This is a genomic window from Bacillus sp. V5-8f (assembly GCF_002863565.1).
In the GTDB taxonomy this organism is placed as follows: domain Bacteria; phylum Bacillota; class Bacilli; order Bacillales; family DSM-1321; genus Peribacillus.
On the sequence record NZ_PGUW01000011.1, the window covers coordinates 115,344 to 173,014 of the forward strand.

Genomic DNA, 57,671 nt, shown 5'->3' on the forward strand with positions numbered 1-57,671 from the left:
TGCTTGCGTTTTAGGAGGTCAGACCCCCAATGCGGTAAGGCAATAAAGCATCGGGATACATTATCAAATACGATAACCCAATAAATCTCCAGGTTAGTTACTGCTCCAAAATAGTAATACAATGAATAAACCGGTGAAGGTCTGAAACCTAAGTGATCGTAATTTTGACATTTCCGGAATAAATATTGAAATTTTTTCCTATAATTACTAAAGAAAAATTCCCATCAAGAGGAGGGCTCGCGTATGAAAAAGGTGTTGACATACGGAACCTTTGATTTACTGCATTTTGGGCATATCAATTTACTGAAGCGCGCAAAAGCATTAGGGGATTACCTAGTCGTTGGCCTGTCCACTGATGAATTTAATAAATCGAAAAATAAACAAGCCTATCACAGCTTTGAAAATAGGAAGATGATTTTGGAATCGATCCGCTTTGTTGATGAGGCCATTCCTGAACGAAGCTGGAACCAGAAAATAGAGGATGTCATGAAACATAATATTGATATTTTTGTTATGGGGGATGATTGGGAAGGACATTTTGATTTTCTAACTGACCATTGTGAGGTCATTTACTTGCCAAGGACGATTGGCATCTCTACTTCAAAGATCAAAAAAGATTTGAATGTAGTGAACAATGGTTAGGGAGCTAGCCATTTTTCTTTTTCTGCTTGTCTTTAGGCTTGTTTTTTTTCTCTTTAACCTCTTGCCACTTAAGGATAAGACAACTTTTATTGTTAGCTTTGGTGATAACAGCAAATATGTTTTGGAAGAAATGTGGCGGCAAAACATCGAGGTTGAAGTGGCAGTCCTTTGTAAAAGAAATAGAATGGACCTATTCATTGACTATACACATATTGAAGTCGTTCCTTTTGACACACTGACTGTCTTTCATTGGTTGAAATCGATTTATCACTTAGCAACGTCCCGTTATATTATGGTGGATAATTATTATGGCTTTCTTGCCGCTGTCCATTTTAAAAAGGGGGTTGAATGTATTCAATTATGGCATGCATCAGGCGCCTGGAAGAAGTTCGGACTTGAAGACGAATCGATCAAGTATAGAAGTCCAAAAGCAAGAAAGCGCTTTTCACGGGTTTATAGTAGATTTCACAAAGTAGTGGTTGGCTCGGATGCCATGGCGGCTGTTTTTATGAAATCCTTTAGCCTTAACGCGCAACAAATTTTAAGAACCGGTGTCCCGCGTACAGATTTCTTTTTTAATGAAAAACTGGTAAAAAAGGCAAGGCATACATTAGCTGTTCAATATCCTATGTGGAAAACCAAAAAAGTCATTTTGTATGCACCTACATATCGGGACAACGAGCTTGAGCAATTTACGCTCCAACTTGATCTCCAAACAATGGCTGAGAAGCTAGGCAATGATTATATTCTTCTTCTGCGTTTGCATCCTGCCATCCAGAATACAGTTATTTTTTCTAAACAATATTCGGATTTCGTTGTTGATGTATCCTCCATAAAATATGAAATGAATGAACTGCTTGTTGCCGCCGACTATTTAATTACGGATTATTCATCCATCGTATTTGAATATTCGCTTATGAAAAAACCAATCATTTTTTTCATATATGATTTAGAGCAATATAAGCATTCCCGTGGAGTTGTGGAGGAATTTGAACATCATCTTCCAGGCCCCATTGCGAGAGCTACGAATTCAATTATTGAAACAATCCTTTCCAATGAGTTCAATCTTCATGCGATCCACGATTTTTCCGAAATATGGAACAAATATTCTAAGGGTTATTCAAGCTATCATTTGGTTCAATATATGTTTCCTGAAAAAGTCCGGAGATAAAAGGATAAGGGTAAGCTTAATCCTTTAAATTGAAAAATGGCTTAGAATGTTTATTTTTGGGCAATGACTGTAATAAAATCCTTATTTGTGTGAGGGAAGGACAGGCTTTTATTATGAAGTCACTAATTACAATTGTAAGGGAGCAAATTAGTTCCTTTTATCTAATTCTAAGACTCTCTGCCTTTGAAATAAAAAGTGCCAATAACAATAATTATTTGGGCAGGGTTTGGGAAATATTGAATCCGGTCATCCAGCTTTCAATTTACTGGTTAGTGTTCGGGATTGGAGTACGCGGCGGCCAAGATATTACAATGGAAAATGGTGTGCAAATTCCTTTTTTCATTTGGATGGTAACGGGGATGATTGTTTGGTTTTTTGTGAATCCGGCCATTTCGAAATCCTCCAAATCCATCTATTCAAGGCTTCAATTGATTTCTAAAATGAGCTTTCCAATGAGTGCGATTCCGTCCTTTGTTATCATGGCTAATTTCTATACGCATCTTATGCTGGTTGCGGTTGTATTGATTTTCTTACAATTTACCGATTTTAAACTATCCGTCTATTATTTTCAGCTTCCTTATTTCATGTTGGCAACGCTAGTGTTCTTGATTGCTCTTGCTCTTATAACATCAACTCTTTCTACAATCATTCGTGATATACAACAAATTGTTCAGGCTGTTTTAAGAATGATGCTATATTTAACTCCACTTCTTTGGCATACACATGATTTTGTGCTTAAGGGGATTGATTTAACCTTTTTGTTTAAGCTGAATCCTCTATATTACCTTGTCGAAGGATACAGGGCGTCGTTGCTGGGGACAACATGGTATGCTGTTGAATACACCGGATACACGCTTTATTTTTGGGTATTGATTCTTGTTATGCTCATTGTGGGTTCTGCTTTACATTTGAAATTTAGAAATCGTTTTGTAGATTTCTTATAGATAGATGAGGGACATAAATTGAGTACAACTGTTGTGGTGGAAAACGTTTATAAAAAATATAAGATGCACAAATCACCGAAAGAAAAACTTTTGGATGTTATTTTGCCTGGAGGCTATGGGGAAGATTTCTATGCCCTTCAAGATATTTCATTTACCGCGAATCAAGGGGATGTAATTGGGCTTGTTGGAGTAAACGGTTCAGGAAAATCAACCCTTTCCAACATCATAGGTGGTGTTATCCCACCAACATTTGGTACCGTAAAGACAGTTGGGCAGACTTCAATTATTGCCATCTCATCAGGACTTAATAACCAGTTGACCGGAAGGGAAAATATTGAATTAAAGTGTTTAATGCTCGGCTTTAGGAAAAAGGAAATCCAGGAGATGGAAGCGGAAATCATTGAATTTGCTGATATTGGGAAGTTTATCAACCAGCCAGTTAAAAAGTATTCAAGCGGGATGAGGTCCCGCCTCGGCTATGCAATCTCAGTTACCGTAAACCCCGATATACTAATCATCGACGAAGCCCTTTCAGTAGGTGACCAGGTATTTGCACAAAAATCAAAAAACAAAATGCTTGAGTTCCGGAAAAAAGGGAAAACGATTTTCTTTGTAAGCCATTCAATGGGCCAGATTAAAGAGTTTTGTGAAAAAGCGATATGGCTTGAATATGGTGAGATAAAAGACTTCGGCCCTGTAAATGAAGTGATTCCAGAATACGAAAAGTTCTTAAAGAAATATAAGGCAATGACAAATGAAGAGCAGAAAATATTCCGCGACGAAGCCATACTGAAGCAAAGCGGATTAACTCCTTTAAAGAATAGGAAGGAAATCTCACAATAAACTCACGCACGATTGAAATGGGTCGGGCCTTTCTTTTCGAAGTTTAAAATAGCAAAGAATGGCTTCTGCAATGCGGCGGGAGGCTTCACCGTCTCCATACGGATTTTTTGCTTTACGCATTTTAGAATATGCGATGGGGTCTGTTAACAGATGATCAACCATTTTATAAATGGTTTCTGCGTTGGTTCCCGCCAATTTTACAGTGCCCGCGGCAATGCCTTCCGGGCGTTCTGTTGTATTCCGCAAAACAAGAACAGGGATGCCAAGAGAAGGTGCTTCTTCCTGGATACCTCCTGAATCTGTGAGTATTAAATAAGAACGCGCCATAAAATTATGAAAGTCAATAGCATCCAAGGGATCAATCAGATGTATCCGGGGATGGTTTCCCAATATGTCCCGGGCTGCCTGCCTTACTGCCGGGTTAAAGTGAACCGGGTACACAACAGCAATATCATTATGCCTTTCAGCCAACCTGTAGATAGCTCTAAATATACCACGCATAGTCTCTCCAAAAATTTCACGTCGATGGGCAGTCACTAGAATAAGACGTGAACCAGCTATTTCCTCGAACATTGAATGATGATAATCCTTATAAATGGTTATTTTTTGTGCATCAATAACCGTATTGCCAGTTACGAAAATCGTTTCTTCCAATATATTTTCTTTTCGCAGATTGTTCGCTGAGATCTCGGTTGGGGTGAAGTGAAGATCAGCGATAATACTGGTAAGTTTCCGGTTTATTTCTTCAGGGAATGGTGAGTACTTATGATTTGTTCTAAGACCGGCTTCGACGTGGCCAACTGCGACTTGATTATAGAAAGCTGCTAAACTCGCTGTAAAAGTTGTAGTTGTATCACCGTGAACCAGAATCATGTCCGGTTTGGCCTTTTTTATCACATGATCTAAATCCTCTAGTGCACGCGTCGTAACATCCATTAGGCTTTGCTGGTCTTTCATTATATTAAGGTCAAAATCTGGATAGATTTTGAACACATCCAGCACTTGATCAAGCATTTGGCGATGTTGGCCAGTTACACACACATACGTATCAAATTCCTTATGTTTTTTTAGTTCATTGATAATAGGAGCCATCTTAATAGCTTCCGGCCTTGTCCCAAAAATGATCATGATTCTTTTCTTTTCATATGAAGGACACATTTCTCTCACCTTATCTGCAATTAACGGAATTGTTTACATAGGTTAAAACTGATAAATTGAACGGGGGAATGGTTATATTACATAGATAGTCTTTGAACAAGCCGCTTATTCCTCTAAATTTATAAATCTGCCGGTTTGTTAAAGCCCTGATACCGGGGAAAACTGGGCCTTCCTTCAAATGGTATATATTCTCACAATGTGCAAGGTTGGGCGCCTTGCTGATTTAAAACTTGGTATGTTCCGATTACTTTATTATCTCAATGCAGCTGCGAGAAATCGGGGAGTCACATGCAGTCTTTTTTAGGTGTTAAAATGCTGCAGATTAATGATGTAATCTTTAATGGATTCAAACAAAGGGAAATTTAAAACAAAAAAGCCTCATGGTCATGTTAAAAGGTGACTCATGAGGCTTCATTTATGGTGAGAAGGGTTGCCACTTACGATAATAGTATGGTCGTTCCGGTAGCTTCTCGTCCTCTCTCCACGAAACCTACTTTTTTATAAAAGTTCTGTTTCCCCTCTGCCGCAAATACTTGGATTTTTTTAATTCCTTCTTTCCTGCACTTTTCTATCAACCGTTCTACTACTTTTCTTCCCAACTCCATATTTTGATACTAAAAATCCAACTTTTTTATTTAGATCACAATTTCGATTATCTATTACCCGCGACCGGGGCCTGGTAATCTCTTAGAAGAAAGAATCGATTCAAAAAGGCAAGTCATGGATCTTTAAAGGCAAGAGTTGCTATCTTTAAGGTGGGAGTCTTTTTTCGAAATAAAAAACAGAAAAAATACCTTCATTTGCTTTACCGGATTAAAGGATGATATCATTTTATTTACTAATGGAAGAGAAAGGATGAAAAGGAATGTCTTTGGAAACTGTAATAGCCCATTTTAAACAGTGGAATCGCGAAACAGATGTGATGGAGTTTGAAACTTCCAGTGCAACGGTTGAGCAGGCTGCTAATACAATTGGGGTCATCCCTGCTCAAATTGCAAAGACGCTATCCTTCAGGGGAGAAGGGGACAAAGCAATCTTAATTGTCGCTGCAGGCGATGCCAAAATCGACAACCGGAAATTCCGGGATACATTCCATTTAAAGGCTCGTATGCTATCGCCAGACGAAGTTCTGGAGCAAACAGGTCATGTAATTGGAGGAGTTTGTCCATTCGGATTGGCAAATGATTTGGATGTCTTTCTCGACATTTCATTGAAAAGATTCACCACAGTTTATCCCGCCTGCGGAAGTATTAACTCTGCAATCAAGTTAACATGCGAAGAACTATACCAATATTCATATGCGAAACAATGGGTGGAAGTTTGTAAAGGATGGGAAGACGAACAGGAAAAGAAGTCGGTATCTTAAACATTGTTAAGAGCAGAGAATTTGAAATAGCATGACAATGTCGGGTCCTGGACTAAAACCATTTGAGGTATAAAGCACGGGAATCAGAGGGATATCCCCCATATTAATTAAAGGGGTTATTTATCTTGTTAAATCATAGGACAATCAAGATTCAGAAAAATAAAAATGTGGAAATCTAGTATTTCGAAAGAAATAACAGGTATGGGAGTGACAGGCACCTCATTTGGATAATCCCTGTCACTTTTCCTGGTAATCCTTTTAAATTTTCACCTAGTAAATGGTGATCGCTGAAATCTGGCTAATTTTCGCTTAAATCTATGCTGCTTTCGCTTAATAATTTTTCTTCCTACTAAATCAGTAAACTTTTCGGCTAATCAGTAGTTTTCACATTACATATATTTCTCTTAAACTTGTCTTCTATGTTGTACGAACATACGAAAACTCTTTAAAGCACTCTACTGCCTTCGCAGGATCCACCGTATAGCCCAACTCGTTCATTGTTTCCCCAATCAATAGAATCGCTCTTTCAAGCATTTGTTCCGTTGTATTTCCCATATGGCCGATCCGGAATGCTTTTCCTGCTAAATGCGCTAGTGCTCCCGCGACAATGAGGCCTTTTTCTGCAAGAGCGGAACGGAAAGCAGGATCGTCCATTCCTTCCGGATAGAGGATACAGCTGAGTGTCGCAGCCGCGGCATCCTCATCAGCTAAAGCTTTCATCCCATATTCCGCGAGTGAGGCTCTTACGGCTTTGCCGAATGCTGAATGGCGTTTATATCTTTTTTCCATCCCTTCCTCCAATACCAATCTCATTCCTTCATCCAATGCATAAATGAGGTTTACTGGAGGAGTCGCAAAATATTTTTGAGGATCATTCATGATTGGAATCCAATTATGAATATCACAATAGTATGCCGGTACACGTTCCATTTGTTCCCGCGCAGCCAAGGCAGTTTTGTTAAAAGCCACAATAGCCAGACCTGGCGGCACGCCAATCGCTTTTTGGGAACCGGTTAGAATGATATCGATTTTATGGGTAGGATCACCATACGTTTTGCTCATATCTTCTTCCATAGCGGCGGTTGCACAGACGCCATCGACAATAGCGAGTGCCCCGTGCTTTTTAATGAGTGGGACAAGTACATCCAAATTGGCTGCTACGCCCGTTGAAGTATCTGCATGTGTAATAGTAACTGCTTTAAAGTTTCCATTTGCAAGTTTCTTTTCTACATCAACCGGATTAACCTGCTTACCCCATTCGGATTGGAGTACATCCACCTCAATGCCAAAAGCTTCCCCCAATTTAATGAAACGATCGCCGAAATAGCCGTGGCTGATTACTAAAAGCTTTTCCCCCGCTGCTACGGTATTCACAAGTGCCATTTCCATCGCCACAGTTCCAGAACCAGCTATAACAAACACTTCACCGTCTGTTTTCAGCATCATCTTTAATTTCTCGATTGCACTTCGATAAATAGCGGCAAACCTTGAGTCTGTATGACTACGGGTTTCCCCTGCTAGCGCATCATAAATGGAATCGACGACTGGTGTCGGACCAGGGATGAGCAGCATCTCTTCGTTTCTCATTTTCCATCCTCCCAAGTGACTTACTAAAATAAATGGAAAAATCCATTTCTTAACCTAACTATTTCTGGATGAATCATTAAAAATCCTTTTTTTCTCTATTAATATGAAAATATAGCATTTTTCCTACCGGAATATCATATAGGAAGCCAATGGTGCCGGCTGATTCACCTTTTAATTTTTCTATTTAAAGAGGGGCGTTCATTCTTTAACTCATAGTTGCCTTTTAGCTGCAGCAAGGCTGTCAACGAGGAATCATTAACACAAAAGTTTGTTCGGATGCTATAGAGATGAGAAAATTTCAAGGTTAATTTCGTGAAGATTCTCTATAATAAGAAGAAGCCATCCAAAATAGCCCCACCTATCAGCGAATGGTTATGGTACTTAACTGTTTGACAGATGTTATTTGAACTGATATATTTATTTCGAATTAAAGATGTTTTAAAATGAGATATAAGAGCTGATATAACATACACCAAACTACACAGAATCTCTCTTGGAGGTAATAATAAATGAACGGATTAAAAGGGATCCATCACGTAACAGCCATTACAAGCAGTGCAGAAAAGAACTATGAATTTTTCACATATGTTTTGGGGATGCGTTTAGTGAAGAAAACCGTTAACCAGGATGATATCCAGACCTACCACTTGTTTTTTGCAGATGATACGGGCAGCCCGGGTACAGATATGACGTTTTTCGACTTCCCAGGTATCCCGAAAGGTGTTCATGGCACTAACGAGATTTCAAAAACATCATTCCGTGTACCAAGCGACGCAGCATTAAAATATTGGGTAAAGCGTTTTGATCGTTTGGAAGTAAAGCATACAGGCATTAAAGAACAATTTGGCGTAAAGACACTTTCCTTTGTAGATTTTGATGACCAGCAATACCAATTGATTTCGGACGAAAATAATAAGGGTGTTGTTCCAGGGACACCATGGCAAAAGGGGCCGATCCCTCTTGAATATGCCATAACTGGTTTAGGGCCGATCTTTGTACGTGTCGCTAATTTTGATTATTTTAAAGAAATGATGGAAAAGGTTCTACTCTTTAAGGAAATCGCCCAAGAAGGTTCCTTCCACTTATTTGAAGTTGGAGAAGGAGGAAATGGCGCACAGGTAATTGTTGAATACAACACAATTCTCCCAGAGGCGAGGCAAGGCTTTGGCACTGTTCACCATGCGGCATTCCGTGTTGAGAACCGTGATGTATTGGACGAGTGGACCAATCGGATGGGAAGCTTCGGATTCCAAACGTCCGGTTTCGTTGATCGCTACTTTTTCGGGTCATTGTATGCTAGAGTGGCACCGCAAATTTTATTCGAATTCGCGACGGACGGTCCGGGATTTATGGGGGATGAACCGTATGAAACACTTGGGGAAAAACTATCTTTGCCTCCATTTTTGGAACCGAAGCGGGAACAAATCGAAAAAATGGTTCGGCCTATTGATACTGTAAGAAGCACGAAAGAATTTGTTAAAGAATAATGTAAGGGAAAGCTCATCTCACATTAAGATGAGCTTTTTTATTTTAGGAAGCTGTCTTTTTTTGGGTAAAGAAAGATTCAATTAACTTTTCCAGGTTTTGAATGTCGTCATGCCAGGCTTTGTTCTCCTTCAAAGATAAAAGGGCGCTTTCCACAAGAAATCTCCTTGGTTCTTTTGAAGTCAAAAGTTCATCTTGAATAAAGTCCAACAAATCTAAATATTTCGACTGTTCATTATGATGTTTTGCTTCTTGTTTTAATGTTAATACACTTTGATAGAGCTTCTTTTGAAAAGTCGGGTCAGAATTTTCGCTGTCGGAAAGCCAATGATTTAACAGTTCGGGCTGAATTAATTGCTGGCCCGCTTCCGAAACGTCCTTAACTATCTTCACAAGCCGTTCCACACTATAACGGACCACCTGATGGAGGCTGTTATTTGGGGGTTGCAATATGGCCTGGTATTTAAGGCTGTGGTGTAATATTCCAATAAACATAATGGCACAATCCAACAAATAAGGTTTTTTCTCTTCGCCAAAGATTTCTATAAACCGCTGGAATAACCAGCGTAATACTCGTACCTGGCCTTGTTTGATAAATTGTTTAAGGTCTGGATCATTTAAAATAAGGAGCTCTTCAAAAAGGGTAATTAATTTATTCGCTCTATTAGTATTTAAGTGTAATTCAATTTGTTTAATAAATATTTCTATGTTGGAAGGATCTTGTCCAACAAGCAGTTCACTGCGATCCTGTTCCAGCTTATTGTAAATTGTTTTAAGAAGGGTGATTAACAATTCATTTTTCGAGGAAAAATAATTGTAAAAAGTTCCTTTGGATATACCGCTATATTCCAATATATCCTGAATGGACGTGTGTTGAAAACCCTTGTCTGTAAATAATTGGTGGGCCATCTTGATAACATGCTGCTTCCTATCGTTCATTTGATCACCTTTTTTAGTTGTTATACTGCCTGTATAAAACCCATAGTACATGATTTATTTCTTTTTAACAAATCCAGTAATATCAAGCCTTTTTTACTTTACAATATTTGAACCGATGGTATATGATATGTGTTGGATGAAACTGGAGTCCAATATATTGAACTAAAAGTATACAGGGGGTACAAATGGACCATTCAAATAAAGAAACTAATCGTCCACCATATGGAATTCTTGCTGTCCTGATGATCGGTGCGTTTATTGCTTTCTTAAATAATACGTTATTAAATATCGCATTGCCTTCCATAATGAAGGAATTGGATATAGGCCCATCCACCGTACAGTGGCTTACGACAGGATTTATGCTGGTTAATGGAATCTTGATTCCAACCACAGCGTTTTTAATTCAAAAATACTCTGTAAGACGTTTATTTCTCGTAGCCATGGGATTATTTACTGTCGGTACCATCATTGCTGGAATTGCCCATACGTTTCCCATTTTATTGACGGGCCGTATGGTTCAGGCATCCGGTACGGCAATCATGATGCCTCTATTAATGAACGTTATGTTGGTGAGTTTCCCGATTGAAAAGCGCGGAACCGCAATGGGAATCTTCGGATTGATATTAATGTCTGCACCGGCAATTGGCCCAACCTTATCTGGTTGGATTGTAGAACATTATGACTGGAGAATGCTTTTCCATTTTGTAACGCCAATTGCAGCACTTATTCTTTTGAGTGGCTTTTTCCTGCTTAAGGATAAAAAGGGAAGAGTGGATATCCATCTTGAAAAATTTTCACTTTTGTTATCCAGCGTGGGTTTTGGCGGTTTACTATATGGGTTTAGTTCTGCCGGTAATAGAGGATGGGATAGCCCGCACGTATATCTGGCAATTATTGCAGGTGTCATTGGTTTGGTATGGTTTATCTTGCGCCAATTAAAGCAGGAAAGTCCTATGCTAAACTTCAGGATCTTTAAATATCCTATGTTTTCTTTGTCGTCCGCTATAACAATGGTCTTAAATATGGCGATGTTTTCCGGAATGTTATTGCTCCCGATCTATGTTCAAACAATCCGTGGGATTTCCCCGTTTGATGCGGGATTGATGCTATTACCAGGGGCTATTTTAATGTCTCTTATGTCTCCTATTACAGGGCGATTATTTGATAAATTTGGGGGACGGGTGTTAGCCATCATTGGATTAGGGATTACAACGGTAACTACCTATTATTTCAGCACACTGACACTCGATACTACCTATACTTATTTAATGGTCTTACACGCTATACGGATGTTAGGTATATCGATGGTGATGATGCCTGTTTCTACGAATGGTTTAAACCAGCTTCCGGCAAGGTTCTATCCACATGGAACGGCAATGAACAACACGTTGAATCAGGTATCCGGGGCCATTGGTACCGCGTTGCTTGTAACGGTTATGTCCAATAGGACAGAAACACATGCGGAAGAAATGGCTGCAGATGCTATGAAGAATGTGTCGGGCCAGCCTTCACCGGCTGCTGTAGCTGAAATGAAACAGCAAATTGCCATGAAAGCGATGCTGGAAGGAATTAATGATGCGTTCTTGGTAGCCGCCTTTATTGCTGCAGTCGCCTTTATTCTCACATTCTTTATTAAAAGGGCTAGACCAGCAGAAGATCCAATAGAGCAGCAACCTGCAGGCAGTAAAGCTTAACTGAGCAACTTGAAAATGGACACTCGATTTATTGAGTGTCTTTTTCCATGTAAGGAGGAGAAATGAATGAGGGAGAAGGATTATGATAAATTACTTAACATAAGAACAGAAGGAGTCCAACTAGGGTTTAATAAGTCGTTCCATTATCATCGCTATGAACCAACACCCTATAGTGCATTGGAAGTTTTATTTCGTGATTATGATTTAAAAAGCAGTGACCGTATCGTTGACTTTGGCTGCGGAAAAGGAAGGTTGCTTTTTTATATCAATTATTTGTGGAATGCCTATGTCACTGGAGTGGAAATGAACGAGGAACTATACACAGAAGCAATAAGAAACAGAGACAGTTTTTTAATGGAAAACAAAAAGGGCAAAGACAAGGTTCATTTTTATTATGGTTTAGCACAGGATTACCAGATTGATTCATTTGATAATCGGTTTTATTTTTTCAACCCTTTTTCGATTCAAGTGTTTATGAATATCGTAAACAATATCTTACGTTCAATGGAGAGGGCAGAACGTCAGGTGGATCTGGTTTTATATTATCCCTCAGAGGAATATATTTATTTTTTAGAAAATCAGACCGCTTTTGCATTGAAACAGGAAGTGAAGTTGAGGGGCAATTACGGACATAATGCGAATGATAGATTTTTAATTTATCGATTGGTATTGTAGCAAGGAGTAACTTCTTTTTCAACAAAGAAAGGTGTGACAGTGTATTGTGGCATATTTTTGGTAATATAAAAAGGGTTGACGAAAAAAAATTTATGGGGATAATATTTTTTGGCAGGAATCTTGTTGGAACACATACTTTATAAATTAGGATGACCAATATGTTGCATGAATTTACAATTTCTTTTTTACATAAGCACGTTGATGAAATGATTGAAAAGTTAAACCTTCACGGTTATTACAACTTATATTATGATCAGCCAATTGAGCAATTCACAGAGGAAAACGGATATGGTTTTCAAGAAGTTTTGGATGCTGATATTGATTTGAAAATTATTTTGGAAGAAACCGCTCAAAGCCCTGTGAATGTTGAACAAGCAAGAGAACAGATTGCATCTGTTTTAAATGTTGATAGGGAAACGATTCATTACGAGCCCATAGAAATTCAAGATTGGCAGCAACCCTTCCCGATTATCGATCTTCAAAACGGGTGGAAAATTAGGCCAACTCATTCGGAAGAAGAAGTTGGAGGGCGTGTTATCCATTTTGAACCGCCACGGGCATTCGGCTCTGGATTACATGAAACGACACAAGACTGCCTGCGTTTCATTTTACGAGAAGATTTACGCGGGAAGACAGTATTGGATGTTGGCTCAGGGGCAGGTTTGCTGAGCATTTCAGCGTCGCTAGCCGGCGCGGAAAAAGTAGTGGCTATAGACATGGAGGATGTAGAAGCCGAAGTGCTATACAATGCCGGTTTAAATGGAGTCGAAAAGCGTATTTCTATTCAACAAGTTGATGTGCTAGATCCAACAATTAAAGTGGACGGGCTTTTTGACTGGATTTGTGTAAATATCGCTGCAAAAGAGATCAAGGAATTATACCCTTTCTTAGACTCCCATCTCGTGTCAAATGGGCATCTGCTTTTATCGGGCATGTTGGATTGGAATTTCAAAGATGCTTTAGATTTATATAAAAATTATCATGTTGATCAAATCTCATATTCTGATGAGTGGGTTACGGCACTATTAAGGAAGAAATAGGTATACATGTAACCCTTTATGAAAAATCAAACCAAATTACGTTAAAAACAGGAATAGTTTAGTCTCCATTAAGCAAAACTTGTGTTTATGGCGGGTTTTTTGGGGGATGTCGAGGAGGCAAGGCACCTGTTTAAAGGAGGAAGTAGTGTGAAGAAGGTAACGCCATTCTTAATGTTCGAGGGAAATGCCGAAGAAGCGATGAAATATTATACGTCTTTGATCGAGGATTCAGAAATAACTAGTATCACGCGTTATGGAGCAAATGAAGTTGGTCAAGAGGGAAGTGTAAAGCAAGCAACCTTCTCATTGAAGGGGCAAGAATTCATGTGCATTGATAGTAATATAAAGCATGATTTTTCCTTTACACCTTCGTTTTCTCTGTTTATTACATGTGACTCCGAACAAGAAATTGATGGGCTTTACGATCAATTAACTGTTAGCGGTAGTGTTCTCATGCCGATGGATCATTATCCCTTTAGTAAGAAATTTGGTTGGATTGTCGATAAGTTTGGTGTTTCCTGGCAGCTAAATCTGCCAAACTGAAATAGAAAGACAAAATCGCTTTAAAACGAATGTGGCTAGAAAGTACATAAGGTTGTTAATGAAGAGAGTCTTTCTTGTAATGGTAAAGAGTTCTGTACTTGTGGGAGGTACGGATTTAATTAAAGAGCTGCAGAGCATTACTATTCAATAGTACCGCTTGATAAACCTCCTGATGTAGCTTTTCATTAGCACACGTTTGCTATCATCAGGTGTACACTTTCGTAAATCCTCTGCCTATATTATATGTACCACCTATTGAGATAAAGAATTTGATATTCTAATAGAGAGCGAATAAAAAACCAGTAATGACGGCCAGCCCATCTAAATAATTGAATAAATAAGCTTTTATCAGGATATAGTCTAATGGTTTATATCCATCTATTAGTATATTTCAGAAATCTTATAATATTTAAAAATTATACTAGACTAAATTTAAAAACTGTACTAAAATACTATTTATTATCCAGAGATTTTACACCTGTCTTTATCAGAAAAATCAGACATAAGGGAGAGTCATTTTATGAAGAAGAAATTTTCTAAGGTTCTTTTAGCTTCTACACTAATGGCCGGAATTTTAGCTGGCTGTTCCGGGGCTAAAGAAAGCTCAGGGGGAAGCGGCGGCGATACAATTAAAATCGGGGCCAACCTGGAATTATCGGGCCAAGTTGCTTCTTATGGAGAGTCAATCGCTCAGGGCTTGGATATTGCTGTTGAGGAAATTAATAAAGATGGCGGTATAGATGGCAAAAAGATAGAAGTAGTTAAAGCGGACAATAAATCAGAAGCTGCAGAGGCTACAAATGCAGCAATTAAGCTAACGAGCCAGGATAAAGTAACAGCCATTATCGGTGCTGCGACGAGTGGAAACACCCTTGCACAGGCGCAGATTGCCAAAGATAATAGCACAATCTTATTATCTCCATCTGGTACAGCTCCAAATGTTACGGTTGGTACAGATGGAAAAGTGAACGAATTTGTATTCCGTACTTCCTTCATTGATCCCTTCCAAGGAACGGTAGCCGGAAATTTTGCTGCAAAAGAATTAAAAGTGAAAACTGCGGCTATTTTCGCTGACAAATCAAGTGACTATGCGAAAGGTCTGGCAGCTTCTTTTAAAGAAACTTTCGAGGCAGCAGGCGGGAAAGTAGTAGCGGAAGAGGCTTATATGGCGAAGGATACAGACTTCCGTTCTACATTAACTAGAATTAAAGGCGAAAAGCCGGAATTCGTGTTTATTCCTGGTTACTATGAAGAAGTAGGATTAATCATTAAGCAGGCACGTGAATTGGATATCTCCGTTCCTTTCATGGGCGCTGACGGCTGGGATTCTCCAAAGCTAGTGGAATTAGCCGGTGCCGATGCATTGAATAACACTTATATCACAAACCATTACTCTTCTGAAGATCCAGATGAAAAGATTCAGAAATTCGTAGAAAGTTACAAGAAGAAATTTGACGGAGCTTCACCTAACGCATTCAATGCCCTTGGCTATGACTCTGTTTATCTTTTAGCGGATGCCATCAAGCGCGCTGGCAGCACTGATGCAAGCAAAATTAAAGACGCTCTTGAACAAACGAAAGATTTATCTCTAGTATCCGGGGTAGTTACTATTGACGAAAACCATAACCCTATTAAATCAGCAACCGTATTGGAATATAAAGATGGAAAACAAGTCTTCAACACGAAAGTAAATCCATAATATTTTAAAATAAACTGGGACACATGATCCCAGTTTATTTTTTATTATTCTTGAATTGGCAGGATTTATACAAATATGAACAAATCAACTGAAGTAAGCGCGAATATCAACCGTCCCGGAGTATATCAGAACATCGCTAAGTGATATAACCATTGCCACCTATATCAGCCGAAATAGTTTTGTTCTAAAGTGTTTCAATTAAAATACTACCGATATAAATCTCTATCGAAATATTCACGATTCGTGTTGTCAAAAATCCCCTCATTCAATATCGTAGCATTTTGGTCATCAAGTATGACCGGGCCACGGCCTCCTGAACCAATATCAGGGTTTTGGTGACGGTTGGTTGACAAACTTTCAACATTTACTGCTCTATCTTCTGGGGATTCTGCTTTGTTCTTGCGTTTCAAATATTTCCGCCGTCTGGCTGCCATCAATTTCACTTCCTTCCATAAGATGCTCCTATTAATTTTTCCTCATCGCTAGAAAAAATAACCTCCTGCTTGAGATACCTAACTTCCTTTTCTACTTCCATTTTGACAAAAATTTGGGAGTGATATACACCCTAGTAGTTCATACTAAGGGGTAGTCATTGTGGAGAAAGGAGATAAGGGAAAAAGGTCAAGACCGGGATTTCCAAGGAAAAGCTTAAAATTCTTACGTTTACTTAGTATATGGCGCCTCATTGCTGCCATGAGTTTTTAACCCAACTATAGGCTGTCATTAGTAAGAGGATAAAATGTAATCAGGGTAAGCCTTAAGGTATTAGGATAAAAAACCAAAAAATACCAAATGTTTCACATGAAACGCTTATTCATAGGAGGTATTCGTAAAAATGAACATCATACATATGTATTACCTGTCATCGGCACTAGGAGTCGCTGTGATTGCAGCGAGCTGCGTGATGCTTTATTTTACAGACGGGAAAAGGCAAAAACTCAAAGATAAAAATTAGAAAATATCTTCGATTTTTCATTTTGACAAAGAGTGAGACGGAGGCCACAGGTTAACGGCTTTCGTTTTTAGAGTGAAAAGAAAATATACAATATAATTCGGCTGGCTCAGGTTGAGTGGGTTCATATCCTCTTAAGAGCCAGCTGTTTTTGTGAAGTGATTACAAGATAAATGAAAAGCATGGCTTTACTTACTTCTGTGAACACCCTTCATGTAGCTATTTGGTTCGCCTCGCCTTCAGTGGTTTTTTTGCATGTAACGTAAAGCTTAACTTCATTGTTTTCTAATGGTTTAAGTGGGGATAGATCCTAGGCAAATTATGTATTGGACTTCGGATATTTTAAGTTTCGTTTAAATATAAGCCTCAAGTCTTAGAATGCTATACTTTTATGGTTCTATAGAAAAAATCGCTATTTTAGTGTATTGTAAAAGAGAAGATAAAAAATGACATTTTTATATTTTTTCTTTGCAATTTGAAACCTATTTTCCCTTTAAAACGTATTCATTAACAAGAATCATGACAGGAGTCGATATACAAATGAACCCATTTATCGCGTATTTTATTGGAGTGTTGTTTGCAGTCCCGGCAGCCGTCATTGTTTGGTTGGTAAGTGTTTTTGCTTTCGGCCAGTCGTTTTTGTCTTCTGGAGCCTTTTCGCTGGTTGGGGGGATCCTCCTGTTTTTCCTGGTACCTTCCTATCTCAAGTACCGTATGTTGAAGAAGCATGGTTTGACGAGAAAGGAATACCATTATATCAGTCAAAATCTACGGGAAGCAAAGCTTAAAATTTCCCGGTTGAACAAAGCGCTGTTTTCTGTTCGGCAAATTGCTTCTCTTAAGCAAAATATTGAATTAATGCGGGTCATAAGGAAAATACACAGCTTGACCAAAAAGGAACCGAAACGTTTCTACAAAGCGGAACGCTTTTATTTTTCACATTTGGATTCGGTAGTCGAGCTGACGGAAAAATATGTTTTCCTTTCCTCGCAGCCTAAGAAGAGTCCGGAGCTTGAGCAATCCTTGAAGGAAACCCGTAGGATGATCGAGGAAATGAATCGCTCCATAGAGCAGGACCTGTACCATGTGCTTTCTGATGACATAGATGATCTGCATTATGAAATAGATGTGGCCAAGCATTCGATCAATACTATCATAGATTCACCATTTCAAGAAGAAAGCAGGAGTCTAAGATGAATGAGACCAATCCATCCCTGTTGAATAATACCGCCAGTACGAATTTAATGGATGACTTGCTTTCCGATCCATTTGGGGAAAGCCATACCGCACCTAATCTTGAAATTCAGGAAGAGAAGCCTGTACGGCTGATTGATGTGATCCCTGAGGAAAACAGGGCAAAAGCCTATGACCTTGCACAGCAGATTGATCCGAAAAACCACCAAGCGATGATTTCTTACGGAACCCCTGCACAATCAAAGCTTTTGTCGTTTTCCAACACTATGCTTGAGCATGTTCAAAAGAAGGATATAGGCCAGGTTGGTGAAATTATCAATGACTTGATGCGGAAGCTGAACGAAGTAAACCCGGATGAGCTAAAGCCGGACAAGCCAGGTTTTTTTGGCCGCATGTTCGGTAAACTGTCAGGCTCGATCCAAGAAACCCTCTCCAAATACCAGAAAACGGGCGCACAGATTGACAGAATCAGTGTAAAGCTCGATAACAGCAAAAATGTCCTGCTTTCTGATATCGCCATGCTAGAAAAACTGTATGAAAGCAATAAAGAATACTTTCAGGCGTTAAATGTGTATATCGCTGCGGGCGAGTTAAAACTAGAGGAATTGAATATAAAGACGATTCCGGAGCTTAAGAAAGCAGCAGAAGCAACAAATGACCAAATGAAGTTCCAGGAAGTAAGCGATATGGTCCAGTTTGCGGACAGGCTGGATAAACGCATTCATGATTTAAAATTAAGCCGGGAGATCACAATCCAAAGTGCCCCGCAAATCCGCTTAATCCAAAATACAAACCAGGCGCTTGTCGAAAAGATCCAATCATCGATCATGACAGCGATCCCTCTATGGAAGAACCAGGTTGCGATTGCCCTGACTCTGATCAGGCAGCGCCATGCCGTAGAAGCACAAAAGCAGGTTTCGAAGACAACGAATGAGCTTTTGCTGAAGAACGCGGAAATGCTTAAGACCAATACCATAGAAACGGCAAGGGAAAATGAACGCGGCTTGATCGATATCGAAACGTTGAAAAAAACCCAGGAAAACTTGCTGTCCACGCTTGAAGAAACAATGCGTATCCAGGAAGAAGGCCGAAACAAACGACGCCAGGCAGAGCATGAGCTGGCTTCTATGGAAAATAGTTTAAGGCAAAAGCTTTTAGAAATAAAAGGCGGCTAAATTGCTGTAAAATTTTATAAGAATTTAGAAGCCTCTGGCTAATCAGCCAAGGCTTTTTTTCATGCTTGATAAATGAGAGAAAAGTTTGAAAATTATGTGGATGTTTGTTAATGTAAAGCCATGAAGGATTAACTGCGCTAAAATACATAGTGTGAAGGGTTGGCTTCTTCCCTGGAAGGGTAGGTTTATGGATCAGATTCCTTTTAAATCATTGTTAAAAGAAAGGTTTTCCCGATTATCAGCAGGCCAACAGAAAGTGGCTTCTTATCTGATTGAACATCCGGATGAAGCAGCATTTAAGGCTGCGTTTCAAATTGGACGCAAAGCTGAGGTAAGTGAAACTACGGTCATCCGTTTTGCTTACGCGTTGGGCTTCGAGGGCTTTAGCGAAATGCAGGAAAGTATCCGAAAACAGCTCATTCAGAAGAGTCAAAGGGATCATTCCAGAGAGCGCAGCGTGGGAGTGCATCAGAAAGAGAATCCATTTGCTAAAGTGATAGAGAATCAGATTCACATATTAAATAATTTATTAGGCCAAACAAACGTGGAAGACATTTGGAAAACTGTTGATGCCTTGATAGAAGCAGACCAAATCTTGATTGCCGGGCAACGAATCTCCTATACGGCAGCTTACTGGTTTTCTTATACGCTCAGCTCAATAAGGGAACATGTTAGTCTATGTTCCCCCTCGGGAGATTTTCTTGAAAAGGCTTGTAATCTTACGAAAAAGTCCGCCATTGTTGTCTTCTCCTTTCCGCGATATGCAAATGAAACAATCAAAATGGCGGAGTTCGCGAAGGAGCAGGGGATTCGTTTGATTGCAGTGACTGACCGGCTGCTCTCTCCTGTCGGGCGAATCTCCGATATTGTTCTGACAACGGAGGAAAACGTGGAAACTGGGACCAATTCAATCGCATCCGTGATTAGCTTACTGGACTTAGTCATCGCAGGCATCCACGAAAAAGATCATAAACGGATACATAGGCACCAGCAAAGGCTAGAAAAGCTGTATTCAAGCTATGAAGTTTTTAAAGAATAACAACTGATTTTGCTTATATATGTAATTTCTTACGTAATCATTCATTTGGTTGTGAAAATAACCTGTGTGCACTTATTAATTAATTATAGCTTAATCAAAGGTTTATCCTTCGGTTAAGTACTGAGAGGTGTTTTGATCATTGAATCCAATTGAATTTATTGAACAGAAAAAAGATAGACTGATAAATACATATCATGACCTTCACTCCTTGGCTGAGCCAAGCTGGGAGGAGAAAAAAACATCTCTTTATATACGGGAACGCCTAACAGAGGCTGGATTAACCGTAAAAAATTTCAGCTCCCATTACGGAATTGTAGCCGAAATTCCTGGACAGTCCGAAAAAGTTGTCGCGCTAAGGGCTGATATGGATGCCCTTTTACAGGAAGTGGATGGAGAAGTGAAGCCCAACCATTCATGCGGGCATGACGGCCATAGCACAATGGTTTTATTTGCAGCCTTGGCCATTGCCCAGAGCGGCATCCAGCCGAAACATACCTTGCGTTTTATATTTCAACCGGCAGAAGAAAAGGGGGAGGGTGCGCTACGGATGATGGAAGAAGGGGCACTGGAGGATGTAACGCATTTGTTTGGCTTACATGTGAGACCAAGTATGGAGGTCCCATATGGAAAAGCTTCACCAGTTATTATCCATGGTGCATCCGCCACTATAAAAGGAACTATTAAAGGGCTTCAGGCTCACGCTTCTCGCCCTGAAGACGGGATAAATGCTATCGAAGCGGCAGCTTTGATTGTTCGAAAATTGAAGGAATACAAGCTGGAAACTGAAATTCCATACTCAATTAAGATGACCCAGCTGCAAACAGATAATGAGGCTTCAAACGTGATTCCTGAAACCTGTACGTTCACAATTGATGCCAGGGCCCAGACAAATGAAGTAATGACTGAACTCAAGTTGGTTGTAAAGAGAATCATGAAAAAATCAATGGAAGAATCAGGTTCAACCATTTCCTGGAAGGTTGAAGGATTTGTACCGGCAGCGATCCAGAATGAAAAGGCAATAAAGATTGCCGAGACTGCAATAGCTGCAGAACTTGGAGCGGATAATGTTGCGCCGGACTGTGTCTCGCGGGGCGGGGAGGATTTTCATTTTTACACAGTGAAAAATCCCGGGATAACAGCAACTATGGTAGGGTTAGGCTGTGGCCTGGAGCCGGGCCTGCATCACCCTAAAATGACGTTCAATTTGGAGGCACTAGTTTATGGAGCAAAAATCTTAACACGGACAATACTGCTTGCTTCAGAACAATAAAACAGCCCAAACTGTAGCTTTAACAAGGTATTTATATGTAAAATTTTTTATCACATCCTATATAAATGACCATGCATTGCGTAAACTGGACCACAAGTGCAAAACGAGGGATCTGTCGATCAATACGTGGTCTGTTCATTTCTCAGACAAATTTCTCCGCATTTATGGGGGCGGAGTTCGACTGGCATTTAAACCATAATGTCACCGTAGGGCTTTCCTTCTTTTTGCTGGTGATCTTTGGGCTATATAATTATTAGGGCACCAAATTGATATCATTAAAAAAAGAGGCTAATTTCAGTCAGGAAAAAGACCTACAGGAGGGAGGCCATCTTGAAAAAAGACGAGATTGAAATCCGTTCCCTTCAACGGATTGAGGACCTTAATAAAGTTAGAAAGCTTGAAGGGGAAATCTGGGGTTCAGAGGACTCCATCCCGACCCATCAAACCATCACCGCAGTGAAAAATGGCGGATTGGTTTTAGGGGCTTATCTTGACGGACAGTTGGTAGGTTTTCAATACAGCTTTGCTGGTTTTAACGGTAAAATGCCATATCTGTGTTCACATATTTTGGGGACTGCCCCCAAGTTCCGAAATAAAAAAATTGGGGAGAAATTAAAGTGGGCCCAGCGTGCGGAAGCGCTACAGCTTGGGTATTCCCTAATTACCTGGACATACGATCCTTTGGAGAGCATTAATGGTTATTTGAATATTGCCAAGCTTGGTAGTGTGTGCTCCACATATATCCCAAATTGTTACGGGGAAATGGAAGATCTGCTAAACAGCGGGCTTCCTTCCGACCGGTTCCTCGTGGAGTGGCATATTGAAAAGGAAAAATCTGCTACACTAAAGGATGCGGATTTCAGTTTGGATACCATGCTTCACAACTCCTTAATCCAATGGCAAAGAAATGAAAAAGACTTACCGGTTCCTTCCGGTATACTCCCTTTACCGCAGCACGACATTGCCTTTGTGGCAGTACCAAAGGATTTCCGGAATATAAGGGAGATAAATATGGAAGCTGCGATGGATTGGAGGATGAAATCCAGAGAGGTTTTTGTAAATCTTTTTGAGCAAGGATGGCAAGTTACCGGTTTTCATAAGAATTCCATTGCTGAACTGCCTGTACAGTTCTATATACTCTCCAAGAAGAATGAACGTCTTTTAAAAGAAAGGTGTGTTCATGGTGAAAATTAAACAAGTTGTTTTGCGGCAGCTTAAAATGGAGCTGCTTTATCCCTTTGTCACCAGCTTTGGAACCGAATACGACAGGGATTTTATTCTGGTCGAAGCGATAAGCGATGACGGAATTTCCGGTTGGGCAGAATGCGTGGCAATGGTAGACCCATTTTATAATGAAGAGACGGTTAAGACATGCTGGCATATTCTTGAGGATCATTTAATTCCAATTATTTTGCAGAATGAAATCGAACATCCTGACGAAGTGTCTGAAAAACTGTTCAGCCATATCCGTGGCAATTATATGGCTAAATCCGCGCTTGAAGGTGCCATTTGGGATTTATATGCAAAAAAGCAAAATACATCTCTCGCCAGCTTGCTTGGCGGGACAAAAAAGAAAATTGATGTGGGGGTAAGCATTGGGATCAAAGATTCGATGGATTCGACCATAGAAGTGATTGCATCCCGGCTCGCAGAAGGGTATAAACGATTTAAACTAAAAATTAAACCGGGCTGGGATATTGAGTTGATCGACAAGGTCCGTAAAGCATATCCGGACATCCCTCTAATGGCAGATGCCAATTCCGCCTACACGTTACGGGACATTGACCGGTTAAAGGCACTAGATGATTATAACCTAATGATGATTGAGCAGCCGCTTGCCTATCATGATATCATCGACCACGCCGAATTGCAGTCGCGGCTAAGGACACCGATTTGTCTGGACGAGAGCATACATTCATTTGAGGATGCGCGGAAAGCAATAAAATTAGGAAGCTGTAAAATCATTAACATCAAGATTGGCCGGGTTGGTGGCTTGACCGAAGCAAGCAAAATCCATGATTTAAGCCAGGAGCATGGAATTCCGCTATGGTGCGGGGGCATGCTCGAATCTGGAATTGGAAGGGCACATAATATTGCGATCACCTCTCTTCCGAACTTCACCTTGCCTGGTGACACTGCAGCGTCATCCCTTTATTGGGCAGAAGATATCATTGAACCGGAAGTCACAGTGGAAAATGGAACAATCACTGTTCCGGATGCACCAGGAATCGGATATGAACCAAACCTAGAAAAGATAGAAAAATACATGACCCACAGCAAGACATACTAATATAGGGGGTCAGTCCCCCGCTCTATTACCGCATTAAAGCGGTGGGGGACTGACCCCGTAGTGTCATGTTAGGAATGTATTCATATAATATTCCATATATATACCGGTTTTTAAGGAGAGAAAAGGTTTTGTCTTCTTCATTATGTAAACCTAAATTGTATTTGGCGGAATTGGCGAATAAGCAAAAATCCAATCAAAGCATTTATTTTTCAAATAAAGTGATCGAGTTAAGAAATGAGGTCCATGCCCAAAAAAAGACCATCCAACGATTAAAAAGACAACTGGCTAGAAATGAATCCCTTCAATATAAGCTGGTTGAGCACCTTTTCAAAAACCACGAGAAACAGCATCCAATTGCTTCACTGTTATCTTTGTTGCCTGGAAATTACCCTGTGGGCAGTATTTTTATTAACGGAAGGCAACACAGAGTGAAGAAATTTTTAAACCTCAACTTTAAGGATAACATTGCGATGTTTCAAGATGATGAATCGGTGAAGGCATTCGACATCGAAAGTATTGATGGCATCATTTGGGCTCTAACTGGTAAGTGAGTGATTCACCCAAAAAGGCATTAGTCTTTATGGCAGGCATGCTTAACCCACAAAGGCTAATACTCTTTTTGGTTTGGTTAAATGAACGTTCGTTTGCTCAGCCTACCTCAGTTTCTCCAAAACCGATACCATCAATCTTCGCTATGTCTATGACCACCGCCTGGCCTTCTTCATCCATGAAATAAGCAAGGCCCGTTTCATGATTTTGGTTTAAAAAAGTGCTCACACGAACTGGAACCCCATTTAAGTACACTACACCTAAAGGATAGTTAACTGGTAGATTTTTTAAAAAATCCTTTTTGTGATCATGGCACATTATGTTTCCTCCTCATTTTCAATCAGACTTACTTCCAGGGATAGTATCAATATATGGTTCACCCAACGTTTGGTATAGACTAATATAACTGAAAAAAGGAAAAGGGCCATTCACCTATCAACAAAAAAGACGACTGGATAAGTATCAAACCGCCTTTTTTGATTACTCGTTAAACTCTTAATGCAAAACATAATATTGATAATGTAAGCGGCAGGAGGATAATGCTCAAAAATCCAAAAAACAAAATCATGGTTTGGTCGCTGACAGCTGCAACAGGCAGGCTGCATATGGAAGGATCCATGGCGACCGCCCCCATCATGGTTCCCATAATTCCTCCAACTCCCCCGTTAAACAATCCAGCAATGAAAGACTGTGCGTTCACCATGGCACCGAACACAGCGCCGACCCCAGTTCCTATAAATAAATTGACCCCGCTGATTACGAAAAAGTAGTCGGGAAATAACAAAAACAAATTCAGGGACGTCACAAGGCTTACGATTGTACTGGCGGTTACCGCGACAATGAAGGCGAAGCGATCGCTAAATAAGTATTTTGATTTATTTAGATATCGGTAGCTCAGGAAACTTATCAAACTATTGATTATGAGTACACATATGAGGAAGAATTCCATTTCCTTGGCTAGCTCCCATCTCTTACGACAATTTTGACGCGACAAGTACCATCCCGAATGAACCGATAATAAAGATTTCAAGGAATAACATAAAAGGCACGCTTCCAGAAGAAGCCGCACCAACCATTGGGGCCATGAGGCCCATCAAAAGCCCATTGATATACCCTGTCAAGAGAGTTTGGTAATCGAAAAGTCCTCCAAATAGTACACCGGTGAGAATCCCCGTTACAGCTGATGCTACCGTGATCTCCATGTAATGCAATGGAAATTGGTTTATTAAAGCAACCCCTGTTCCCAAGGAGAGCCCTCCTCCGGCAATCATCGCAATATTCATGCCAAGGTGAAACCCGATTAATTTTCTTCGTTTAAATAGATACATATACGAAATAAAAGCAATCAGGAAATTAGCATAGAAAAAGATAGCGAACCATTGTTCCATTTTATTTGATCCCTCCTGTGCCAGCATATGATGACATTCGCCTATGGGTGAATGCACACCTTTTATGCCAATTCATATATTATTTTTGAAATTATGTCAGGGGGGATAGGGTGAAACTGAGGATGAGGCTTAATGAGTATACGGAAGTCTTGTTGGAGAAAAGGAAGAATGAAAAGAGAACAGACGCCACCATATATGAAACCAGTGAAGGCATAACTTCGCCACCTGGTGCCACACCTACCGAGGAAATTCGGATTTTTACCGAATATATGGAACAGGCGAATCTATTAAAGATTGCAGAGGCAGCTCCCGAAAAAAAAAACCGCTGATGCTTAAACGATTCTTCAAGATGAAACGAAACCAACAAGTGGTGGTTTATTCGAAGGCTGGCGAGGAGGCCATTCAAACATTAGGCAAAGTAAGCGCCATTGGCCGTGATTTTGTCATGTTAACCAATTTAAAGGATCGGTTCTGGATTTCCTATGAAGCTATTGAATCAGCTAACATACCTCAAGGAGTACCGAACTTTTCTAACAGCCATCAGTACTTTATATATGATAACGATCTAAAAAGAAAACTGCTCTATAACTTTGGAGAAACGGTCTCCAAAAGGGATGTGCTTATCCAGCAATTTTACGAAGAATCGTTGAGCACCAATTTACGGTCATGGAAAAATACATGGGTGAGAGTCAGGACAGGTTCCGATACGTTGTTCGGAAAAATAATGGATGCTGACAAACTAACCTTAACCATTGCGTTGTGGAATGAGCAAACCAAACTGGATCTAATACACATAACATACGTTCAAAGCATACGTTTTTTGAGCCTAGTATCTTTACTTGGAAGGCATCAAATCAAAAAAGTGTTTCAATAATGGTTATTTTAAAACCAGTAATTATGCCAAAAGAAAAGGGGATGTAAAATGAACCGGACAATTCCGAGTACCGACCAATTATTCCTGGAGTTAAATAACCTTATCGGTGAAAGCATTCTGGTTGTTACGGAATCTACGCAATTAAATTTGTTAGGGCAAACATTCAGGCCGATTTTCTGCGGACCGATTGTGGAAGTGGAAGGGGGCCACCTCACAATATTTCCAGTTACCATCAAAATTCTTAACGCTCCATTTTTCCAATTTCCTACTCCTTTATCCATTCCACTTGAGAAAATAGCCCACTGGACTCCAAACTTTGATTGTGAAGCTCGGATCCCTCTCACATAAGCAGAAGGTCGGGTAAGAAAGGAGGATATCAGCATGACCCAGCATCGTTTTAATCGAAGACGGAATTCATCCCAGCCACCGGGCAATAATGGGGATTTAAGGTCCGATTCATTTCAACAGGAAGGTAGATCATTTGATAACAGGCCGATAAATGAGATCCATGATGAAGAGCTCATTAATCATTTTAGGGAAGGGATCGGGAGCAAGGTGTTTGTACTCTCGCCCTCGTATCCATTTATATTTATCGGCGAAATTCTTGACGTGGTCGAGGATATGATTGAGATTGCCGTTGAAACGACGCATTTTCAGCCATTGGAAAACAGGATATGGTTTATACACGTTCATAACATTGAAGTCTTTTATATTGAACGTCCGGGAGAGTCGAGAATACCGGAATTAAATGATATGACGTAGTAACGAAACGGGGGAAGTCGATGATCAGGCGTTTTCATGTTGTCGCCATTCCAATTCGCATAGTGATTAACAACTTCGGCGATCATAATCCGGATGGAAGGATGTATGTATTAAAGGAAAATCTGTCGAAGGTAAAAGAACTCGTTGATAAAAATCCCTTTACACCTGTAGAGCTTGTTCAGCCGCTGACTATCAGGGCGAATGAAGGGGATATAGTGGAAATCCTTTTTGAAAATCGGCTTAACCTTGCCGCGGGTATGCATTTCCAGGAAGCAGATTATAACGTTTTGACTTCTGACGGGGCAAATGTGGGATTAAATCCAAGCTCGTTAGCTGAGCCTGGAACAACGATCCTGTACACAATCAATACAACTAATGAAGGGATTTATTTTTTTACGGACCTTGGAAATGTGTCCAGTACAGAGCAGGGATCCAGCCTCCAAGCCCTTTTCGGTGCCCTGCTAGTTCAAAGAAGGGGTTCGTGGTGGACGGATCCCGTAACCGGCGGGCCGATTAATAGCGGAGTATATGCAGATGTCCATAATCCGTTTCTGCCTTCATTCCGGGAGTTTGCCTGGTTTTTCCATGATGAAATGGAAGTGGATGATATAACCGGAAACCGGCCGATCCACCCTGTGACCGGACAGGATGTGGATTCGTTTCACGGTGTGAATTATCGATTCGAGCCGCTATATAATCGGAAAAGGCTGATCGAAGAAGGTGTTGTCAGCCCTGATGTGGATGGGGAAGAGGTTCACCATGATTCTTGGGTGTTCGGTGATCCGGCGACACCGATCTTACGCGGCTACAGAGGCGACCCCACTTTGATACGGTTAATTCATGCAGGTGTTAAGGAAACACACACATTTCACTACCATGTGCATCAGTGGCTAAAAGATCAAACGAATATCCATTCTGAACTTGTGGATACTCAGGCAATTAGCCCTCAATCGCATTACAATGTGCAGCCACTATATGGAATGGGGAGCCTGTCGGGAAGCATTGGGGATGTAATCCTCCACTGCCATTTGTACCCGCACTTTGAAGCTGGGATGTGGGGAATCAACCGTATATTCGATACGCTCCAGGATGGCAGCCAATGCTATCCGAACGGCATACCGATTGCTCCGCTTCAGCCCTTGCCTGACAGGCCCTGTCCGCCAAAGCCAACGAAGGAAAAGCCCGGTTTTCCTAATTTTATTCCCGGTAAGGTTGGATGTAAGGCTCCAAGGCCGCCGCTGGGTATCGTCGGCGGCAGGGAAATGACAGAGCTTGAAAGAAATGCAGCCGTCCCGAATGCAAGGCCGGGAGCGGTTTTTACCGATTCATGCCTTGGAAATCCGGTGGTCGTAGAATTTGATGTCTCTGTGATTGAAATGCCGGTCGTTTACAATAAAGCCGGCTGGAATGATCCAAAAGCAAGATTTTATGTACTCGATAAAGACCTTGATGATGTTCTCTCTGGAAGAAAAGAACCCGAACCTCTTGTGCTCCACATGGAAGCCGGATCTTGCATCAGGATGAATTTTACCAACCGGATGCCACATGTCCTGGATGGAGACGCGTTCCAGCTTGTGACAAGAACCTATGAATGTGGATTTCATGTGCACTTCGTAAAGTTCGATGTCCTTGTTTCAGATGGTTCAAATGTAGGCTGGAATTATGACAGTTCCGTCCTGCCTGGTGAGACGATCCGGTATGAGTGGTTTGCAGAGTCGGAATTAAAGGCGTTTTTTTTCCATGATCACCTATTCCCTGTTTCTTACCAGCAACACGGGGTGTTTGGTGCAGGCTGTGTTCAGCCGCGTTTTTCCAAGGTAATGGATTCACGCACCGGTGAGGAGACAGATCGGGGGGCACAGGTTACCGTGGTGAATCCAATCATTCCTGATTACCGGGATTTCGCTTTATTTGTCCAGGATTTCACATTACTGTTCGATAAGGATGGCCGACCCATTGAACCGCCGGATTTTCCGGGTTCAACGGATGACCCTGGAATATTCGCCGTCAACTATAAAAATGAGCCACTGCAATTCCGCCTCGGCAAGGATTGCGACCCGGCTTATTCATTCAGCTCGTTTGTGGGAGGAGATCCCGTTACGCCGATTTTGCGCGCTTATGGGGGCGATCCGATTCGGGTTCGGCTGTTGCAGGGGGCCCATGAGGAATCCCACAGCTTCGTTATGCATGGTTTGAAGTGGAAATCGGAGCACCCGGATAACGATTCTGTCCTCAGGGACCAACAGCATATCGGAATTGCAGAGTCATTTACTCTTGAGTTGGAAATTCCAAAGGCAGGCGATTATTTGTGGGCGTTCGAGACGGAGGAAGATGTCTGGAATGGCACATGGGGATTGGTTCGAGCGTTTGACCACGAAGTGGATGACCTTATCCCCCTTACCGACCGGCCATGGCCTCCCCGCAGGAGAAGCGCCCTGCCTGAAGTAACTGGTGAACCGCCTTCCCTTGCCAATTCGCAAAGTACCTTGCCTCCTGATTTGGCAGATTTTCCTGAGGGCGCACCGATTCGACGCTTTCGTGTTGTCGCGTTCCAAACCCCGATTATTTATAATTCTTATGGGGACCACGACCCTTATGGCATTGTTTTTGCCCTGGAAGAGGATGTGGAGGATATCCTGTCAGGAAGAAAGAATCCGGAGCCGCTTGTTTTGAGGGGAAATACTGGTGATCTTATTGAAGTCACCTTAACAAGCCGGTTAAGATTTGAATTATTCCCTTTCCCGGACGGCATCCATCCATATCCACCAGTGAAGGAACAGGCCTTTTATCCTCCTTCAGTACGTATTTCAATGCACCCAAGCAGCTTGCTTGATTATGATGTGACGACATCAAGCGGGGATACTGTCGGGTTCAATCCGGATCAAACGGTAGGTCCCGGTGAAGAAATTACGTATCGCTGGCATGTCGGTGATGCAGTGGGCACCTGTGCTTTATGGGATATGGCGGATTTGCGAAATCACCGTTCGTTTGGAACCTTTGGGGCGTTTATAGCAGAACCCCGCTTTACGAGCTACCTTGATCCAAACACGCTGAAGCCTGTCAACACTGGGACCAGTGTAATCCTTAGCAATCCATTGCTGCCAACTACTAGAGAGTTTGTTTTAATCATGCATGATGGGGTAAGGCTGGAAGATAAAGATCGAATATTGATTGTTGATCCGATGGCAGGTATTATACCGGAACCGGAGGAATTCGACATAGCGGATACGTATGATAACGGTTCCCGCGGTTTTAACTATCGCACGGAAAGACTCATTAATCGCTATCGGGACCACCCTGTGTTAGCAGACTTATTCAGTTCAAAAGTATTCGGCGACCCAGCGACTCCTGTTTTTGAAGCATACGCGGGGGATCCGGTAACCGTGCGTCTTGCGAATCCATCAGAGCGCCGCAGGTCGCATACTTTTCACATTCACGGCCACCAATGGAAATTCAACCCGCTTGATGTATTTTCCCGGAATGTTTCATTCGTCGGCCATAGTGTCGCGGGAGCAACAGATGACTTATTCCTGATTGGTGGCGCGGGAGGAATTTTAAACTTCCCTGGAGACTACATGTATCGGTCGGGCAATATCCGCTGGGATATCGAGCAGGGGATGTGGGGAATCATCCGCGTTCATGATAGGGTTCAGCCGCACTTGCCATTACTAGAATGAAAATTTGTTTCCAGTGAGGCATTCGCCTTGTGCTTATATACCTGACCTTACCCTTTATTTCCCCAATCACTTGTTATTAGCTTAATATTAAGAAAACGATGTTGCCCGTCAACATCGTTTCTTGGTGTGTGCCCAAATGCAAATATAAGTGTGTTTCTTATAAGGATTCCACGAATTTAATTTTTTCAAAAGGAATGATTCTGAATTTTCCTTTGCAGCCACAATCTTCTTTTTGTCGTCTATTTTTCTTTTCGCTAAGCATCAAAACCTCAATAAAGTCTGTGCCGACATGATCAATTCTGGCTTCGAATACCTCCTGATCTTCACACTCAATTCTCACATCATGGTCAAGCAGCTGGCGTAATCTAAAGGCCAATCCGCCCTGTAATCCTGCTAATCGAAGATGAAAACGGTCACCACATATGAATCGTCTGTCGAAACATTTGTCAAATCGGTTTTCGAAACGATTATCAAACCTGTTCTCAAAATCTTCCTCAAAGCGATCCTGGAATCTTTCTTCAAAGCGCTCCTCAAGTTCATCTGAAAAATGGCCGGTATGGCGGAATTCTTTACATCCACAACCTTTTCGGTCATTGCGCTGTTTCCTGCATTCAGAACAGTTGCAATGGCGTTTCTTGCTCATCTATCTTCCTCCCTTAGTGTAAACCTATTTCTTTAAGGTAGCTGAGCCCTTTTAATGATTTTCAGCAAATTGTGTCTTGCGGCGTCAATTTATTTTTGATCTCTTTATGGTTGGAATCTGTCTCTAGAAAACGTGCGGGAGTTACCTCTGAAGCTTTCGGTTTGTTAGAGGTGGCAATAACCGAGTTTCTTTCACTAATTTGTCGCTTTTGGGTAGTGAAGTGAAGAACTTATCAATAATCTCCACTGGATTGTCCTTGTCAAAAAACCTTATTAAACAAGCAGAAGCACAGCAGGACCCTAAGGAGGATTCCAGTTCTCGATGCCGTCGGGACATACCATTATGGATTGTTCCGCAATTCTCACATTGCTGGAAATCTGTCATTTATCACCCTGACTCCTTTCCATTAAGCTAGTAATATACTATGTCAGGCATTTTTACCTGAATAAACATCAGCCCTCTTGTGGAAAATTTATCTGGGCAATTGTGTGTTTGACAGCTCCCAAGGTACGCCTTATATACGGGAAACATACTATGAAATGTGAGTGAACGGTATTTAACTAATCTTATCATCCAGGTTGCTAACTTACAGGGGGTCAAAGTCAACCTGTTTTTTCACAATATAAAGTAAGAATGTCATTTATCCTCATAGATAGGAGGTGACCTAATGAAAAGAAGGAAACGAAAAAAGGAAGGGGTTCGTTGTCCAGAAATTGTCTCACCAAATGCTCCGGATGATTTCTGTATTCCGGAAGCATGCTGTCCCGTACGTTTCGATACTCCTAAATTTCCCGCCCCGACTTCATGCCTCCCCGATGAAGAGACTAAGGAACTTGAAGAAAGAATTAATGCTGCTAATGAATTATTGTTGGACTTGGCTTTATCCAATGAGCGCCCTGAAGAAGGAATGATGCGGGCTTTTGAAGGGTTATCAGGACAGTGGGTTAAGCTAAAAATTGGCCAAGAAGATGAAGAAGAGGAACAAACAGAAAACATGCAGCTGAATGAAGTAATGCCACCCCAGGAAACCGGGGAAGTCCAACAAAGTAATTCTGGTAGAACAAAGAGAGCCCCATCATTTTCAGGTGGATCTCGTACCTCGGAAAATCAACAAGAAGAGGTAATGATGTCTTGTTCAACTGACAAATTAATTCTCGACAATCCCGACATAGTTAAAAAGAAGCCTGCTCGAAAAGGTGTAAAAAGAAAAAATAAAATATATATCAGATGGCAAAAAGCTCCCAAACGGAAATCAAGCAGGAGGACACAGGAACAGGAATCACTAGAGCAAGAAATGGTACGCGACGAGAGTGGATTTTTGGCAGGGCGTGTAAAAGTTGTTGGCAAAGATTTCGTGCTGTTAAAGGATGGAAAGAAGGAATTCCTAATCCCATTCGCTCAAATACGATCTATCAAACTTGAAAATCGTTTCGTACACCGGCCCCATGAGCCAGAATTGCTTGATATCGATCCGTGCCTGCGAAGATCGTTAACATTTAATTTCGGGGAAACAGTTGCCTCCTCACCGGAATTAATCCGAATATTTTTCAGAATGAATCTGAGTATGTTTTTATTGCTTCACTTATGGAAACCAATAAAGATCAAGCTTAAAGGTGAAGAAATTGAGGGTATTGTAGTTGAGGTTAGCCAGGAATCCATAGCGATTCAAATGGCAGATGAAAAAATAAGAGAGGTGCCGTTCCATTCCATTTTCTTTATGAGAATGTAACAGGATCCATTGCTCGAATAACCCTTGCAAGCCAAGGGTTATACATAATAAAGAGTTGTTATACAACTATTTATAATTATAAATAGGCATTTTGATTCTTTCAACCTTGCAATCTAGAAAAAAACGCTGTTACAATAATATGTAAACGCTTTCCTACATTCTGTTATGTATATATTTTATTTTTACTCCAGCAAAGATAGTAACCGTCAGCAATGAGGATAACGTAGTGGCAAAGGTAGCCAGGGCTAAGTATTAATAGTATCAAATAAAGAGCGAGTATGGTTTAGACAGATAGGAGGAAGAAACAAAATCCACTTGTTCCGTGAAAGTCCCTAGAAAGCTTCCGGCCAGTCAATAGGAGGATAAAATGAAAATTGTGATCGCACCAGATTCCTTTAAAGAAAGTTTGGCCGCAGACCAAGTGGCAAAAGCAATTAAGTCTGGGTTTATGGCTGTTTTCCCGAACGCGGAATATCATCTGCTCCCAATAGCAGACGGTGGTGAAGGAACCGTACAGGCGTTGGCTGGTTCAAGTAACAGTAGAATAGAAACCATTTCAGTCACTGGACCTTTAGGTGAGCCGGTAAAGGCCAAAATCGCTTTTTCTAACGATGGAAAAAAAGCTTTTATTGAAATGGCAGAAGCTTGCGGGCTGCATCTTGTTCCCGGTAATTTGCGAAACCCATTACACACGACTTCCTATGGGGTGGGGGAACTGATTGTATATGCAATGGACAGGGGCGCTGCCGAACTGATTATTGGGGTAGGCGGAAGTGCAACAAATGATGGTGGAATGGGTATGGCTTCTGCACTCGGTTATCAATTTTTTGATGTTTCAGGAGAATTGTTGAGGGGCCGGGGTGAGGATGTATTCGATGCAGAATCTATGTCTGTTATTTCCCGTGATAAACGTTTAGATCAAACAAAAATTACGATTGCGGCAGATGTGGAAAACCCCTTAACAGGCAAAAACGGTGCAACATATGTTTATGGGCCTCAAAAAGGGCTGCTTGGCAGCAGTTTAGCTGATATGGATAGGGCCATGGGCGAATTTTACAAAATGGCTTCCAGTCATTTAGGAAAAGAGGTAGCCGATTTGCCAGGAAGCGGTGCAGGCGGAGGAATGGGGGCTGGACTCCTTTTATTTGCAGGAGCGCAATTGAAAAAAGGTGTGGAACTTGTGCTGGAGCATTTAAATGTTAAGGACATTTGCCGGGATGCAGACATGGTAATCGTCGGTGAAGGAAAAATTGACGGGCAAACCCTATTTGGCAAAGCACCAGCAGGGGTGGCGGCATGTGCTCCACCGACATCCAAAGTCATTGCTATTTGTGGTAGCGTGGGAGAGGGCAGCGAAGTGCTTTATGATCATGGTTTTGACGCAATATTCCCTACTATTCCCGCCCTATTGCCCTTTAAAGATATCATGGGTGGGGCTTATGCCAATGTAGAACGAACGGCCCGGAATGTGGCCGCATTGCTTAGAAAAGAGTGAAAGCAAGTTACTTGATGGATATGATTTGTTTCAGGGCAAGTCAAAAAATTGTTGTATTGGAAAAATTGTTTTGACAATTCTATATTGTTTATATTATGATGTTTGTAACCAGTTGAATAGTTCTCCTAAAGGGGAGTAGCTTTTACAATAAAGTCGTCATTTCGGAGGGGAAACGCTCCCGGCTTTGTTGGCAACATTTGATCGTTGTTAGCAAGACCTTTGCCTAGTGGTGAAGGTCTTTATTTGCATTTTTAACCTTTACCATATTTTGGTAAAGGTTTTTTGTTTTTCAATTCCTTTAGGCAGTAAAAAGGAGACAGCAACTAAATAAAAAGGAAAGGAGGATTAAAAATGAAAAAAAGAAAATTGTCCTTTTCAGAGCTTATCAAGAAAAATAAAGAGGAGCTTCTGAAAGATAAGGCAGAGCTTGAGAAAATTGAAAAGCGTGTTGACGAAAAGTATGTAAGTGCAAGATAACACCTAAAAACCATTCATGATAAAAATTTTACCCTGGAGGGTCTTGATTGATACTGAGGAAATACATGTCTCTTTTAGGAATTGGTTCAGCAAAAATAGATCTTATTCTTGACAAGGAAGCCTATATGCCTGGTGAACCGGTACATGGCCAGTTTTATATAAAGGGTGGCACCATCGACCAACGCCTTAAACGCATCGACTGTGATTTGGTGGCCATTGATAACACCGATGGCTCCGAAAAGGTAATTGATTCAAAAACCATTCTTTCGTCGGCAAGCATTTTATCGGATGAAATGAATCAAATTTCATTTGCTTTTCAACTGCCGGAATCGGTAAGAGCTTCTACAGACCGGTTAACGTATCGATTTGATACAAGGCTGGCGTTTAACGAGGGTGCCAGCAGCAGAGACCAGGATGAAATCAAAATCGTTTAAGAATAAATTTTAGGACAAATACAGGAGTAGGAACAGATAAGAAGGAGGTGGCCTTTTTGTTTAAATTCTTTAAAAGACTGAAATTCATCTTGAAATTCTGGAAGTTCATTCCTTTTCTAAAAGATTTTTTTCAATCAGAAGAAGTGCATCTTCATAAAAAAGCACTTGGCATTCTGCTAATTCTCACATATGCCTTCTTCCCGTTCGATTTAATTCCAGACTTCCTTTCATTGATTGGGATTGTCGATGATGTGGTGATAGCTGGCTTTGTTTTAGAACGAATGGTCAAAATGGCCCCCGACGCCCTGAAAAGGAAACACGGGCTAACCTAGAGTAAAGAAAAATGCAATATATGCGTAATGGGAGGATTCAATGGAACTATCAATTTTGCTGGAATACGGCTGGGTGTTATTATTATTAATTGCAATAGAAGGGCTTTTGGCTGCGGATAACGCTCTTGTGCTGGCGATCATGGTAAAGCACTTGCCAGAAGAGGAGAGAAGAAAAGCATTATTTTACGGTTTGGCAGGAGCATTTGTTTTCAGGTTTGCTTCACTGTTTGCCATTTCGTTTCTTGTCGATGTATGGCAGGTCCAAGCGATAGGCGCCCTTTACCTGTTGTTTATCGCAGCTAACCATATTTTTAGAAAACTGGTAGTGAATAAAGGCAAGGAGAAAACGACCGAAGTTAAAGAAGGAAAAAAATCCGGGTTTTGGGCTACGGTCTTTAAAGTGGAGTTGGCTGATATTGCGTTCGCGGTCGATTCCATTCTGGCAGCCGTTGCATTGGCGGTAGCCCTGCCTAACACTAACCTTCCAAATATAGGAGGGCTTGACGGCGGAAAATTCCTTGTCATCTTCGCAGGTGGTATCATCGGGCTCATTATTATGCGATTTGCGGCTAATTTCTTTGTTAAGCTGCTCCACACAAAGCCAGGCTTGGAAATTGCGGCGTTTGTGATCGTCGGGTGGGTTGGTGTAAAGCTTTCCGTTTACACGTTATCACACCCAGAGCTTGCTGTATTGCCTGAAGGGTTTGCAAGCTCAACAGCATGGAAAGTTACGTTCTATACGGTTCTTGTCAGTATTGCACTCGCTGGATGGTTTCTTTCGAAGGAAAAGGAAGATCTGGCATCACAGGAAAGTATGGAAAGTTAAATTCATTCTAAAAAAGAAAAGTAGCATCCTATTGACAATTCTTAATGAATAAAATGGCTCGCTAAACGGAAAATACAAAGAAGGGAGTCTTGCAAGGCAGGAGTGCTCCCGATATAGGCGAGCCGTAATTGTATGTTTATCCAACCTGGAGGTAGGTCTGTTGGTAACTGAAATATTGGTACTGTTGGTACTGATTATTCTAAATGCGTTTTTCGCTGCTTCGGAAATCGCACTCATTTCATTAAATGATAATAAAATAAGGATCATGGCAGAGGAAGGGAACAAAAAAGCCAAGCTGCTTCATAATCTTCTTTCTGAACCAAGCCGGTTTCTGGCAACGATTCAGATCGGGATCACGCTTGCCGGGTTTTTGGCGAGTGCGTTTGCTGCCGGAAGCTTTGCAGGAGTGCTGGCTGGGTGGCTAGTAAATATTGGAGTGCCGTTTTCGGAAGATTTACTTGAAACCATTTCCGTGGTTGTAATCACATTGGTCTTATCCTATTTTACTTTGGTTCTGGGTGAGCTTGTCCCGAAGCGGCTTGCTTTACAAAAGGCAGAAGCCATTGCCTTTTTTGCGGTAACCCCTTTGACGCTTCTTTCCAAAATTTCTGCTCCGTTTGTCAAATTACTAACCTTTTCAACCAACGTAATTGTAAGACTTTTCGGTGTAGATCCTAATGCCGAAGATGAGAATGTAACGGAAGAAGAGATCAGGATGATGGTTGATGTTGGAAAAGAACGGGGAACCATCCAGGATTCAGAAAAAATTATGATCGACAATATCTTTGAATTTGATAATAAGACTGTATCTGATATAATGACACACCGGACAGGCATTGTTGCCATTCCTATAGATATAAGCCTGCAAGAAACGGTACATCTGGCGACTACGGAAAAATATACTAGATTTCCGGTTTATGAAGAAGATATCGATCATATCATCGGAATCTTGCATACCAAAGATTTAATCCAGTTTGTCGAAAATTGTGATGAAGGATCGTTTAATTTAAGAGAGCTGATCCGTGAACCATTTTTTGTCCTGGAATCTCTTAAAACGGACCACTTATTTCGAGAAATGCAAAAGAACAATGTCCATATGGCCATCGTCATTGATGAATACGGCGGTACCGATGGGATTATTACCATTGAAGATTTGATCGAGGAAATCGTCGGAAATATCTTTGACGAATATGATGAACCTGAAGAAGAACTGGATGATGAAGAAATCATTAAAGTTAGCCAAAACACTTATGTAATTGGCGGCCGTGCCAGTCTTGATGAAGTTGAGGATGCCTTGAATATTCAGTTACCTACCGATGATTACGATACCCTAAGCGGTTTCGTCATTGGGCAGCTCGGCTACATTCCGGTAGGCGATGTGCATCCGTCGATTGAATACGAAGATATTACGTTTACAGTGGCTGAAATGAATGATAAACGAATTATGAAAGTTAAAGTAAGTGTTCAAGAAAAAGAAAATGCAAATCTATCATAAGGTCAGACACCATCCAGTTTTTTTGGGTGGTGTCGTGTTGTTTTGGGAGGTGAAAAATATTGGAAATACAGGTAAAGGATATCGTGTCAAAAAGTATTTTGACGCCTGCCAAAGGTCAATTAGATGATTATACTCATTCGCTGAATCCATATGCCGGCTGTGCGTTGGGCTGTAAATATTGTTATGTACGCCAGCTTCCGGTATCACTTTATCGTGAAGAAGAGTGGGGCACCTGGGTCGATGTAAAAACAAATTCCGCCGAGCTGTTGAAAAAGGATCTAATTAAGGCAAAAAAGAAAGGGCCCGTTTATATTTTTATGTCCTCCTCCACGGATCCGTACCAACCTCTAGAGGCGAAAACTCAATTAACACTAAGGTTATTGGAAACTATGCTTGAAGAGCCTCCCGACTTCTTGTTCGTCCAAACACGTTCCCCCCTGGTGAAGCGGGATATTGATATCTTCAAAAAATTCGGGGACAAAATCCGTATTTCAATCACGATTGAAACCGATAAAGAGGAAATCAGGAAGGCATTTTCACCGGCCGCTCCGCCGATCCCAGCTAGGATGTTGGCATTAAAAGAAATAACGGAAGCAGGGATTCCGACTCAAGCGACAATAGCCCCGTTGCTGCCATGTTCAAGGGAGTTTCCTGAAAAATTAAAGAATCTGGCCACCCGCGTCGTGTTGGATGATTTCTGGATGGGTGATGGCAGCGGTGGAAGACGAACAGAAAGAATGGGTGTTTTTCAGATATATCAACAGCTCGGAATGGAAAAATGGTTCAATCCGACTGCTTATAAGGTTGTATTAAAGATGCTTCAGGAAGAACTGGGTGACGTAGGAATTTCAAAAGCAGGGTTTAAGCCAGATATAAAGTAAAAGGTCCTCTTAACAAATATGCTTAGAGGGCCTTTATCCAGAATTTTGGTGGATACTGGTTCTATGCTAAAATATATACACAATGACAATTTTACGAAAGCTGTGATCAAAGTGTGTCTAATTCTGTTTGCATATCAATCACATCCAAAATACAAGCTTATTGTTGCGGCCAACCGGGATGAGTTTTACAAAAGGCCCACTGCTCCTGTTCATTACTGGCAGGATCATCCTCAAATCCTTGCAGGTCGGGATTTGGAAAAAATGGGAACCTGGATGGGTGTCACAACAACTGGCCGATTTGCGGCATTGACCAATTATCGCAACCCGCAGGAAAAAACAGAAGGAAAACGTTCCCGTGGAGAGCTGGTTGCTAATTTTTTGAAAACCCATGAGATTTCTAAAGACTATCTAAAAAAAGTAAAGGTGGAACGGGATTTATATCCGGGCTATAACTTTCTGGCAGGCGATGCAAACGAGTTATATTACTATTCCAATGTTGAAGACACTGTGAAAAGGCTGGACCCGGGAATCTATGGTGTGAGCAACCATCTTTTAAATACCGCCTGGCCAAAGGTACAACGCGGGAAAGAGGGATTATCCCAGATAGTAGGCGACAGTGTCGAACAAATGACAGAGAAACTTTTAAACTTGTTGCAAAACGCAGATCCATTTCCTGATGAACTTCTCCCAAACACAGGTGTTTCGCAGGAGTGGGAACGGATTCTCTCGCCATTATTTATCAAAAGCGAGGGGTACGGGACGAGAAGCTCGACTGTTGTTTTAATGTCAGAAGGGGAAATCTATTACCGGGAACGAGTTTTTGTAGCGGAAAATAGCAAGGATCAAGAATATACTATTCATCTATAAAAAACTGACTAAACGAGGTCCAATCCTACTGGTATTTTTGATCGAATACAGCTCTAAATATAGAGTGGATTGGCCCCTTTCTTCATGGTTTTTATTTGCTTCCTGGTGCAGGTTGATCAACGCCCTTTACGCGATGTCTGTGTCCACTGTTTTCAGTGGTATAAAAATCATAATAATGTACGTGCATCCCATTCCCAACAGGTATGGCAGGTCCAGAATATGCCTTATACTGATGGGTATGGCCATCTTCATAAACAACGTATCCCTCGGTATAATGAATGTGGCCCCCATCCTGGGTTTGGATTGGAGGAGATGTTACATCTAAACACTGATGCACATGACCCGCATCAACTGAAGTATAATCAACTGAACCATGATTATGGTTTGGAACAAACCCAGGTGCAAAATCATCTTTCCCTACTCTATTCATCCATTCACCCTCCAAATACTTTATTCCTGTTTACTCTTTTTAATTGTTCAATGACTTTTCTACACTTGTAATGAGTAACTCTACATACACACTAGTTGACTAAAGTATTAATGGAGCCGTACATTTGGTGAACCTGTTGAGGTCAAATCGTGACTTTTCACCTCCTGCTGTAGGATTTAATACTATAATTTATTTGTTTGCTCATTCGAATATGTTTCGGAAGGGTTAGGAAATTTTAGTTTTACATTAAGTAAGCCTGATCGGTCTCCTTAGACCACCTGAACTTGGGAAGAAATTAGGCGTATTTTTGTTCCTCCGATAACAGGATGATTCTTGAATATTACATAAGCAAATTTTTGAATATTCTATCCCATCTTTGGGACAACGTAATAAATGCAAATGCCCGACAGGCCAATGTTAAATCAAGTTGCCTTTGACAATTGTCTTAGTCTTAAGTGGCTAGATTTCAGTAAACCTGGTATTTGTTGATAAGAGCTGAACTTGTTGAAGTAACGTGTAATTTGTGGATATTCATTTGAGTATGTTGATATGATGCAAATTTCGTTGCTATATCCCGCACTGTTATTGATCTGTCAGATGAAGTTGGTACTCATTAGGTTTTGTCGATATATTGACAATGGGTGGCCTTCCATTCGAAATATAGGTAATCGGGTAATTTTCAATTCATGTAATGGATAACAATTGCGCCCATCAATGATAACGGGTTCATTCATATAGACCCCATATAGCTGCAAGGGGAATTCTTTGATATGTTGCCATTCGGTTGCAATAATTGCTAACGCAGCATCCAAAAGAGCATGACGAATGTCAAAAGTATAATCGATCACCCTATAACCCTTCGTGTGTTACGTACAGCTATTGGGTCATAGGCCCTCACTATTGCACCTTCTTCGAGCAAATCTCGTATGATCGTTAACGAGGCAGCTTCGCGAATATCATCTGTTTCCGGCTTGAACGCCAGGTCAAGAACAGCTACCTTCTTACCTCTCAAAGTTCCTGACAATCCCTTCGCCTTGATTACCGGCAAAGAATGTTGCCGATTGTTCACCTGGATAACTGCCTTCAGCAACTCAAAAGGATGTTTGAGAATTTCCCGGAACTTGCACAAGAGCTTTCGTATCCTTTTGAAAACGCGATCCTCCATAACCAATCCCACGCCTGAAGAAAATACCAGCCGATCCGTTCATCCTTGCCATGCCATCCGCAACCTCATCGATATTTGGCCCTACCTTTTCACAAATAGCCTCTATTTCATTGATAAACTCCCAAGTTAAAAGATTGTAAAAGACTTGTAGATACTAGGGCTTGCATGATAGGAATGTCCTAATTTTTCCAGGCGCATAACGCGTTGCATTATGTGCTATGTTTAGCCGCCAGCCCTGTACTATTTCCCCCTAACAGAGAATAATGCCTATACCGACCACAACTGCTTCCCATAGGATATAAGGATAATGAGCGAGATAGAAAGGAGGGCATACCAGTGACTCTTCGTAATTTCATCGAAGTTCACATTTCTCCTGACCATGAATTTCCAGCGGAGGCTGACCTGATCCTCCCGGAAATCGTCGTTAATAAACACATGATGAAGGATAACCAGCCAATTAAGCTTTGTTATGGTTTAAAGGAAATAGCCCTGCACTTCCAGCCTGGGAACTCATTTATGGTAAAAGAGTCCGCTTCCAAGTTTCTTCACTTGGATCCTGATGGGCAAATGTTCGGGTTCCACTATGACAGAAAGGCGCGGCGGTTGGTCATAGGCCCACTTATAGGAATTCTCATGTCCGGTGTATCCAAGACAGGTGAAGAAGTATTTGGCGGGATGACGGATTTCTGTTTGGAAGTAGCTGAGAAAAGCAGAAGCAGGGGGGGAAGAGCGGTTTTTTTTACCCTTGAACAGATTAATGAAAATACCGAAACTATTGAGGGCTGGATTTATAGTAACCAAAAATGGATTCAAAGCGTTTTTCCCACACCCTATTGCGTCCATAACCGAATTAGTTCACGGAGGCAGGAAAAAAAAGAAGAAACGCAGATGAAAATAAATCTCTTAAAACAAAGAGGGGTTTTCTTTTATAATGATAAATTCCTCGATAAATGGGAGATTGTGCAGCAGTTGAAAACCATAAAGAGTGAAACCGTCTTTTTTCCACATACCACGCTGTATACAGGTCCTGATTCCCTTAATATAATGGCAAGCAGGTATCAGGAATTATATATAAAACCTTCGGGAGGAAGCCTTGGAAAAGGAATAATCCGGATAAAACGCTATGGCGAAAGCTATAGTTGCCAATACCAAAAAAATGGAGAAACCATTGCAAAGAAGTATAGGTCTATCACTGACCTTGGACGTATGTTGCAATCACGGATCGGATTAAGGCCATACGTTATCCAGCAGGGTATCGACCTTATTAAACAAAATGGAAGGATTGTAGATTTTCGGGCCCTTGTACAAAAAAACAAGAATGGGAAGTGGGCCATCACGTCCATCGTAGGACGGAGAGGTCCTGAGGAAAGCATTGTGTCCAATGTTTCGACTGGAGGGACTATATTGGGCTTGCGGGAGGCGTTAGAATCTTCCAATGCTCCATGGCTGCCAGTTGACCAGGTTGTCAGTGTTCTTAAAAACAAAGCGCTTAAGTTGGCAGAAGTATTTGAAATCGGAGCGGTGGGTAATTACGCGGAACTTGGCATTGATTTTGCTGTAGATCAATCCGGAAGGGTATGGGTACTGGAAATAAATTCAAAACCTTCAAAAGCTGTCCACTCGGTTGGCAGCCAGGTGAAAGGGGCGCGCCCATCCGTGAAACGGTTAATCGATTTCTGTTTTTACCAGAGCGGGTTCCAAAAGCATAGCAGGAAAAAACAGTCAAAGTCTCGAGGTCCCCGCCCAGCGTTAGGAGGATTAAAGGAAAATGGAGAAATCATTGGACTACCTGGGAATACTGGCAACTCCAAAACAATCTAATCCACCTTTTACCAGGGAAGCATTTTATAAATTATTATCGATTGAAGGCATGAGCATCGGTTTGCCTGTCTATGTATTTCTTCCTGAAGGTGTGGATATGCAAAACAAGATGGTAACTGGTTATAGGTATCTTCCACAGCAAGAATTATGGGAAATGAAAATCTTCCCCCTTCCATCGATTGTTTATGATTGTCTATGGGGGCGAAGGAAATACAGGACACAGCTCAAGTGGCTGAAGGAGCAGCCAGATGTCACTTTCCTGAATCATTTCCTTCGAAACAAAATAACTACGTACAAATCCCTTGTAAAGAATGAGGAATTGGCTTCATTCTTGCCTCCTACCAAATTAATCACTTCCCAGAACGTAATAAACGAAATGCTTCAAGTCTACGGTATGGTTGTGATTAAACCTGTTCAAAGCACTAGTGGCAAGGGTGTTATGAAGATTACCTCAAATCAGACCGCCCATCTGGCAGAAGGAAGAGACCTAAAAAATAACATTTTTCGGGTACGATTCGAAAATAAGGAATCTTTATTAAAATGGATCGAGAAATTGCCTAAAGTAAAAAGACTTGTACAGCCCTATCTTCACCTGTCAACTCCGGAGGGTACTCCCTTTGATATTCGGGTGCTTGTACAAAAGAATGACAAGGGGCAATGGGTTGAGACGGGAAGAGCATTGCGTTCGGGGGTACTAAATGGGTTAACCTCAAACTTGTGCGGAGGCGGGCAAGCCACCACTGTTTCTCCTTTTTTGGAAAGAATGTTTGATGAGCAACAAAGGATAGAAATAGAGGGAAAAATAAGCAGGATTATCCATAACCTTCCTTCTTACATTGAAAATAAGCATGGCCGGATGGTTGAGCTCGGCCTTGATATCGGTATAGACAGGAAAGGAAAAGTATGGATCATCGAAGTGAACTCAAAACCTGGAAGAAATTCCTTCAAAAAAATTGATAATGGCGCAAAGTACAAAACCGCCTTAACATCCCCCATTAAATATGCCCGCTACCTATTGAATAGAAAACAACAAGAGAAAGGTCAAGTGCCATGATTTGTAAAGGAACGCTGTCAATACAATCGCTAAATGGAACCTGGGGCCTTCACTTACCCTCAACTGGTTTTTGTAAGGAGTTGTTAGAGAAGAAAGAATTAATGATTAAATTAGGAAAATGGAAGAAGACCGTGATCATTACAGAGAAGATGCCAAACGAAACCGCGTTGCGGTCGGAAATTTATATACACAAACAGTCGGACTCCTATGAAATTGGTCCCTTTATCGGCATTCTTACAGTTTCAGGAGAAGATTCCTTCCTAGGAAACAGATCTAATTTTACCGATATTATCGAGACAGGACGAAAGCTCGGGGCACTTGCCTATGTCATCGCAGTAGAAGATATCGATTGGGAGTCGGGAACAGTAGTCGGATCGATATTTGACGATGAAAGGAAAATATGGGTAAGGCAATCGATGCCGTTCCCACATATCGTCTATAATCGTATTCCTAACAGGACTGCAGAGAACAAACAGCATGTAAAATCCACCCTGGAAAAGCTTTCTGCTTTGAAAACCATTACTTTATATAATCCGCATTTCTTCGAAAAGTCCCAGTTATACGATATTTTACAAAAAGACAAAAAAGTTTCGGTTTTTCTTCCAGAAACGGTTTCCTTTTCTCGGGAAAACTTAGTGAATATGGCTGCTAAACACCCCATTTTATACATGAAACCTACAAATGGCAAAGCCGGACGGGGCATTTACCAACTGCAGAGAAAAGATGATCGTTTCGTCCTTCAATACCAATTGAAGAAAAAGAAGATAAACAGATTCTATCAAACTGTTTACGGATTATATGATGCTGTTAGAAGAATAATGAAGGAGCCCTATTTAATTCAACAAGGAATTTGCCTGGCCACTTATCAGGAAAGGATTTTTGACATCCGGGCACTTGCCCAAAAGGATGGCCAAGGAGAATGGGGGATTACAGGCATGGGTATCCGGATTGCAGGTATTGGGGGAATCACCACCCATGTTCCCCGCGGCGGTACTATAGGAGATCCAGAAAATATTTTGTCTGCTGTATTTCCCGAGACCGATAGTAAAAGCATGATAAAATCTATCCATGATATGGTGCTCACGATTGCTCGAGTGCTTGAAAAGGAGTGGCCGACACTTGCTGAATGCTCAATGGATATTGGTATCGACAAGTCGGGGAAAATGTGGTTTATCGAAGCCAATTCCAAACCAGAAAAGTTTGACGAACCCCACATCCGAAACCTCTCCCTAAAACGAATCATCGAATTTGCCCAGCATAAATCAGGCTTCCAAAAAGGCAGCAACACACAAAAAAACGATAAAAGTCATATCGACCGAACATGACAAAGGCAGGGACAAAAAACACTTCCCTGCCTTTTGTGTTGAATGTGTCTGTTGGGGTCAGACCCCCAGTGTGGTGAAGCGATAAAGCATCAAAGGGGGTCAGACCCCCAATGCGGTAAAAGCAAATTGTGTCGAATAGGATAGATGTCAATGAACCTCTATTAATATAAATCTATCAGGTTTCTGAGTTCAAGGATGAATTCAGAGCATTTTTTTTCGGCAATTCCCGTATTGCCAGTTATGATTACATAGCCGTATTCTCTGTTGGCGATCACATCCATGTTTCGGTTTATGTGTAATTCGAAGCCTGCAGGCTTATAGTGCTGGATCAGCTTATGGTAGTTTCGTATGTTTTTTATTTTCCCGGATTTCGGAAAGCTTAACTTGTGGGCTGCCACTGGTACATTTTTGGGCATGGGGAATTCAACCTTCATTCCGCTGGCAAGAGCAACAGAAGCTTTAACAAGATCAATGCCGGTGTGTGCCAATATTGTTTCCGGAAGGACGGTGCCGCCTGCCCGGGCGCCAATCTCAATGATATGCGGCTTACCCTTTTTATCCAGACTGATATCAATTGTACTGGGGCCATTCATAATCCCCAGACTGCGCAGAGCCTTTGAACATTCCTCCTCAATAGCCCTAATTTCTTCCGGTGAGAGGGAGATTGGAAAGGAATGGCCAAGCGACACAAATGTTGGAGAGTACGTTTTTCGAGAGATAAAACATTTTACTAATTCGCCATCTATACTGAACCCTTGCGCTCCGAGTTGTTGTCCATTAACGAATTTTTCAACGATGACCTTTTGGTTGTTTGCACGCTTTAGAGCCTTTGCCACTGCTTTGTCAAATTGTTTAATTCTTTCAATCTTTGTAATTCCGATGCTGCCTCTTTGATCGGAAGGTTTAACGATGAAGGGAGAATCCAGCAGGTCTATTTCAAGCTCGGCCCTTACCTTTTCAAGTTCCTCTTTATTTTCAATTTTATAGAAAGGCTCAGGCATTACGATCCCATCACGCTTAAAGGCCTGTTTCATTACATATTTATCCCTTACGGTTTCGCCTATGCCCTCGCCCTGCTTGGGGAGGTGTAACGCCTCATTTAGATAACAAACGGTTGCCACATACAGCTCGTTTCTGGTCATACTGCCTACAACATTGTATTTTCTTGCTATGTTTTCGACACATTCCAGACAATTTGGATCTTCCACTTCAAAATAGTTAGCCCGCCTTGCAGCGACTGCGTTTTTGTCAGGGTCAATCACTAAAACCCTAAGGCCTAACTCCTGCGCTTTCCTGATGACTGGCAGGGAGTTTTGGGTACCACCCAGGACGAGAAAAACCGGCTGCATATCATCCACCCTTTCCTTCTTGTGCAATCGTCCCTTATTAATATTGGTATGAATTTTCCATAAAAATGGTTTCACTTTCAGCAAAGTATTATTGAGTCTCCAGCCCTTAAAAATAACGAAAACTTCATGTATAATTATGAATATTAAAGGTTTTTGGAGTTGAAAATATGGTAACCATTGCAGATATAGCTAAAATCGCCGGCGTTTCCAAGAGCACAGTATCGCGGTACTTGAATGGAGGCTCCATCAGTGATGCCACCCGGAAAAAAATTGAACGTGTGATCGAGGAAAACAGTTATTCCCCAAACAAATTTGCCCAAAGCCTGAAAGCCAAAAAAACCAATATCATCGGCACCATTGTCCCACGTCTTGACTCGTTTGCGACTTCACAAACCTTGATCGGGATTGATGAACAGCTTCGCGAGCTCGACTGCCAACTAGTGATATCCAATTCAAGCCAGGATTTGCAGCGTGAAATAGAGAACATTTACAGCCTGGCAAAACAAAAGATTGCTGGAATTATTCTGCTTGCTACTGAAATCACAGACCTGCATTTGGAAGCATTCAGACAGGTTCAAATTCCGGTTATCCTGGTTGGGCAGCAGCATGATCAGTTTCATAGCATTATTCATAAAGATTATGAAGCAGCGTATGAGCTTGGGAAACATGTCTTACAGAAAGGCCATCGGAATATCGCTTATCTTGGCGTTACGGAAAAAGACATTGCCGTAGGAGTCAAACGAAAAGAAGGCTTCAAAAAAGCGGTGAAGGAGCAGTCGAATGCCACTGTGAACTATTATGAAACGAGCTTCAATATAGAAGCTTCAATGAAAAAGGTGCCTGAAATAATTAAGGAGCACCAGCCTTCGATTATTGTTTGTGCCACGGATAATATTGCTCTTGGTGCGTTAAAGGCGGCCTATATGAAAGGGCAGCGCGTACCGAAGGACCTGTCGATTACAGGTTTCGGCGGCTATGATGTCACAGAAATCACATATCCGGGGATCACGACGGCAAAGTTTTTTTATAAAGAAGCCGGTAATCTAGCGGCAAAGGATATTGTAAAGCTAGTAAACGGGGAAGAGTTAGAAAAAATTAAGTTTACAAAATATAAAATTATTGATAGGGAAAGCGTTGACAATCTTTTGTGAGAATCATATAATAACTGAAACCGGTTCCAACCATATAAAATGAAATGGAACCGGTTCCGATACAGTCATTATTATTTTTTTAAAATAAAGTGGAACCGGTTCCGCACCTTTTTTTAACAAAGTTTGGAACCGGTTTCTCCACATGATGTGAGGGTGAGGAGCAGATGAATTATAACAACATCGCACAAGAAATTTTGGAAGCCATCGGCGGAAAAGAAAATGTCGATGCAGCAGCGCATTGTGCCACCAGATTACGCTTGGTATTACACGATGAAGGAATTGTTGACCAAACAAAACTGGACGGAATGGATGTAGTAAAAGGGACATTCTCCACTGGGGGGCAATTCCAAGTCATATTGGGATCAGGTACTGTAAATGAAGTATACAAAGAATTTGCCAAGCTGACCGGTCAAGCTGAAATGTCCACCAAGGATGTCAGTAAAGCTGGAGCAAAGAAAATGAATCCGCTTCAACGGTTCGTAAAAATGTTGTCGGATATTTTTGTACCAATCATTCCGGCAATCGTGGCCGGCGGTTTATTAATGGGATTAAACAACTTGCTTACAGCCCAGGACTTTTTTATTGAAGGGAAGTCTTTGATTGAGGCTTATCCTGAAATGGCGGATCTTGCAGCTTTGATCAATACGTTTGCCAACGCGGCATTTGTATTCTTGCCGATTTTAATCGGGTTTTCCGCAACCCAGCGCTTTGGGGGAAATCCATATTTGGGAGCGGCGCTGGGTATGCTGATGGTTCACCCTGATTTGTTAAATGGCTATGGCTACGCAGATGCCGTTGCAAAAGGCGAAGTGCCGTTCTGGAAAATTTTCGGCCTCGAAATTGAAAAGGTTGGTTATCAGGGCAGTGTGCTTCCTGTATTGGTTTCTTCCTTTATTTTAGCTAAAATTGAAACATTCTTAAGAAGAAGAGTTCCTTCTTTCCTAGATAACTTAGTAACGCCTTTATTATCCATTTTTATTACCGGAGTTCTAACGTTTACTCTAGTGGGGCCTTTCACACGAAGTGCGGGGAACCTGCTCACTGATGGGCTCGTGTGGCTATATGATACAACAGGCTTTGTTGGTGGTGCCATCTTCGGTCTTTTATACGCGCCGATTGTTATTACAGGTATGCATCATAGCTTCATAGCGGTAGAAACCCAGCTGCTTGCTGATATGGCAAAAACGGGTGGATCCTTCATCTTTCCAATTGCTGCAATGTCCAATGTCGCACAAGGAGCAGCAACGCTTGCAGTACTCCTTCTCGCACGTGACGCGAAAGTAAAAGGTACCGCTTCTGCAGCAGGGATATCAGCGCTTCTAGGCATCACCGAACCGGCAATGTTCGGGGTGAACCTGAAATTGAAGTATCCGTTTATTGGAGCGATTTCAGGAGCGGCGGTTGGTTCTGCATTCGTTGCTTTATTCAAAGTAAAAGCGATCGCTTTGGGTGCTGCTGGCCTTCCGGGTATCATCTCCATTAAACCGGGAACAATCACCTTCTATATTGTTGGTATGGCGATTACATTTGCGGTTGCATTCCTTGTGACGATCGTACTTGGAAAACGTGATGCTAAAAAACAAAAAATAAACTAATAAATAAAAAAAGAAAGGGAAATCATAACTGGTTTCCCTCCTTTACTTTTAGCTTAGCAAGGTTATACCAAAACATTTTCGATCATTAAGCAATTTCGTAAGGAGAGCAAAATCATGGAATGGACTAGGGAAAAAAGATACCGGCGGCTTGATGAAGCAAGCCCCGAAGAGATACAGCAATTGACCCATCAAGTGGAGGCATCTCCTTGGCGGCAAACGTTTCATATCCAGCCGCATACAGGACTTTTAAATGATCCCAACGGTTTTTCATATTATAATGGCTTTTATCATTTATTTTATCAGTGGTTTCCGTTAGGTCCAGTACATGGAATGAAATATTGGTACCATGTGAAATCTAAGGACCTCGTCAATTGGGAAGATGTCGGGATAGGCATTGAACCCGATCGGGATTATGATAGCCATGGGGCTTATTCGGGAAGTGCTATCGAACATGAAGGCAAACTGTATTTATTTTATACGGGAAACACGCGTAACGAAAATTGGATAAGGCACCCTTACCAATGCCTGGCTGTCATGGATATAGAAGGTGATATTAGGAAACAAGAGGAGGCAGTAATCCGCAGTGTGCCATCAGGTTATACAGACCATTTCCGTGATCCGAAAATTTGGAAAGATGGCGAAACATTTTATGCCGTAATCGGGGCCCAGCGTGAGAACCAGACAGGTTGTGTGGTGTTGTATAGTTCTCTGAATCTAACAGATTGGAAATTCGAAGGAGAACTGGGTACCAACCTAAAAAACTTCGGTTATATGTGGGAATGCCCGGATTATTTTGAAGCCGATGGCCGGGGTGTCTTCATTTTTTCTCCACAAGGCATTGAACCTTCGGGTGATGAGTTCCAAAATATCTACCAGTCTGGTTATTTGATTGGTGATCCACTGAACCTGCCCGACAGAACATTTCATCACGGTGATTTCCGCGAACTGGATAGGGGCTTTGATTTTTATGCTCCCCAAACGATGGCAAGCCCAGACGGGAGACGGATTCTGGTAGGTTGGATGGGGCTTCCGGACATTGACTACCCGACAGATCAACATGGCTGGGCGCATTGCTTGACCCTTCCACGTGAATTATCCGTCAAAAATGAAAAGCTTGTACAAAAGCCTGTAAAAGAGTTAGAATTACTGCGGAAACAGGAATTAGCGGCAACATTCGTAGCAGATAACGAAGCAAAAAGCTTAGAGGGCTTTACCGGCACAAGATTTGAACTTCGATGTGAAATCTCGGATTTTAGCGCTGAAGAGTTCGGTATTGAATTTCGTGCTAGTGGAGACGAGAAGACGGTCATCAAATACGATGCCATCCAGAAAACAGCGGTTCTGGACCGCAGCGTTTCAGGCGCACAAGTTGGTGTAGAGCATGGAACCACGAGGTCGTGCAGCGTTGATGCAGACAAGATCGTCTTCCATTTGTTTGTAGACACATCTTCCGTTGAAATATTTTTGAATGATGGTGAAGAAGTTTTCACTTCAAGGATTTTCCCAGACGCTGGAAGTGACCAAATCCACTTTTATGCAAAAAACGGAAACGCCACGTTCAACACCCGCAAATGGGATTTGGGGGTCTGACCCCCGGCGCGGTGACGCGGTAAAGCATGGGGGGCAGACCCTCGTGCTGTTTAAAGGAACGAATAGTTTTGCATCGTCCATATTTAGGAAGGAGGAATACATTAATGGGAAAGCTATATTCAATAGGGGAAGTGTTAATCGACTTTATCCCTCTTCAAAAAGGCAGGGCACTTAAGGATGTAACAACATTTGAGCGTGCGCCTGGCGGGGCCCCTGCCAACGTGGCAGCTGCTGTGGCCAAATTTGGAGGAGTATCCTCCATGATCACGAAGCTGGGAAAAGACGCATTTGGTGATTTCCTGGTTGAAACATTGGAGAAATCCGGCGTGGAAACGGATAAAATCATACGAACAGACGAAGCGAATACTGCGCTTGCTTTTGTTTCTTTACGCGAAGATGGCGAAAGGGATTTCTCGTTTTACCGCAAGCCATCAGCTGATCTCCTGCTTACGGCGGATGAGATCAACGAAGACTGGTTCGGGGTAGGGGATATTCTGCACTTCGGGTCAGTTGATTTAGTCGAGAGCCCGATGAAGCATGCCCATATAAAAGCAATCGAGCAGGCTAAATTAAAGGGAAGCTTAATCAGCTTTGACCCAAATGTCCGGCTGCCGCTTTGGGAAAGCCCAGAGGATTGTAGGCAAACGATTCTTGAATTTGTACCTAAAGCACATATTCTCAAAATTTCAGATGAAGAATTGCCATTTATTACAAACGTGAAAGATCCGGAAGAAGCTATACAATCTCTGTTCATCGGGGAGGTAAAAGCAATTATTTATACAAAAGGCTCCCATGGTGCGGACCTTTACATAAAAACAAATAAATATGAATCCAGAGGCTACAGCGTGGATGTACAGGATACCACCGGTGCTGGTGATGCATTTATCGGAGGATTTCTTTACAAACTGTTAAGCAGGCGTACCACTCAAGAAACCCTAGAAGAGATTTGCCAGGCAAACCATCAGGAATTCCTGGCATTCTCCAATGCGAGCGGTGCCCTCACAACGACCGGAAAAGGCGCGATCAGCTCAATTCCTGCTATTGAACAAATTATACAGCTACTAGAACAAGCAAAATAAGAAGGAGAATTCGCAGTGTCCCAAAATAAAAAATGGTGGAAAGAAAGTGTTGTTTATCAAATTTATCCGAGAAGCTTTATGGACAGCAACGGAGATGGAATCGGGGATATCCCTGGAATCATCTCGAAGCTTGACTATTTAAAGCATCTGGGGGTGGATGTTGTTTGGCTTTCTCCAGTTTATCAATCGCCAAATGATGATAATGGATATGATATCAGCGACTATCAGGAAATCATGGAAGAATTCGGTACCATGGAAGATTGGGACCGGCTTCTCGACGAAATGCATAAACGGGAGATTAAACTGGTTATGGACCTGGTGGTAAACCATACCTCTGATAAGCATGCCTGGTTTATGGAAGCAAGAAATTCGAAAGATAATCCATACAGGGATTATTACATTTGGCGTCAGGGACGAGGGGGCCTGCCTCCTACAGACTGGGAAGGCTCTTTTGGAGGATCTGCTTGGGAATACAGCCCGGAAACGGAAGAGTATTATCTTCATATGTTTTCGAAAAAACAGCCCGATCTCAATTGGGAAAACCCAGCTCTCCGGAACGATATCTATTCCATGATGAAATTTTGGCTCGATAAAGGCATTGACGGATTTCGTATGGATGTCATCAACATGATCTCTAAAAAGGAATTCCTGCCCACTTATGAAGAGCTCGCAGAGGGAACCGCAAAACCACTGCCTTATCAGTTTAATGGAGCAAGTGTACATGACTATCTGCAGGAAATGAATCGTGAGGTCTTATCAAAATACGATATCATGACAGTAGGCGAATGCCCTAAAGTCACCCCGGAACAAGCTGAACTGTATACTGCGGAAGAGCGAAACGAACTAAATATGGTATTCCAATTTGAACATATGAGCCTCGATAAACAAAAAGGAAAACAAAAATGGGACTTGAAGACGTTAGAGCTGTCAGACTTAAAACAAAACCTCTCAAAATGGCAAAAACAGCTCGAAAACCGCGGATGGAATAGCCTGTATTGGAACAACCACGACCAGCCCCGCATTGTTTCCCGCTTCGGGACTGATGGGAAATACCGGGTTGAATCTGCGAAGATGCTGGCTACGCTGCTCCATTTTATGAAGGGGACTCCGTATATTTATCAAGGTGAGGAAATCGGCATGACCAATGTCCGATTCCCGGGGATTGAAGATTATCAGGACATTGAAACGAAAAATATGTATCAGGAAAGAGTTCATGAACTAGGCTATGATTCTAAGGACGTTATGGAGTCAATATACGCCAAAGGGCGCGATAACGCGAGAACTCCAATGCAATGGGATGATTCGGAACATGCAGGCTTCACAAAAGGAACTCCATGGTTTAACGTAAACCCGAATTATACAGCGATCAATGTTAAAAATGACTTAGAAAACAAGAATTCTATTTTCTATCATTATAAAAAACTTATCGAACTTCGAAAAAAGCACGAAATCGTAGTATATGGAAGTTATGATTTAATTCTCGGAGACCATGAATCCATTTTTGCTTACATAAGGCAATTAGGGGATCAAATGCTGCTTGTAATCAATAATTTCTATGAGAAAGAAGCAGAATTTGAATTACCTTCTTCTATCACTTTTGGGTCAGGTGAGCTATTAATCAGCAACTATGACGACCATAACGTGGCCGACATTGCGAAATTCACGCTGCGACCTTATGAATCAGTCGTTTATCAATTGGAAAAATAATGACGAACTCCATAGAAATCAACATTCTATGGGGTTTTTTATTCCGTTTTCGCGGTTTTGCAAGCGAAGTGGAAAATTCCAAATGCTCTCTATACCAACGCAAATCCGAAAGATTCCAAGAAAATCCCAATGCGTTTTTAGCCAATCCTTATGGGAATTCAGCACATTTAGAAATTACTTAGCCAAGCCTCACCGTCTTTAGATCATTAAGCTAACCACTTAAGAGTATGCGGTCTTGGTTACAAAAGGATATGCTCTCCTTTTTCCAGCACCACTGCTTTCAGTTGAAGGGATTCAGGATATTTGATTCCCACGCCGGTACTTAAACAAGCCACCGATTCTCCAGCTTTGATCCAGTTATTCCCCCTTAAGATTCTAGCTGCTGCAAAGGTTGCTGCTCCTTTAGGGCAGATAAAGTTTCCTTCTAGGCTGGCTACTTCTAGCTGGCAGCTTTTGATACTTTCTTCGGAGACGGAAATCGCACAGCCTGCTGTTTCCCGAATAGCTTGTAATACAAGGAAATCACCAAGAGGTTTCGGGACATTGATGCCAAATGCGTTTCTGTTAGAATTTTCTCATAGTTCCGACTTGGTCTTACCTTCTTCCAAGGCCTTTACAATTGGTGCGCAGCCCTCTGCCTGTACGGCGACAAGGCGCGGAAGTTTCTCTCCATTAATCCAGCCTAGTTATTTTAGTTCTAGTAAGGCTTTGTAGATGCCAATCATTCCAACTCCCCCTCCGGTAAGAAACATGACTTTCCTCCTTTCATACAAACGTTAGACATTTTTTGGTACAGAAACGTTTCAATAGTAAATAAATTTTTCCAACTGTATACAAATATCTTATAGGAGAGAACGGGTTTTATGATGCTTCGACTCTGAAAGAGCCCTACAGGATTGAAGGTAAGAAAACAATGGGCTACGAAATAGCCGAACAAATGGACTGGAAGCTTCCCGATGTCATTCTTTTTTTACCCTAGTAAAAAAAGCGGTTAGGGGAAATGACAAGGCATTTCAAGAACTGATTGAAGAAGAAAAACATAAGCTCTACCGCACGGCCTTTCTTTATGCAAGGAATGAAAGCGACGCACTGGACATTGTACAGGAATCGGTCTATAAAGCCTATGTATCTATTAAAAATTTGACAGTAAAAAAGAGTATAAAGTCAAAGGATTTTCATACTCTGCCCATCCTCAGCCTATGACAATGTGGATAAAAACAACTATCTCATCCACCGATCCTGATAAAGTGGAGGTTGGGCAGGAGATAGAAGATACGATATTGGAGTTTCTCGAATCAGAGGAAGCAAAGGCTGCCATCCAAAATGATGAATACAAAATCATTGTGCTTAGCAAAGATAAAAAGAAAATAAATTAGCTCTTGCTCTGGTTCCAAGATTCCTTGCGGTTGCTGTTGCTCCGACACTTTACTTTTCCCTTGAATCAAAGCATGCAGCAAAGCCTGTATTAGTGATCATTGCGAATCAGTAATACAGGCTGTTTTCCTTTTACAATTTTGGTATATAAACGTCTTTAACCAGGTTAGATAATAGGATAGTTGAAGCCATAACGCGGATTGGTGTAATAGGGTGGCCTCCAACCAACTTCGGACATTGGCCAGGAATGATTGATATAATCCATCCTTACTTTTTCATATGACCTGTTGACCAGCAGTAGTTTTACTTCCGGATTAAATTCAAATCTCAAAGAGCAGCCTCCTTACTTTTTTCTCACGCTTTACCCTATTCATGCGTACTTAAAATGGAGCAAGTACCAACAGCCTATAACGATGAGATGTAGCGCATTTCTGAATTGTTTTTATTTCTGTTTTCTTTTGGATAACAAGCACTTTGCAGGGCGGCTTCACATACGGTAAACAGAAAGTTTATTACCAGGAGGTCTCCAATGAATCAAGAAAATAAAGATCGAAAAATGTTCCAAATAGATCAAATGAATGATATGGATTCCATGGATGAAATTAATTTTATCGATCAAATAAACACAGTGGAACATATACCGCAAATGCAAGTACAGCAAAGCTATCAAATTCCACCATACTCTTTGCCGCACATCCAACATGCCAATCAAATAAGACAATATGACATGCCACAAATGGACCAGTACCGAGCAGGGAATATGATAGGGCACCAGTATCCAGGCGGCAACATGATGAGGCAGTATCAAGATGATAATATAATGGGCCAATACTATGATGGCAACGTGATGGGCCAGTATGAAGATGATAATATTATGGGCCTGTACTATGACGGAAACGTAATGGGGCAATATCAAGGTGATAATGTGATGGACCAGTACCATGATGGCAACGTGATGGGGCAATATCAAGGTGATAATGTGATGGACCAGCACTATGATGGTAACGTAATGGGCCAATATCAAAAAGATAGCGTGATGGGCCAGATGGATCAAATGAAGCTGCAGCAGATCAGGCAGCTGCAACAATCCTTTGATGCTAATAAAGTAGAACATCCATACCCAATGTACCCAAACTATGGGAAAATAACCCGTTATGAAGAAATCCCGATCAATTTGCCGGAACAGCGCCAGCTTTTTCATCCTGGTGTGGAAGGGTTAATGGTGCCCCGTCCGATTATTGAAAATCCAAATTATAAAGGAAGCGGTAAGTTAAGAGGAAAAGTTGCGCTGATTACAGGCGGTGACAGCGGAATTGGGGCGGCGACGGCCATTGCGTTTGCCAAAGAAGGCGCAGACGTAGCCATAGCTTATTTAAATGAACATGAGGATGCAAACCGGACCAGAATGAGGATTGAACAACTTGGCCGGCGTTGTATATTGATGCCTGGTGACTTGCGGGAAAAACGGCAGTGTGTTGCGATTGTAGAGCAAACCGTAAGGACGTTTGGCCGTCTTGATATCCTTTGTAACCATGTAGGCATCCAGTTCCAGCAGTTGCGTTTGACTGACATTACAGACCAGCAATTCGATGACACCTTTAAGGTGAATATTTATTCCCACTTCTACACCACAAGGGCAGCGCTTCCATATATGAAGCCGGGAAGCTCTATTATTGGCACTACCTCTGTTGTGACATATGTCGGTGAGAAACAAATGATTGATTACACGGCTACCAAAGGTGCTATCGTAGGCTGGACACGCGCCCTTGCGAATAATGTCGTCGATCAAGGTATTCGTGTCAACGCAGTAGCGCCGGGACGGATCTGGACGCCGCTTATCGCCGCAAGTTTCTCTTCAGACCAGGTTGCTGTGTACGGGGCCTTTAATAAAATGCA

The 57,671-nt window shown here is 41.6% G+C and carries 55 protein-coding genes and 3 pseudogenes (1 of these 58 only partly in view); 43 read left to right on the forward strand and 15 right to left on the reverse strand.

The window, feature by feature from the left end; translation table 11 throughout:
- The first annotated feature begins 243 nt into the window (after window positions 1-243).
- The 4 genes from tagD to tagH all read left to right on the forward strand — a co-directional run bounded on the left by tagD (window position 244) and on the right by tagH (window position 3,600).
- Window positions 244-642: a glycerol-3-phosphate cytidylyltransferase gene (gene tagD, locus CUU64_RS13800; RefSeq protein WP_101634196.1), complete on the forward strand. Its 399-nt coding sequence runs from the start codon at window positions 244-246 to the stop codon at window positions 640-642.
- Window positions 635-1,813: a CDP-glycerol glycerophosphotransferase family protein gene (locus tag CUU64_RS13805; protein ID WP_101634197.1), complete on the forward strand. Its 1,179-nt coding sequence runs from the start codon at window positions 635-637 to the stop codon at window positions 1,811-1,813. Before tagD ends, CUU64_RS13805 begins: the two co-directional genes overlap by 8 nt.
- Before the next feature lie 113 nt (window positions 1,814-1,926).
- The gene (locus tag CUU64_RS13810) at window positions 1,927-2,757 is read left to right on the forward strand and encodes an ABC transporter permease (RefSeq protein ID WP_101634289.1); all 831 of its coding nucleotides are present in this window, start codon (window positions 1,927-1,929) and stop codon (window positions 2,755-2,757) included.
- A gap of 18 nt (window positions 2,758-2,775) precedes the next feature.
- Window positions 2,776-3,600: a teichoic acids export ABC transporter ATP-binding subunit TagH gene (tagH, locus tag CUU64_RS13815; protein WP_101634198.1), complete on the forward strand. Its 825-nt coding sequence runs from the start codon at window positions 2,776-2,778 to the stop codon at window positions 3,598-3,600.
- Here tagH and wecB read toward each other — a convergent pair.
- Together wecB and CUU64_RS23175 are read right to left on the reverse strand one after the other, a co-directional pair.
- Window positions 3,592-4,758 (reverse strand): non-hydrolyzing UDP-N-acetylglucosamine 2-epimerase, encoded by a 1,167-nt coding sequence (wecB, locus tag CUU64_RS13820; protein WP_101634199.1) that lies wholly within the window; start codon window positions 4,756-4,758, stop codon window positions 3,592-3,594. The genes tagH and wecB overlap by 9 nt on opposite strands.
- Window positions 4,759-5,195: 437 nt before the next feature.
- Window positions 5,196-5,363 (reverse strand): GNAT family N-acetyltransferase, encoded by a 168-nt coding sequence (locus tag CUU64_RS23175; RefSeq protein ID WP_101634200.1) that lies wholly within the window; start codon window positions 5,361-5,363, stop codon window positions 5,196-5,198.
- Window positions 5,364-5,623: 260 nt separating this feature from the next.
- On the opposite strand from CUU64_RS23175, the gene CUU64_RS13830 reads away from it, so the two are divergent.
- Window positions 5,624-6,124: a YbaK/EbsC family protein gene (locus CUU64_RS13830; protein WP_101634201.1), complete on the forward strand. Its 501-nt coding sequence runs from the start codon at window positions 5,624-5,626 to the stop codon at window positions 6,122-6,124.
- Window positions 6,125-6,541: 417 nt separating this feature from the next.
- Here CUU64_RS13830 and CUU64_RS13835 read toward each other — a convergent pair whose 3' ends face one another.
- A complete protein-coding gene (locus CUU64_RS13835) occupies window positions 6,542-7,711 on the reverse strand; it encodes a pyridoxal-phosphate-dependent aminotransferase family protein (protein WP_101634202.1) in 1,170 nt (389 codons plus the stop codon).
- Between the two features lie 509 nt (window positions 7,712-8,220).
- On the opposite strand from CUU64_RS13835, the gene CUU64_RS13840 reads away from it, so the two are divergent.
- Window positions 8,221-9,198 (forward strand): ring-cleaving dioxygenase, encoded by a 978-nt coding sequence (locus CUU64_RS13840; protein ID WP_101634203.1) that lies wholly within the window; start codon window positions 8,221-8,223, stop codon window positions 9,196-9,198.
- A 43-nt stretch (window positions 9,199-9,241) separates the two neighbouring features.
- Here CUU64_RS13840 and CUU64_RS13845 read toward each other — a convergent pair whose 3' ends face one another.
- On the reverse strand, window positions 9,242-10,135 hold the full coding sequence (locus CUU64_RS13845) for a TetR/AcrR family transcriptional regulator (RefSeq protein ID WP_101634290.1): 894 nt from the start codon (window positions 10,133-10,135) through the stop codon (window positions 9,242-9,244).
- A gap of 185 nt (window positions 10,136-10,320) precedes the next feature.
- On the opposite strand from CUU64_RS13845, the gene CUU64_RS13850 reads away from it, so the two are divergent.
- The 5 genes from CUU64_RS13850 (at window position 10,321) to CUU64_RS13870 (ending at window position 15,786) form a co-directional block, all read left to right on the forward strand.
- Window positions 10,321-11,829, forward strand: coding sequence for a DHA2 family efflux MFS transporter permease subunit (locus CUU64_RS13850; protein ID WP_101634204.1), 1,509 nt, complete (start codon window positions 10,321-10,323; stop codon window positions 11,827-11,829).
- 66 nt (window positions 11,830-11,895) lie between these two features.
- Window positions 11,896-12,504, forward strand: coding sequence for a methyltransferase domain-containing protein (locus CUU64_RS13855; RefSeq protein WP_101634205.1), 609 nt, complete (start codon window positions 11,896-11,898; stop codon window positions 12,502-12,504).
- 158 nt (window positions 12,505-12,662) lie between these two features.
- The gene (locus tag CUU64_RS13860) at window positions 12,663-13,544 is read left to right on the forward strand and encodes a 50S ribosomal protein L11 methyltransferase (protein WP_180954604.1); all 882 of its coding nucleotides are present in this window, start codon (window positions 12,663-12,665) and stop codon (window positions 13,542-13,544) included.
- Window positions 13,545-13,691: 147 nt separating this feature from the next.
- Window positions 13,692-14,087, forward strand: a complete 396-nt coding sequence (locus CUU64_RS13865; protein WP_101634207.1) for a VOC family protein — start codon at window positions 13,692-13,694, stop codon at window positions 14,085-14,087.
- 520 nt (window positions 14,088-14,607) lie between these two features.
- Complete coding sequence (locus tag CUU64_RS13870; RefSeq protein WP_101634208.1) at window positions 14,608-15,786, forward strand: ABC transporter substrate-binding protein; 1,179 nt, start codon at window positions 14,608-14,610, stop codon at window positions 15,784-15,786.
- 206 nt (window positions 15,787-15,992) lie between these two features.
- Here the strand turns inward: CUU64_RS13870 and CUU64_RS13875 are convergent, their stop codons facing one another.
- Window positions 15,993-16,220, reverse strand: coding sequence for a hypothetical protein (locus tag CUU64_RS13875; RefSeq protein WP_101634209.1), 228 nt, complete (start codon window positions 16,218-16,220; stop codon window positions 15,993-15,995).
- Between the two features lie 1,058 nt (window positions 16,221-17,278).
- Between CUU64_RS13875 and CUU64_RS13880 the strand changes: the two genes are divergently transcribed.
- From CUU64_RS13880 to CUU64_RS13910, 7 genes are all read left to right on the forward strand, one after another.
- Window positions 17,279-17,935: a 5-bromo-4-chloroindolyl phosphate hydrolysis family protein gene (locus CUU64_RS13880; RefSeq protein ID WP_101634210.1), complete on the forward strand. Its 657-nt coding sequence runs from the start codon at window positions 17,279-17,281 to the stop codon at window positions 17,933-17,935.
- Window positions 17,905-19,107 carry a toxic anion resistance protein gene (locus tag CUU64_RS13885; RefSeq protein ID WP_374702723.1) on the forward strand — a complete coding sequence of 401 codons (1,203 nt, stop codon included), beginning with the start codon at window positions 17,905-17,907 and terminating at the stop codon, window positions 19,105-19,107. Before CUU64_RS13880 ends, CUU64_RS13885 begins: the two co-directional genes overlap by 31 nt.
- A gap of 187 nt (window positions 19,108-19,294) precedes the next feature.
- Window positions 19,295-20,146 (forward strand): MurR/RpiR family transcriptional regulator, encoded by an 852-nt coding sequence (locus CUU64_RS13890; protein ID WP_101634212.1) that lies wholly within the window; start codon window positions 19,295-19,297, stop codon window positions 20,144-20,146.
- Between the two features lie 139 nt (window positions 20,147-20,285).
- Window positions 20,286-21,416 (forward strand): amidohydrolase, encoded by a 1,131-nt coding sequence (locus tag CUU64_RS13895; RefSeq protein WP_101634213.1) that lies wholly within the window; start codon window positions 20,286-20,288, stop codon window positions 21,414-21,416.
- Between the two features lie 330 nt (window positions 21,417-21,746).
- A complete protein-coding gene (locus CUU64_RS13900) occupies window positions 21,747-22,610 on the forward strand; it encodes a GNAT family N-acetyltransferase (protein ID WP_101634214.1) in 864 nt (287 codons plus the stop codon).
- Window positions 22,600-23,706: an o-succinylbenzoate synthase gene (menC, locus tag CUU64_RS13905; RefSeq protein WP_101634215.1), complete on the forward strand. Its 1,107-nt coding sequence runs from the start codon at window positions 22,600-22,602 to the stop codon at window positions 23,704-23,706. Before CUU64_RS13900 ends, menC begins: the two co-directional genes overlap by 11 nt.
- A gap of 128 nt (window positions 23,707-23,834) precedes the next feature.
- A complete protein-coding gene (locus tag CUU64_RS13910; RefSeq protein WP_101634216.1) occupies window positions 23,835-24,257 on the forward strand; it encodes a hypothetical protein in 423 nt (140 codons plus the stop codon).
- Window positions 24,258-24,354: 97 nt separating this feature from the next.
- Here CUU64_RS13910 and CUU64_RS13915 read toward each other — a convergent pair whose 3' ends face one another.
- The 3 genes from CUU64_RS13915 to CUU64_RS13925 form a co-directional block, all read right to left on the reverse strand.
- A complete protein-coding gene (locus CUU64_RS13915) occupies window positions 24,355-24,573 on the reverse strand; it encodes a hypothetical protein (RefSeq protein ID WP_101634217.1) in 219 nt (72 codons plus the stop codon).
- A 169-nt stretch (window positions 24,574-24,742) separates the two neighbouring features.
- Window positions 24,743-25,204, reverse strand: a complete 462-nt coding sequence (locus CUU64_RS13920; protein ID WP_101634218.1) for a hypothetical protein — start codon at window positions 25,202-25,204, stop codon at window positions 24,743-24,745.
- A gap of 22 nt (window positions 25,205-25,226) precedes the next feature.
- Window positions 25,227-25,643, reverse strand: coding sequence for a hypothetical protein (locus CUU64_RS13925; protein WP_101634219.1), 417 nt, complete (start codon window positions 25,641-25,643; stop codon window positions 25,227-25,229).
- A gap of 110 nt (window positions 25,644-25,753) precedes the next feature.
- Between CUU64_RS13925 and CUU64_RS22630 the strand changes: the two genes are divergently transcribed.
- From CUU64_RS22630 to CUU64_RS13945, 5 genes are read left to right on the forward strand one after another with little or no spacing between them, the layout of a single operon-like run.
- On the forward strand, window positions 25,754-25,972 hold the full coding sequence (locus CUU64_RS22630; protein ID WP_257985525.1) for a hypothetical protein: 219 nt from the start codon (window positions 25,754-25,756) through the stop codon (window positions 25,970-25,972).
- Between the two features lie 20 nt (window positions 25,973-25,992).
- A complete protein-coding gene (locus CUU64_RS13930) occupies window positions 25,993-26,517 on the forward strand; it encodes a hypothetical protein (protein WP_257985526.1) in 525 nt (174 codons plus the stop codon).
- 48 nt (window positions 26,518-26,565) lie between these two features.
- Window positions 26,566-26,865 carry a hypothetical protein gene (locus CUU64_RS13935; protein WP_101634220.1) on the forward strand — a complete coding sequence of 100 codons (300 nt, stop codon included), beginning with the start codon at window positions 26,566-26,568 and terminating at the stop codon, window positions 26,863-26,865.
- A 33-nt stretch (window positions 26,866-26,898) separates the two neighbouring features.
- Window positions 26,899-27,279, forward strand: a complete 381-nt coding sequence (locus tag CUU64_RS13940) for a hypothetical protein (RefSeq protein ID WP_257985527.1) — start codon at window positions 26,899-26,901, stop codon at window positions 27,277-27,279.
- Between the two features lie 20 nt (window positions 27,280-27,299).
- Complete coding sequence (locus CUU64_RS13945) at window positions 27,300-30,956, forward strand: multicopper oxidase domain-containing protein (protein ID WP_101634221.1); 3,657 nt, start codon at window positions 27,300-27,302, stop codon at window positions 30,954-30,956.
- Window positions 30,957-31,113: 157 nt separating this feature from the next.
- Here CUU64_RS13945 and CUU64_RS13950 read toward each other — a convergent pair whose 3' ends face one another.
- On the reverse strand, window positions 31,114-31,599 hold the full coding sequence (locus CUU64_RS13950; RefSeq protein ID WP_101634222.1) for a hypothetical protein: 486 nt from the start codon (window positions 31,597-31,599) through the stop codon (window positions 31,114-31,116).
- 667 nt (window positions 31,600-32,266) lie between these two features.
- Here CUU64_RS13950 and CUU64_RS13955 point away from each other — a divergent pair.
- The 9 genes from CUU64_RS13955 (at window position 32,267) to CUU64_RS13995 (ending at window position 40,135) form a co-directional block, all read left to right on the forward strand.
- Entirely contained in the window at window positions 32,267-33,328 is a 1,062-nt protein-coding gene (locus CUU64_RS13955) for a hypothetical protein (RefSeq protein WP_101634223.1), read from the forward strand.
- A gap of 367 nt (window positions 33,329-33,695) precedes the next feature.
- Window positions 33,696-34,823 carry a glycerate kinase gene (locus tag CUU64_RS13960; RefSeq protein ID WP_101634224.1) on the forward strand — a complete coding sequence of 376 codons (1,128 nt, stop codon included), beginning with the start codon at window positions 33,696-33,698 and terminating at the stop codon, window positions 34,821-34,823.
- Between the two features lie 351 nt (window positions 34,824-35,174).
- Complete coding sequence (locus tag CUU64_RS13965; protein ID WP_101634225.1) at window positions 35,175-35,300, forward strand: FbpB family small basic protein; 126 nt, start codon at window positions 35,175-35,177, stop codon at window positions 35,298-35,300.
- 47 nt (window positions 35,301-35,347) lie between these two features.
- A complete protein-coding gene (locus CUU64_RS13970) occupies window positions 35,348-35,734 on the forward strand; it encodes a sporulation protein (protein WP_101634226.1) in 387 nt (128 codons plus the stop codon).
- 56 nt (window positions 35,735-35,790) lie between these two features.
- Entirely contained in the window at window positions 35,791-36,066 is a 276-nt protein-coding gene (locus tag CUU64_RS13975; RefSeq protein ID WP_101634227.1) for a YkvA family protein, read from the forward strand.
- Window positions 36,067-36,106: 40 nt separating this feature from the next.
- Window positions 36,107-36,892 (forward strand): TerC family protein, encoded by a 786-nt coding sequence (locus CUU64_RS13980; RefSeq protein ID WP_101634228.1) that lies wholly within the window; start codon window positions 36,107-36,109, stop codon window positions 36,890-36,892.
- A 160-nt stretch (window positions 36,893-37,052) separates the two neighbouring features.
- A complete protein-coding gene (locus CUU64_RS13985; RefSeq protein WP_101634229.1) occupies window positions 37,053-38,387 on the forward strand; it encodes a hemolysin family protein in 1,335 nt (444 codons plus the stop codon).
- A 59-nt stretch (window positions 38,388-38,446) separates the two neighbouring features.
- Complete coding sequence (locus CUU64_RS13990; protein WP_101634230.1) at window positions 38,447-39,268, forward strand: SPL family radical SAM protein; 822 nt, start codon at window positions 38,447-38,449, stop codon at window positions 39,266-39,268.
- A 63-nt stretch (window positions 39,269-39,331) separates the two neighbouring features.
- Window positions 39,332-40,135, forward strand: coding sequence for an NRDE family protein (locus tag CUU64_RS13995; protein ID WP_308302380.1), 804 nt, complete (start codon window positions 39,332-39,334; stop codon window positions 40,133-40,135).
- A 91-nt stretch (window positions 40,136-40,226) separates the two neighbouring features.
- On the opposite strand, the gene CUU64_RS14000 is transcribed toward CUU64_RS13995, so the two are convergent.
- The 3 genes from CUU64_RS14000 to CUU64_RS22950 form a co-directional block, all read right to left on the reverse strand.
- Entirely contained in the window at window positions 40,227-40,565 is a 339-nt protein-coding gene (locus CUU64_RS14000; RefSeq protein WP_101634231.1) for a YmaF family protein, read from the reverse strand.
- Window positions 40,566-41,409: 844 nt separating this feature from the next.
- Complete coding sequence (locus CUU64_RS22635) at window positions 41,410-41,730, reverse strand: UDP binding domain-containing protein (RefSeq protein WP_257985528.1); 321 nt, start codon at window positions 41,728-41,730, stop codon at window positions 41,410-41,412.
- Window positions 41,657-41,845, reverse strand: a complete 189-nt coding sequence (locus CUU64_RS22950) for a hypothetical protein (RefSeq protein ID WP_308302382.1) — start codon at window positions 41,843-41,845, stop codon at window positions 41,657-41,659. The genes CUU64_RS22635 and CUU64_RS22950 overlap by 74 nt, the downstream gene beginning before the upstream one ends.
- A gap of 221 nt (window positions 41,846-42,066) precedes the next feature.
- On the opposite strand from CUU64_RS22950, the gene CUU64_RS14010 reads away from it, so the two are divergent.
- The 3 genes from CUU64_RS14010 to CUU64_RS14020 all read left to right on the forward strand — a co-directional run bounded on the left by CUU64_RS14010 (window position 42,067) and on the right by CUU64_RS14020 (window position 45,930).
- Entirely contained in the window at window positions 42,067-43,551 is a 1,485-nt protein-coding gene (locus CUU64_RS14010; protein ID WP_101634232.1) for a YheC/YheD family endospore coat-associated protein, read from the forward strand.
- A complete protein-coding gene (locus CUU64_RS14015; protein WP_101634233.1) occupies window positions 43,499-44,605 on the forward strand; it encodes a YheC/YheD family endospore coat-associated protein in 1,107 nt (368 codons plus the stop codon). Before CUU64_RS14010 ends, CUU64_RS14015 begins: the two co-directional genes overlap by 53 nt.
- A gap of 101 nt (window positions 44,606-44,706) precedes the next feature.
- The gene (locus CUU64_RS14020) at window positions 44,707-45,930 is read left to right on the forward strand and encodes a YheC/YheD family endospore coat-associated protein (protein ID WP_180954605.1); all 1,224 of its coding nucleotides are present in this window, start codon (window positions 44,707-44,709) and stop codon (window positions 45,928-45,930) included.
- A gap of 161 nt (window positions 45,931-46,091) precedes the next feature.
- Here the strand turns inward: CUU64_RS14020 and CUU64_RS14025 are convergent, their stop codons facing one another.
- The gene (locus CUU64_RS14025) at window positions 46,092-47,354 is read right to left on the reverse strand and encodes an ATP-grasp domain-containing protein (RefSeq protein WP_257985532.1); all 1,263 of its coding nucleotides are present in this window, start codon (window positions 47,352-47,354) and stop codon (window positions 46,092-46,094) included.
- Between the two features lie 92 nt (window positions 47,355-47,446).
- Between CUU64_RS14025 and CUU64_RS14030 the strand changes: the two genes are divergently transcribed.
- The 5 genes from CUU64_RS14030 to CUU64_RS14050 all read left to right on the forward strand — a co-directional run bounded on the left by CUU64_RS14030 (window position 47,447) and on the right by CUU64_RS14050 (window position 54,401).
- On the forward strand, window positions 47,447-48,430 hold the full coding sequence (locus tag CUU64_RS14030) for a LacI family DNA-binding transcriptional regulator (protein ID WP_101634236.1): 984 nt from the start codon (window positions 47,447-47,449) through the stop codon (window positions 48,428-48,430).
- A gap of 164 nt (window positions 48,431-48,594) precedes the next feature.
- Window positions 48,595-50,025 carry a sucrose-specific PTS transporter subunit IIBC gene (locus tag CUU64_RS14035; protein ID WP_101634237.1) on the forward strand — a complete coding sequence of 477 codons (1,431 nt, stop codon included), beginning with the start codon at window positions 48,595-48,597 and terminating at the stop codon, window positions 50,023-50,025.
- A gap of 114 nt (window positions 50,026-50,139) precedes the next feature.
- Window positions 50,140-51,615, forward strand: coding sequence for a glycoside hydrolase family 32 protein (locus CUU64_RS14040; RefSeq protein WP_101634238.1), 1,476 nt, complete (start codon window positions 50,140-50,142; stop codon window positions 51,613-51,615).
- A gap of 104 nt (window positions 51,616-51,719) precedes the next feature.
- Complete coding sequence (locus CUU64_RS14045) at window positions 51,720-52,694, forward strand: carbohydrate kinase family protein (protein WP_101634239.1); 975 nt, start codon at window positions 51,720-51,722, stop codon at window positions 52,692-52,694.
- A gap of 15 nt (window positions 52,695-52,709) precedes the next feature.
- Window positions 52,710-54,401, forward strand: a complete 1,692-nt coding sequence (locus CUU64_RS14050; protein ID WP_101634240.1) for a glycoside hydrolase family 13 protein — start codon at window positions 52,710-52,712, stop codon at window positions 54,399-54,401.
- A gap of 239 nt (window positions 54,402-54,640) precedes the next feature.
- On the opposite strand, the pseudogene CUU64_RS22645 reads toward CUU64_RS14050, so the two are convergent.
- A pseudogene (locus CUU64_RS22645) lies at window positions 54,641-55,156 on the reverse strand (pyridoxal-phosphate dependent enzyme); the annotation flags it as partial.
- Between the two features lie 89 nt (window positions 55,157-55,245).
- Between CUU64_RS22645 and CUU64_RS22650 the strand changes: the two are divergent.
- Window positions 55,246-55,371: pseudogene (locus tag CUU64_RS22650) on the forward strand (threonine synthase); the annotation flags it as partial.
- A gap of 217 nt (window positions 55,372-55,588) precedes the next feature.
- Window positions 55,589-55,777, forward strand: a pseudogene (locus CUU64_RS14070) (DUF4030 domain-containing protein); the annotation flags it as partial.
- Between the two features lie 164 nt (window positions 55,778-55,941).
- Here CUU64_RS14070 and CUU64_RS22055 read toward each other — a convergent pair.
- A complete protein-coding gene (locus CUU64_RS22055; RefSeq protein ID WP_180954606.1) occupies window positions 55,942-56,106 on the reverse strand; it encodes a hypothetical protein in 165 nt (54 codons plus the stop codon).
- 705 nt (window positions 56,107-56,811) lie between these two features.
- On the opposite strand from CUU64_RS22055, the gene CUU64_RS14075 reads away from it, so the two are divergent.
- Window positions 56,812-57,671, forward strand: partial view of an SDR family oxidoreductase gene (locus CUU64_RS14075; RefSeq protein ID WP_101634293.1) — the 5' portion only. 118 nt of this gene lie beyond the right edge of the window; the window shows 860 of its 978 coding nt (coding positions 1-860); its start codon is at window positions 56,812-56,814; its stop codon lies beyond the right edge, outside the window.

Coding starts and splice junctions, on each gene's coding strand:
- tagD (WP_101634196.1), top strand. CDS start 244: ATGAAAAAGGTGTTGACATACGGAACCTTTGATTTACTGCATTTTGGG.
- CUU64_RS13805 (WP_101634197.1), top strand. CDS start 635: ATGGTTAGGGAGCTAGCCATTTTTCTTTTTCTGCTTGTCTTTAGGCTT.
- CUU64_RS13810 (WP_101634289.1), top strand. CDS start 1,927: ATGAAGTCACTAATTACAATTGTAAGGGAGCAAATTAGTTCCTTTTAT.
- wecB (WP_101634199.1), bottom strand. CDS start 4,758: ATGTGTCCTTCATATGAAAAGAAAAGAATCATGATCATTTTTGGGACA.
- CUU64_RS23175 (WP_101634200.1), bottom strand. CDS start 5,363: ATGGAGTTGGGAAGAAAAGTAGTAGAACGGTTGATAGAAAAGTGCAGG.
- CUU64_RS13830 (WP_101634201.1), top strand. CDS start 5,624: ATGTCTTTGGAAACTGTAATAGCCCATTTTAAACAGTGGAATCGCGAA.
- CUU64_RS13835 (WP_101634202.1), bottom strand. CDS start 7,711: ATGAGAAACGAAGAGATGCTGCTCATCCCTGGTCCGACACCAGTCGTC.
- CUU64_RS13840 (WP_101634203.1), top strand. CDS start 8,221: ATGAACGGATTAAAAGGGATCCATCACGTAACAGCCATTACAAGCAGT.
- CUU64_RS13845 (WP_101634290.1), bottom strand. CDS start 10,135: ATGAACGATAGGAAGCAGCATGTTATCAAGATGGCCCACCAATTATTT.
- CUU64_RS13850 (WP_101634204.1), top strand. CDS start 10,321: ATGGACCATTCAAATAAAGAAACTAATCGTCCACCATATGGAATTCTT.
- CUU64_RS13855 (WP_101634205.1), top strand. CDS start 11,896: ATGAGGGAGAAGGATTATGATAAATTACTTAACATAAGAACAGAAGGA.
- CUU64_RS13860 (WP_180954604.1), top strand. CDS start 12,663: ATGTTGCATGAATTTACAATTTCTTTTTTACATAAGCACGTTGATGAA.
- CUU64_RS13870 (WP_101634208.1), top strand. CDS start 14,608: ATGAAGAAGAAATTTTCTAAGGTTCTTTTAGCTTCTACACTAATGGCC.
- CUU64_RS13875 (WP_101634209.1), bottom strand. CDS start 16,220: ATGGCAGCCAGACGGCGGAAATATTTGAAACGCAAGAACAAAGCAGAA.
- CUU64_RS13880 (WP_101634210.1), top strand. CDS start 17,279: ATGAACCCATTTATCGCGTATTTTATTGGAGTGTTGTTTGCAGTCCCG.
- CUU64_RS13890 (WP_101634212.1), top strand. CDS start 19,295: ATGGATCAGATTCCTTTTAAATCATTGTTAAAAGAAAGGTTTTCCCGA.
- CUU64_RS13915 (WP_101634217.1), bottom strand. CDS start 24,573: ATGTGCCATGATCACAAAAAGGATTTTTTAAAAAATCTACCAGTTAAC.
- CUU64_RS13920 (WP_101634218.1), bottom strand. CDS start 25,204: ATGGAATTCTTCCTCATATGTGTACTCATAATCAATAGTTTGATAAGT.
- CUU64_RS13925 (WP_101634219.1), bottom strand. CDS start 25,643: ATGGAACAATGGTTCGCTATCTTTTTCTATGCTAATTTCCTGATTGCT.
- CUU64_RS13930 (WP_257985526.1), top strand. CDS start 25,993: ATGAAACGAAACCAACAAGTGGTGGTTTATTCGAAGGCTGGCGAGGAG.
- CUU64_RS13935 (WP_101634220.1), top strand. CDS start 26,566: ATGAACCGGACAATTCCGAGTACCGACCAATTATTCCTGGAGTTAAAT.
- CUU64_RS13940 (WP_257985527.1), top strand. CDS start 26,899: ATGACCCAGCATCGTTTTAATCGAAGACGGAATTCATCCCAGCCACCG.
- CUU64_RS13945 (WP_101634221.1), top strand. CDS start 27,300: ATGATCAGGCGTTTTCATGTTGTCGCCATTCCAATTCGCATAGTGATT.
- CUU64_RS13950 (WP_101634222.1), bottom strand. CDS start 31,599: ATGAGCAAGAAACGCCATTGCAACTGTTCTGAATGCAGGAAACAGCGC.
- CUU64_RS13955 (WP_101634223.1), top strand. CDS start 32,267: ATGAAAAGAAGGAAACGAAAAAAGGAAGGGGTTCGTTGTCCAGAAATT.
- CUU64_RS13960 (WP_101634224.1), top strand. CDS start 33,696: ATGAAAATTGTGATCGCACCAGATTCCTTTAAAGAAAGTTTGGCCGCA.
- CUU64_RS13965 (WP_101634225.1), top strand. CDS start 35,175: ATGAAAAAAAGAAAATTGTCCTTTTCAGAGCTTATCAAGAAAAATAAA.
- CUU64_RS13980 (WP_101634228.1), top strand. CDS start 36,107: ATGGAACTATCAATTTTGCTGGAATACGGCTGGGTGTTATTATTATTA.
- CUU64_RS13995 (WP_308302380.1), top strand. CDS start 39,332: ATGCTAAAATATATACACAATGACAATTTTACGAAAGCTGTGATCAAA.
- CUU64_RS14000 (WP_101634231.1), bottom strand. CDS start 40,565: ATGAATAGAGTAGGGAAAGATGATTTTGCACCTGGGTTTGTTCCAAAC.
- CUU64_RS22635 (WP_257985528.1), bottom strand. CDS start 41,730: ATGGAGGATCGCGTTTTCAAAAGGATACGAAAGCTCTTGTGCAAGTTC.
- CUU64_RS14015 (WP_101634233.1), top strand. CDS start 43,499: ATGGAGAAATCATTGGACTACCTGGGAATACTGGCAACTCCAAAACAA.
- CUU64_RS14020 (WP_180954605.1), top strand. CDS start 44,707: ATGATTAAATTAGGAAAATGGAAGAAGACCGTGATCATTACAGAGAAG.
- CUU64_RS14030 (WP_101634236.1), top strand. CDS start 47,447: ATGGTAACCATTGCAGATATAGCTAAAATCGCCGGCGTTTCCAAGAGC.
- CUU64_RS14035 (WP_101634237.1), top strand. CDS start 48,595: ATGAATTATAACAACATCGCACAAGAAATTTTGGAAGCCATCGGCGGA.
- CUU64_RS14040 (WP_101634238.1), top strand. CDS start 50,140: ATGGAATGGACTAGGGAAAAAAGATACCGGCGGCTTGATGAAGCAAGC.
- CUU64_RS14045 (WP_101634239.1), top strand. CDS start 51,720: ATGGGAAAGCTATATTCAATAGGGGAAGTGTTAATCGACTTTATCCCT.